General features: G+C 47.1%; 43 protein-coding genes and 1 pseudogene (2 of these 44 running past the window's edge). 25 read left to right on the top strand and 19 right to left on the bottom strand.

Going from position 1 to position 57671, the window contains the following annotated elements; translation table 11 throughout:
- The 3 genes from U1I11_RS11810 to U1I11_RS11820 form a co-directional block, all read left to right on the top strand.
- Window positions 1-458, top strand: the 3' portion of a protein-coding gene (locus U1I11_RS11810; RefSeq protein WP_322906334.1) for an ABC transporter ATP-binding protein. 181 nt of this gene lie to the left of the window's left edge; 458 of the gene's 639 nt are visible here — the last part of the coding sequence; its start codon lies off the left edge, out of view; the stop codon is at window positions 456-458.
- 310 nt (window positions 459-768) lie between these two features.
- Window positions 769-1905 (top strand): nitric oxide synthase oxygenase, encoded by a 1137-nt coding sequence (locus tag U1I11_RS11815; RefSeq protein ID WP_322906599.1) that lies wholly within the window; start codon window positions 769-771, stop codon window positions 1903-1905.
- A 55-nt stretch (window positions 1906-1960) separates the two neighbouring features.
- A complete protein-coding gene (locus U1I11_RS11820; RefSeq protein ID WP_322906335.1) occupies window positions 1961-3301 on the top strand; it encodes a TrkH family potassium uptake protein in 1341 nt (446 codons plus the stop codon).
- Between the two features lie 565 nt (window positions 3302-3866).
- Here the strand turns inward: U1I11_RS11820 and U1I11_RS11825 are convergent.
- Together U1I11_RS11825 and U1I11_RS11830 are read right to left on the bottom strand one after the other, a co-directional pair.
- Window positions 3867-4535 carry an amino acid ABC transporter permease gene (locus tag U1I11_RS11825; RefSeq protein ID WP_322906336.1) on the bottom strand — a complete coding sequence of 223 codons (669 nt, stop codon included), beginning with the start codon at window positions 4533-4535 and terminating at the stop codon, window positions 3867-3869.
- A gap of 13 nt (window positions 4536-4548) precedes the next feature.
- Window positions 4549-5406: a basic amino acid ABC transporter substrate-binding protein gene (locus tag U1I11_RS11830; protein ID WP_322906337.1), complete on the bottom strand. Its 858-nt coding sequence runs from the start codon at window positions 5404-5406 to the stop codon at window positions 4549-4551.
- A 268-nt stretch (window positions 5407-5674) separates the two neighbouring features.
- Between U1I11_RS11830 and U1I11_RS11835 the strand changes: the two genes are divergently transcribed.
- The 3 genes from U1I11_RS11835 (at window position 5675) to U1I11_RS11845 (ending at window position 10603) form a co-directional block, all read left to right on the top strand.
- Window positions 5675-6625, top strand: coding sequence for an aminopeptidase (locus U1I11_RS11835; RefSeq protein ID WP_322906600.1), 951 nt, complete (start codon window positions 5675-5677; stop codon window positions 6623-6625).
- Window positions 6626-6693: 68 nt separating this feature from the next.
- Window positions 6694-8232: a PucR family transcriptional regulator gene (locus U1I11_RS11840; RefSeq protein ID WP_322906338.1), complete on the top strand. Its 1539-nt coding sequence runs from the start codon at window positions 6694-6696 to the stop codon at window positions 8230-8232.
- Window positions 8233-8896: 664 nt separating this feature from the next.
- Window positions 8897-10603, top strand: a complete 1707-nt coding sequence (locus U1I11_RS11845; RefSeq protein ID WP_322906339.1) for a methyl-accepting chemotaxis protein — start codon at window positions 8897-8899, stop codon at window positions 10601-10603.
- A 565-nt stretch (window positions 10604-11168) separates the two neighbouring features.
- Here the strand turns inward: U1I11_RS11845 and U1I11_RS11850 are convergent.
- Both U1I11_RS11850 and U1I11_RS11855 read right to left on the bottom strand, forming a co-directional pair.
- The gene (locus tag U1I11_RS11850; RefSeq protein ID WP_322906340.1) at window positions 11169-11771 is read right to left on the bottom strand and encodes an LOG family protein; all 603 of its coding nucleotides are present in this window, start codon (window positions 11769-11771) and stop codon (window positions 11169-11171) included.
- 132 nt (window positions 11772-11903) lie between these two features.
- Window positions 11904-12623, bottom strand: coding sequence for a 3-ketoacyl-ACP reductase (locus U1I11_RS11855; protein WP_322906341.1), 720 nt, complete (start codon window positions 12621-12623; stop codon window positions 11904-11906).
- A gap of 227 nt (window positions 12624-12850) precedes the next feature.
- Here U1I11_RS11855 and U1I11_RS11860 point away from each other — a divergent pair, with 227 nt between their 5' ends.
- Window positions 12851-13339, top strand: coding sequence for a hypothetical protein (locus U1I11_RS11860; RefSeq protein WP_322906342.1), 489 nt, complete (start codon window positions 12851-12853; stop codon window positions 13337-13339).
- Window positions 13340-13390: 51 nt separating this feature from the next.
- Window positions 13391-13796 (top strand): annotated as a pseudogene (locus U1I11_RS11865) (NUDIX hydrolase).
- A gap of 217 nt (window positions 13797-14013) precedes the next feature.
- Here U1I11_RS11865 and U1I11_RS11870 read toward each other — a convergent pair.
- Window positions 14014-15309 (bottom strand): homocysteine synthase, encoded by a 1296-nt coding sequence (locus tag U1I11_RS11870; RefSeq protein ID WP_322906343.1) that lies wholly within the window; start codon window positions 15307-15309, stop codon window positions 14014-14016.
- Between the two features lie 225 nt (window positions 15310-15534).
- Window positions 15535-17835 carry a hypothetical protein gene (locus tag U1I11_RS11875; RefSeq protein ID WP_322906344.1) on the bottom strand — a complete coding sequence of 767 codons (2301 nt, stop codon included), beginning with the start codon at window positions 17833-17835 and terminating at the stop codon, window positions 15535-15537.
- A 127-nt stretch (window positions 17836-17962) separates the two neighbouring features.
- On the opposite strand from U1I11_RS11875, the gene U1I11_RS11880 reads away from it, so the two are divergent.
- Entirely contained in the window at window positions 17963-18295 is a 333-nt protein-coding gene (locus tag U1I11_RS11880; protein ID WP_322906345.1) for a YrhK family protein, read from the top strand.
- 219 nt (window positions 18296-18514) lie between these two features.
- Here U1I11_RS11880 and U1I11_RS11885 read toward each other — a convergent pair whose 3' ends face one another.
- The gene (locus tag U1I11_RS11885) at window positions 18515-20077 is read right to left on the bottom strand and encodes an FAD-dependent oxidoreductase (protein WP_322906346.1); all 1563 of its coding nucleotides are present in this window, start codon (window positions 20075-20077) and stop codon (window positions 18515-18517) included.
- A 980-nt stretch (window positions 20078-21057) separates the two neighbouring features.
- Between U1I11_RS11885 and U1I11_RS11890 the strand changes: the two genes are divergently transcribed.
- The gene (locus U1I11_RS11890) at window positions 21058-21270 is read left to right on the top strand and encodes a hypothetical protein (protein ID WP_322906347.1); all 213 of its coding nucleotides are present in this window, start codon (window positions 21058-21060) and stop codon (window positions 21268-21270) included.
- Between the two features lie 67 nt (window positions 21271-21337).
- Window positions 21338-21514 carry a hypothetical protein gene (locus U1I11_RS11895; protein ID WP_322906348.1) on the top strand — a complete coding sequence of 59 codons (177 nt, stop codon included), beginning with the start codon at window positions 21338-21340 and terminating at the stop codon, window positions 21512-21514.
- Between the two features lie 564 nt (window positions 21515-22078).
- On the opposite strand, the gene U1I11_RS11900 is transcribed toward U1I11_RS11895, so the two are convergent.
- The gene (locus U1I11_RS11900) at window positions 22079-22558 is read right to left on the bottom strand and encodes a pyridoxamine 5'-phosphate oxidase family protein (RefSeq protein ID WP_322906349.1); all 480 of its coding nucleotides are present in this window, start codon (window positions 22556-22558) and stop codon (window positions 22079-22081) included.
- Window positions 22559-22976: 418 nt separating this feature from the next.
- Here U1I11_RS11900 and U1I11_RS11905 point away from each other — a divergent pair, with 418 nt between their 5' ends.
- A complete protein-coding gene (locus U1I11_RS11905; protein WP_322906350.1) occupies window positions 22977-23555 on the top strand; it encodes a VanZ family protein in 579 nt (192 codons plus the stop codon).
- 580 nt (window positions 23556-24135) lie between these two features.
- Entirely contained in the window at window positions 24136-25767 is a 1632-nt protein-coding gene (gene abc-f, locus U1I11_RS11910; protein WP_322906351.1) for a ribosomal protection-like ABC-F family protein, read from the top strand.
- A gap of 204 nt (window positions 25768-25971) precedes the next feature.
- Here abc-f and U1I11_RS11915 read toward each other — a convergent pair whose 3' ends face one another.
- The 5 genes from U1I11_RS11915 to U1I11_RS11935 form a co-directional block, all read right to left on the bottom strand.
- Entirely contained in the window at window positions 25972-27402 is a 1431-nt protein-coding gene (locus tag U1I11_RS11915) for a DNA-binding protein (protein WP_322906352.1), read from the bottom strand.
- 324 nt (window positions 27403-27726) lie between these two features.
- Window positions 27727-29049 carry a hypothetical protein gene (locus tag U1I11_RS11920; RefSeq protein ID WP_322906353.1) on the bottom strand — a complete coding sequence of 441 codons (1323 nt, stop codon included), beginning with the start codon at window positions 29047-29049 and terminating at the stop codon, window positions 27727-27729.
- Between the two features lie 27 nt (window positions 29050-29076).
- The gene (locus U1I11_RS11925) at window positions 29077-30477 is read right to left on the bottom strand and encodes a hypothetical protein (protein WP_322906354.1); all 1401 of its coding nucleotides are present in this window, start codon (window positions 30475-30477) and stop codon (window positions 29077-29079) included.
- A 442-nt stretch (window positions 30478-30919) separates the two neighbouring features.
- The gene (locus U1I11_RS11930) at window positions 30920-32161 is read right to left on the bottom strand and encodes a hypothetical protein (protein WP_322906355.1); all 1242 of its coding nucleotides are present in this window, start codon (window positions 32159-32161) and stop codon (window positions 30920-30922) included.
- A 670-nt stretch (window positions 32162-32831) separates the two neighbouring features.
- The gene (locus U1I11_RS11935) at window positions 32832-34253 is read right to left on the bottom strand and encodes a hypothetical protein (protein ID WP_322906356.1); all 1422 of its coding nucleotides are present in this window, start codon (window positions 34251-34253) and stop codon (window positions 32832-32834) included.
- A 1504-nt stretch (window positions 34254-35757) separates the two neighbouring features.
- On the opposite strand from U1I11_RS11935, the gene U1I11_RS11940 reads away from it, so the two are divergent.
- From U1I11_RS11940 to U1I11_RS11990, 11 genes are all read left to right on the top strand, one after another.
- Window positions 35758-35985, top strand: coding sequence for a hypothetical protein (locus U1I11_RS11940; RefSeq protein WP_322906357.1), 228 nt, complete (start codon window positions 35758-35760; stop codon window positions 35983-35985).
- 557 nt (window positions 35986-36542) lie between these two features.
- Window positions 36543-37142 (top strand): TerD family protein, encoded by a 600-nt coding sequence (locus tag U1I11_RS11945; RefSeq protein WP_322906358.1) that lies wholly within the window; start codon window positions 36543-36545, stop codon window positions 37140-37142.
- Window positions 37143-37301: 159 nt separating this feature from the next.
- A complete protein-coding gene (locus U1I11_RS11950) occupies window positions 37302-37880 on the top strand; it encodes a TerD family protein (protein ID WP_322906359.1) in 579 nt (192 codons plus the stop codon).
- Between the two features lie 242 nt (window positions 37881-38122).
- Entirely contained in the window at window positions 38123-39478 is a 1356-nt protein-coding gene (locus U1I11_RS11955; protein ID WP_322906360.1) for a TerD family protein, read from the top strand.
- A 361-nt stretch (window positions 39479-39839) separates the two neighbouring features.
- Window positions 39840-41048, top strand: a complete 1209-nt coding sequence (locus tag U1I11_RS11960) for an HpcH/HpaI aldolase/citrate lyase family protein (RefSeq protein ID WP_322906361.1) — start codon at window positions 39840-39842, stop codon at window positions 41046-41048.
- Window positions 40990-42603 (top strand): phosphoribosyltransferase family protein, encoded by a 1614-nt coding sequence (locus U1I11_RS11965; RefSeq protein ID WP_322906362.1) that lies wholly within the window; start codon window positions 40990-40992, stop codon window positions 42601-42603. Before U1I11_RS11960 ends, U1I11_RS11965 begins: the two co-directional genes overlap by 59 nt.
- Complete coding sequence (locus U1I11_RS11970) at window positions 42596-43765, top strand: cysteine protease StiP family protein (protein ID WP_322906363.1); 1170 nt, start codon at window positions 42596-42598, stop codon at window positions 43763-43765. The genes U1I11_RS11965 and U1I11_RS11970 overlap by 8 nt, the downstream gene beginning before the upstream one ends.
- Window positions 43765-44604 carry an HAD family hydrolase gene (locus U1I11_RS11975; RefSeq protein WP_322906364.1) on the top strand — a complete coding sequence of 280 codons (840 nt, stop codon included), beginning with the start codon at window positions 43765-43767 and terminating at the stop codon, window positions 44602-44604. Before U1I11_RS11970 ends, U1I11_RS11975 begins: the two co-directional genes overlap by 1 nt.
- Window positions 44591-45661: an ATP-grasp domain-containing protein gene (locus U1I11_RS11980; protein ID WP_322906365.1), complete on the top strand. Its 1071-nt coding sequence runs from the start codon at window positions 44591-44593 to the stop codon at window positions 45659-45661. The genes U1I11_RS11975 and U1I11_RS11980 overlap by 14 nt, the downstream gene beginning before the upstream one ends.
- A gap of 127 nt (window positions 45662-45788) precedes the next feature.
- Window positions 45789-46607 carry a hypothetical protein gene (locus tag U1I11_RS11985; protein ID WP_322906366.1) on the top strand — a complete coding sequence of 273 codons (819 nt, stop codon included), beginning with the start codon at window positions 45789-45791 and terminating at the stop codon, window positions 46605-46607.
- A gap of 200 nt (window positions 46608-46807) precedes the next feature.
- Complete coding sequence (locus tag U1I11_RS11990) at window positions 46808-47920, top strand: toxic anion resistance protein (protein ID WP_322906367.1); 1113 nt, start codon at window positions 46808-46810, stop codon at window positions 47918-47920.
- Between the two features lie 494 nt (window positions 47921-48414).
- Here the strand turns inward: U1I11_RS11990 and U1I11_RS11995 are convergent, their stop codons facing one another.
- The 3 genes from U1I11_RS11995 to U1I11_RS12005 form a co-directional block, all read right to left on the bottom strand.
- A complete protein-coding gene (locus tag U1I11_RS11995; RefSeq protein ID WP_322906368.1) occupies window positions 48415-49701 on the bottom strand; it encodes an S-layer homology domain-containing protein in 1287 nt (428 codons plus the stop codon).
- Between the two features lie 155 nt (window positions 49702-49856).
- Window positions 49857-50585, bottom strand: coding sequence for a hypothetical protein (locus tag U1I11_RS12000; protein ID WP_322906369.1), 729 nt, complete (start codon window positions 50583-50585; stop codon window positions 49857-49859).
- The gene (locus U1I11_RS12005; protein ID WP_322906370.1) at window positions 50582-51148 is read right to left on the bottom strand and encodes an RNA polymerase sigma factor; all 567 of its coding nucleotides are present in this window, start codon (window positions 51146-51148) and stop codon (window positions 50582-50584) included. The genes U1I11_RS12000 and U1I11_RS12005 overlap by 4 nt, the downstream gene beginning before the upstream one ends.
- Before the next feature lie 486 nt (window positions 51149-51634).
- Here U1I11_RS12005 and U1I11_RS12010 point away from each other — a divergent pair, with 486 nt between their 5' ends.
- Window positions 51635-54928 (top strand): glycoside hydrolase family 3 C-terminal domain-containing protein, encoded by a 3294-nt coding sequence (locus U1I11_RS12010; protein ID WP_322906371.1) that lies wholly within the window; start codon window positions 51635-51637, stop codon window positions 54926-54928.
- 189 nt (window positions 54929-55117) lie between these two features.
- Here the strand turns inward: U1I11_RS12010 and pstB are convergent, their stop codons facing one another.
- From pstB to pstC, 3 genes are all read right to left on the bottom strand, one after another.
- Window positions 55118-55873, bottom strand: a complete 756-nt coding sequence (gene pstB, locus U1I11_RS12015; RefSeq protein WP_322906601.1) for a phosphate ABC transporter ATP-binding protein PstB — start codon at window positions 55871-55873, stop codon at window positions 55118-55120.
- Window positions 55874-55970: 97 nt separating this feature from the next.
- Window positions 55971-56900 (bottom strand): phosphate ABC transporter permease PstA, encoded by a 930-nt coding sequence (gene pstA, locus U1I11_RS12020; RefSeq protein ID WP_322906372.1) that lies wholly within the window; start codon window positions 56898-56900, stop codon window positions 55971-55973.
- On the bottom strand, window positions 56897-57671 hold the 3' portion of the coding sequence (gene pstC / locus U1I11_RS12025) for a phosphate ABC transporter permease subunit PstC (protein ID WP_322906373.1). It continues 152 nt past the right edge of the window; the window shows 775 of its 927 coding nt (coding positions 153-927); its start codon lies beyond the right edge, outside the window — the gene reads right to left on this strand; it ends in the stop codon at window positions 56897-56899. The genes pstA and pstC overlap by 4 nt, the downstream gene beginning before the upstream one ends.

Here is a 57671-nt window from a genome sequence, read left to right on the forward strand (position 1 = left end):
ACATCCATCCTGACTATTTGCCTAAAGGTAGAGATTTCCCGCAGCAATTTGGGATTTTAATTAATAGTCCTGGTTATATTGCGAGCCTGACGGGGGTTGAAAATTTGGAACGATGGGCAAGCATACAACACAAAATTACGAAACAAGATATTGAGCTTGCAATGGAACAGGTAGGATTAGAACCGAATTCTAAGCAGAAGTTAAGTAAATATTCTTTAGGAATGAAGCAAAAAATCGGTCTCGCCCAAGCGATAATGGAACAGCAGCAAGTATTGATTTTGGATGAGCCATTTAATGCGCTCGATCAGGATAGCGTAGATCGTATTAGTGGATTGCTAGAAACGTTCCGGCGTGAAGGACGAACGATCGTGCTGACAAGTCATCAACAGACCGACATTGATCGTTTATGTGATGAAGTGTACCGGATTGAGCGGCAGACATTAGTTCATGTTAAATAAGTCATATTAATGTCATACAATGCAGCTGTTTTTATTATATGGGATTTTTGGAAAGTAGAAGGATGTAAAATAGACTTGTTAAGCAGCTTGAAAGTGCATGCGACTCGGCATGCGCTTTTTTTTCACAATATCGCCAATGATGGGGATACAACGTGCAGTGGAAATGTTTTAAAGTTGAAATAAAGCTATCGTTATGGATATGCCTTCAGTTGTATAAATTAAACGAACGATTGAACATACTTGGATTTATGGATAGATGGTAATCGGTTTGCGGGTGGGCGATTTTGATTTTTTGGACGAGGTGGAACATATGGCAATCTCTTATCCGCTGCTGCAAGAAGCGGAATTATTCATCAAGCAATGTTATATGGAACTAGGGAAGGATGGCGCTGAAGCTGAGCAGCGTTTACGGGATATTGACGAAGCGATTCGTATTAGCGGCACGTATGTTCATACGACCGCAGAACTGGAACATGGCGCCAAAATGGCGTGGCGTAACAGCAATCGCTGTATCGGACGTTTATTTTGGGACAATCTAGTTGTGCGTGATGCACGCCATGTGCACGGAACGGATCAGATAGCGCAGGAGCTGATCACACATATTCGTTATGCGACCAATGGTGGCAAAATTCGTCCGACGATTACGATCTTTCGCCCGCGTGATCCGGACGGGCGTGAAGTGAGAATTTGGAATCATCAATTGATCCGCTATGCCGGCTATACAACCGCATATGGAACGGTGGGTGATCCGGCATCGCTTGCGTTTACGAAGCTGTGTCAGCAGCTCGGTTGGACGGGGGAGCAAAGTGCATTTGATGTGTTGCCGCTCGTCATTAGTGAGACGGACGGCAAGCCTAAATGGTATTCGATCTCAGCGCAAGATGTGCTGGAAGTGCCGATGCAGCATAGCGATTATCCTGCATTTACAGCGCTGGAATTAAAATGGTATGCTGTTCCCATTGTGTCGGAGATGCGGCTGAATATCGGTGGGATTCAGTATACGGCAGCACCGTTTAATGGTTGGTATATGGGCACCGAGATCGGTGCGCGTAATTTTGCCGATGAAGACCGTTACAATTTGTTGCCAGATATGGCGAACATTATGGGACTGGACACATCGAGCAAAGCGACATTATGGCAGGATCGGGCGCTAGTCGAGTTGAATGCTGCTGTGTTATACTCCTACAAAAAAGCAGGCGTTAGCATCGTCGATCACCATACGGCAGCAGCGCAGTTCCGCAGGTTTGAGGAGCGCGAGCAAGCGGCAGGGCGTGAGTTGACAGGCAACTGGACATGGCTGATTCCGCCATTGTCTCCGGCGACGACGCATATTTTCCATCGTTCGTATGACAATCGGGTCGTTACCCCTAATTTCTTTTATCAGGATAAAAAATATGAACGAACAGATACCGGCAGCACAGGTGGAGGTGGCTGTCCGTTTCATTGAGAGGATGAATCGTTGAACCATGCTAGGCATTGGGAGAAATCCGGCATTACACAAGATGAATAAGCAGATGCAAAGCTTTGTGAATCCGGCGCGGCTCATTCCGATTGGATTCGCTGTACTGATCGCTTTGGGGACGCTGCTGCTTAGCTTGCCGCTTGCCGGATCGCACGGGCATTCGGTCGGCTGGCTGAATGCGTTATTTATGGCTACATCCGCCGTCTGTGTAACCGGGCTTGCGGTTATTGATACAGGCACCTCGTTTTCGCTCTTTGGTCAGGTCGTGATTATGGTATTGATCCAGATCGGCGGGCTTGGCTTTATGACGTTCGGGGTGCTGTTTGCAGTGCTGTTGGGCAAGCAGATCGGATTGAAGCAACGGTTGATGATTCAGCAGGCGACCAATGCTTTTTCCACACAGGGACTCGTACGGTTATCGCTGAACATTTTTGCGATCGCATTTGTGCTGGAATTTGTGGCGATGGTGACGCTGGCGCTGCATTGGACGCCGGATTTGGGCTGGAAGCGCGCCTGGTATTATGGAGCATTTTATGCGATTTCGTCGTTTAACAATGCCGGATTTGCGCTTAAACCGGATAGTCTGTCCGAACATGTCGGTGATCCGGTCGTTAATACGGTCGTGATCACATTGTTTGTTATCGGTGGGCTGGGCTTTATCGTAGTCACCGATATTTTGCGCAAACGGAACTGGCATAAATTTTCGCTCAATACGAAGCTTGTGCTCGTGTCATCGCTCATTGCGACTCTGTTTGGCTTCTTATTCGTGTTGATCGCGGAATGGTCGAACCCGGCAACACTCGGCCCGCTTAGTCTAGGTGAGAAAATATGGGCGTCCCTGTTCCAGGGCATTATGCCGCGCTCGTCCGGGTACAATACGATTAATATCGGCGGTTTGACGGCAGCGACGCAGTTTGTGTTTATTATGTTGATGTTTATCGGGGCAGCCAGTGGCTCGACCGGGGGCGGGATCAAGATTAATACATTTGCGATTTTGATGTTATGTCTGTACAGCGTCGTGCGGGGACGCTCGGAAATTCATGCGTTTCAGCGGAAAATAAGTTTTGAAATGGCTTTCCGCGCACTCGCGGTCATTATGATCTCGCTCGGGATCGTCGTTGTGCTAACGATCGTATTGACGATTACCGAACAGGGTACAAGCAGCAATTTCCTTGCCATCTTCTATGAATCCGTATCCGCATTCGGCACCGTAGGCTCGTCGATGGGCTTAACGCCCAATCTGTCGCCAGCCGGTAAAGTCGTCGTTGTCATTACGATGTACATCGGTCGTTTAGGCCCACTGGCACTCGCTTTTGCGCTAGCACGTAACAATAAGCCGACCAAGTATAGCTATCCAGAGGAAAAGGTACTGATCGGTTGAGTAGGAGTATACGTAAAATTATGCCGGAAACGTAGATCGATGGTTTTAATTTCAAATATAAACAGCCCCATTACGATGTTCCATCAGAGTCTATACCTTGCAAAGGGATAAACTGATTGGTCAAGTAAATGGGGCTGTTTTTAGTTTTGCTAATTCATGATTTTGCTGTCAATTTATGAACTTGTTCCAGTACATTGCTATTTTAAAGTAGGTGATAAGAAAACTACCTGAAATCTCGCAAAACAGGTAGGTTGGCTTATTCAGTTATGCGAGTACTATTTATTTTAGATTTAGATTTAGATTTAGATTTAGATTTAGATTTAGATTTAGATGCTCTACTACCTGCTCCCCCCCCCATACAGAGCTGCTCGCAAACAAGCATGTATGATGCGAGGCGCACGGAACGGAGGGGAGGAAATAAGGGGTAAGGACGACTTTTGAGCACGGGAATCTACCTTCCCTCCTACTCCGTAGATTCCTGTGCGAGACGGGAGTCCGTCCCCTTATTCCTCGCCGCAGTGGTGCCCGCCCCACCATACAAAGTTTGCAAGCAAGCTCCCCCCAATTACATATGCTCCGCCTGATTCATTCGTCGCTCCCACCAGCTCAGCAGCTTGCTAAGCGAATACGTCAAAATTAAATAAATTAGCGCTGCCGTCAAATACGGTTCCCAAATGCGCAAATACTGTCCGCGCATCAGATTGGCATAATACATCAATTCTTTGGCAGCGATAATCGTGAGTAACGATGAATCTTTAATAAGCACGATAAATTCATTGCCAAACGCCGGAATCATCCGCTTAATCGCTTGTGGCAAAATAATATAACGCATCGTTTGGCGACGGTTCATACCGAGTGACAGTGCCGCTTCGGTCTGCCCTTTTTCGACCGACTGAATGCCGGCGCGGAATATTTCCGCACTGTAACCGGCAGAGTTAAGCGTTAGTGACAAAATAGCGGCGAACAGCACGTCCGTGCGACCGATCAGCAACGGCACAACGCCAAAGTGAACGAGCAAAATTTGCACCAACAACGGCGTGCCGCGAAAAAAATTAATATAACACGCCGCCGGCAGCCGCACGTACGCATGTCTCGACATCCGTCCGAAGCCAACGACCAATCCAAGCACCGAACCGAGCAAAATGCTGACGATGGACACGCCGATCGTCAACAATGTGCCTTTGAGCAGGAGTGGGATGTAGTACAAAATAATATCAATCCGAAAATCGCTCATCACGCCGCTCCTTTTAGCCTTTAGCCATCGCTGCTTTCAAATTAGTTAAATCAGGTGCGGTACCGAACCATTTTTTATAAATCTCGGTGTATGTGCCATTGTCGATAATCGTTTGAATCGCCGGATCGAGCTTCGCTTTGAGCGCACTGTCTTTTGGATAGATAATGCCGTAATATTCGGATTTAAAATGGGTCGGGTCGGAGATGCTGACCAACTTTTTGTCGGGATTGTTTTTAATATATTCGCGCACGATGGCGATATCGGCAACAACGGCATCGGCGCCACCACTGTCCAGTTCCATCAGCGCCAGTGCATTACTTTCAAACCGGCTTAAATTGCTGTTGTCTTTGCCCATAATGCCGGACATGAGAATGTCAGCGGTAGTACCGTTTTGTACAGCGACCTTTTTGTTTTTCAGATCGAGCGCGGATTTGATATCACTGCCCTGTTTGACCAAAATAACATTGGTTGATTCAAAATAAGGCAGTGAAAAGGAATAGCTCTGTTTGCGCTCGTCGGTAATCGATACCGATGAAATGCCTGCTTGATATTCCGTACCTTGCCGCACACTTTCCAGCATCGTATCCCAGCCGGTATTGGTCACATCATATGCCATGCCTGCCTGCTTCATAACCGCAGCGAGAAAATCAATATCAAAGCCTTTGACTTGATCCAAGTCCATAAATTCCATCGGTGCATACGAGGCATCGGTAGCGAATTTGACGGGTGTGCTATTCGTTGTTGCTGTTTCTGTACTGTCACTGTCTGCACTTGTAGTCGTTGCTGGCGTTTGTTGTGGCGGTGGTGTGCCGCAGCCTGCCAGTATAACGAATATCGTTGTTAACAACAATAACATGATTGACTTTTTCAAAGGCTTTTCCCCCATTAACTCGATTTTATAGTCGTAATTTTAACAGCAAATGACAGTTGCTACAATGTATATTTATACTATGTGTTAAATAAATTAACTTATATTGTACGAAAATCAGCGATAAAATAACTATAACGATTTAATTATACGCTAGTATGTGAATAAAACTAACAATAAAAATCCAATTCAAACGTATCGACAGCGCAGCTTGAACCGTTATGATACACTTAAGCAATGGATCGAACCTGAATGTAAAGGATGGAGAATGATGAACGAACAACAAATTGAGATCAGTACAAATGTACTGATTGACTGTCTTGGACTGCAAGCGGGTGAATCGCTTATCGTCGTTACCGATGATAGCCGCAAACAATTGGCAGAGGCGCTGTATGAAGGTGGCAAACGTTTAGGTGCGGAAGCGATGCTAATCGTAATGCAAGAACGCAGTCGTTCCGGCGAGGAACCGCCTGCCTCTGTCGCGGTAGCGATGATGAACGCTGCGGTCGTTGTCTGTGTGACGCGTTATTCGCTAACCCATACCGCTGCGCGCAAGCAAGCTGCCGCCGCTGGTGCACGGGTCGCCACCATGCCGGGCATTACCGAGGATATGTTTACTCATGGCGCGATTACGGCAAATTATGCCGAAGTGAAGGCGCTGACCGAGCAGGTGACCGGCTGGCTGACAGACGCTTCGACCGTACGGATCGAGAAGGATGGCTATCGTCTGACCTTTTCGATTGAAAATCGTGAAGGTGTGCCGAGCACTGGGCTATATTTGAATCCGGGTGAATCCGGTAATTTGCCTTCTGGTGAAGCGTATATTGCGCCGCTGGAAGGTACAGCTTCCGGTCAGTTGCTGGCAGACGGCTCGGTAGCGGGTTTAGGGGCGTTGGCACAGCCGCTGTTGTTGACGGTGGAACATGGGCGTCTTGTAGCAGCGGAAGGCAATCTGGGCACTGAGCTGCTCGATATGCTCGGTGATGAGCACGGACGGATGCTGGGGGAGTTTGGCATCGGAACTAACAATAAAGCGCGTATTACAGGTGTCGTACTGGAAGATGAGAAAGTGTACGGTACGATCCATGTGGCATTTGGCAGTAACAATACGTTTGGTGGTACGATTGCGGCGGGCGTACATATCGATATTGTCGTCAAGCAGCCGGATGTGTATTTGGACGATCGTCTTATTATGCGTGCTGGTGAGCTGGTCGACGCATGAACAGCAACATAAATGATAGCGATACAATCATAAATTAGAATGAATTGGCGTAATGGCGGTGAACAACAATGATAAAGGCTGAATTGACCGTACGCGAGTTGCTGCAATTGCCGCTGCTGCAAGGCACATCCGTGCTTAGCGGCAGCCAAGGGCTTAAACGGGCTGTACGTTTTATAGATATATTGGAACTACCGGAACCGGATCATGGACTGAAGACGGGCGTGTTGCTGATGACGAGCGGATACAGTTTGCGCGATCAGCCCGCACGTCTCGCACAGTTGATTCGCGCGCTTGCCGGGCACGGTGCGGCTGGACTAGCGATTAAGTCGGATGGCTATTTGCCTGTCTTGCCGTTGGAAGCGGTGCAGGCGAGTGAGCAGTACGGATTGCCAGTGCTGGAGCTGCCGGAAGGGGCGAATTATGCGGAGTTGATTCAGGCGGTAACGGCGCGCATTTTAAGCCATCCGATTGTAGTCGAACAGCGCTCGGATGAGGCGTACCGCAAGCTGACGGCGATGGTGCTTGAAAATATCGGTATTCAGGCGGTGAATGATCATGTGTCCGGTCTGCTCAAAGCGCCGGTTGCCGTCATTGACAATAGCGGAGCGACGATTGTCGCTTCTCCAGTAGGTTGGGATTATCGGCAAGCGATTTATCCGCTGCGTCGTACGATTCAGGTCGATCGGCGCAATGTGGCGACATTGATCGTCGATAAACAAACATTAGATACGCTGGAAGAAACAGGTATCGAACAAGCGCGACTTGTGCTCGCGCTGGAACTGATGCGCAACCGGATCATTATGGATACAGGGCATCGGCTGCGCGGCAACTTTATCGATGAGCTAATGACCCCACCTACACCACCGCGTCATGAGGTGGAAGAACGCGGACGACAGCTTGGAATGGACCCGTCCCAATTGTGGGAAGTTGCTGTGATCGAAGGACAGACTGCACCGGAGGAGGAGTGGATCAGTCAGCTGCTAGAGCCGGAGGCGGCTCGTTATGGTGTGCGTCCTCATGTGGAGTTTCGCAGCAATCGTGCGATATTGTTTTTGCCTACACCGGTGGCGACGGATGAACATGAGGTACGGCGCAAGCAGGAGTTGATTCCGTGGACAGCAATCGTAGGCGGTTGGCTGGACGATCGGCAGGGGATGTTGACCGGATACCGGGCAGGGATTGGGCGTCCGACATGGTTATGGGATATTCACGAAAGCTACAGCGAAGCGCGGCATTCGCTGTCCATTTCGCGACGCTTAAGCGGCGGTGGTGCACTGACCGCTTACAAAGATATCGAGATTTACCATCTGCTGCGGGCGACTGTGGATGAGCGTGGGTTTGAGGAATTGTTTGACCGCAAGCTCGGTAAACTCAAACAATACGATGAAGAACATAATAGCGATCTGCTGCGTACATTGTTCTTTTATTTGGAAAGTCGCGGCAGTCTGATGGATACGGCGGCACAACTGTTTATCCATCGCAATTCGGTCAAATATCGGCTGGAACGTATACGTGAGATTGCCGGATTTGATCTGACTGATCCGCATGAGCAGTTTGTTTGTCATCTGTGCTTGATTTATTACTATTTATTGGAGCGACCGAATTAACGTATCTGTGCCCGCTTATTCGTTCGTTTGTAGCTGGATGGAGAGTTCAAATAAGTGCTGCATAACTTGCATAGAAATGGATGCAATATACGGCAGCAAGTAGCAAGTAGCAAGCAGCTTAAGCTCATGCGCCGTTTGTGTATACGTATTGCCTATCACTCACTGTACACGGACTTGTAAACTTTATATACACAATTCCTGCGTATTAGCAGTAAGCTGTGATGGTATAGGAAGCGAACGAAGCGAACATATTATAGCTGGATAAAATAAACCCGATAAGCTCCGTACAATCGATTGGTTGTGCTGGCTCATCGGGTTTATTTGTTGTTTGAAACGTGTATGATCTCGCTTGTAGGGGTGGGAAAGGAGTTATCTTTATTTTGGAATAAAATGTATTTTATTTAAAATATTATATTTTATGGATAAGAAAAGGAGTTAAAATGTACGGAAATGTGAAAAAGTTTCGTAAATACTCAAAATTTTGGCTAAATATATTAACTTAGCAACCACTCTTGTCCGATAAATGAACAGTTGGTCACTTTTACATATAAATGTAGGCATATGTTGTGACCGGAAGGATGGTGTCATTGCCATGAATGTCTGATCGTTTGGAGATGGCACCAATAATACGATAGCATTATAGGACAGGAGAGTTAGCGTAGAGATGGGAAAGATAAGTTTTAAAGCAAAGATTATGCTGTCGGTCGGTCTGGTGATCCTACTCGGCAGCGGATTGCTCGGCTATTATGCGGTGCAGCAGGCAAGCACACAACTCGTACAAGCAGCTCAAAAAAAGCTGCAAGGCGATCTGAACACAGGCTTATTGTTGCTGAATACACTGTACCCGGGTGAGTGGTCGATTCAAGGGGACAAACTGTATAAAGGCACGACAGTCATGAATGACAATATGGGTTGGCTCGATACATTTGGTCAACAGACTGGCGATACGGCGACACTGTTTCAGCAGAATACACGGATTGCGACCAATGTCGTTAAACAGGACGGCAGCCGGGCGGTCGGAACACAAATTTCTGAAAAGGTAGGTAACATCGTATTGAAGCGCGGTCAAGCGTATAGGGGAGTAGCTGAAGTGGTTGGACAGTTAAACCAGGCAGCCTATATTCCTTTAAAAGATGCAGCAGGCAAGATCGTTGGCATCTGGTATGTTGGTGTACCCAATGAACCGTATGAGCAAGCAACGATTCAGTTTCGCGATGAAATTATTGTATTTATCGTGGTGGAAGTGTTGGTGGCGCTGCTCGTGATTTGGCTACTGGCACGTCGTCTGCTGCGTCCGCTTGTAATGATTACCCGTGCAGCAGAGCAGGTGGCAGGCGGCAGTTTGCAAGTGCAATTGCCAAAGGTGCAGAGCCGCGATGAGATCGGTCGTTTATCGGCATCGATTCAGAAAATGATGACGAATCTGGGTACACTTATGCAAGATATACGGCAAAATATGTACACAACTGCCAGCCATATTAGCGCGTCATCACAGCAATTTTCGCGTTCACTTGAAGAAATGAGCAGTTCGTACAGCCAAGTCGTGCGAAGCAATAAAGAAATGAACGACAATGCACGTACCGGACATACTGTCGTGCAGCAATCGGTCAGTACGGTCGATGCGTTATCGGCATTAATTACAGAGGCAGCGCAACGGGTCGATGGAGCAGTGCAAGATTCGCAGTATACGCAACAAACGGCACTGCGTGGTCAAGAAACGATGGAGCAGACGATTCAGGCGCTGGAAACATTCGCTCAAGTATCGCAGCAAAATGCGCAAATTGTCGGGCAATTACAGCAATACTCGCAGGAAATTCGCCAAATTGCGGCGACGATTGCAGGCATTGCCCGTTCGACCAATCTGCTGGCGCTAAATGCGTCGATTGAAGCAGCGCGAGCGGGTGAAGCAGGTCGCGGCTTTGCTGTCGTTGCGTCCGAAGTGCGTATGCTTGCCGAGCAAGCAAGTGAAGGAGCAGATGCTGTAGAACAGTTTACGAGCAAAATCGGTGACTCGCTCGCCCACGCCATCGCGATGATGAATGAAGGCCGCACCCGGTTGGAAGAAGGACGTATAGCCGCACAGTCGTCCGAGCAGGCGTTAGCAGCGATCTCGGCGGCGATTGGTACGACATCGGCAAGCATTCAGGAAGTGTCGGTGATCGCAAGGCAGAAGGTTGAACATGCGCATGAGATGAATCATATGCTAGGTCAGCTTCAAAGCACGATGGAACATACGTTAACCGCGTCGAGCCAAGTGCTTGCCGTGTCTGAGACGGCAGCTGGCGAATTGGAACAGCTTGCGGCTGGCTCGGAAGAACTGGATGCGATGTCTTCGCAATTACAACATGCTGTGTCCCGTGTATTGACGTAAGTTGACAAGCACGCTGATTCATTGTGCCCATGCTCTGGCTAGTGTATGGTCGTAAATGAAGACGCACGATCAGGATCGATATAAAAAGCTGGCTCCCCGCTCGATTAATGAGAGGGAGCCAGCTTTTTTGCCATAGGCGATCGAGTAGCTTGTGTTACGTACATTTACAGCCTGTCGATCTAAACATCGCTTAAGTATGAATAGGTTAAAGTACGTTTAAACACAATTTCCACTTGAGACAGCCTACTAGCTCCCTATTCGGCGCTGGCTGCGGGCAAGTGTAATGGACATAATGAGCAGCTCGATTACCGTATAAAAGCGATCTCTGGCAAATGTATCGACCATACGATTACAGCGGAGCGAATTGACGATAACTACATCTTATTTTGATTAACGAATGCGTAGCGACAATAATCGTATGTCTGTGCAACAGACCGGATTAACAGCAATGATTGCGCTATATTTGAGCATTGTTGCTGCATAATTACATGAACTGTGACCTTAGCTCTTAACTGCCAGGCAGTACCACTGCTGCACAGCAACAGCACATACAGCATGTTCGCGTTCACTCCAACGCATCGTCGATACGGTAACTAGCCGTTTGCCAGCGCAAATCGGCTGTTGGCGGCAGCTCATGGCTTACCGCTTGAATCAGCTCCTGCGGATCGGTCGACACGACGAGACGATGTGCACAGCTGGCGCCGGTAAAGCCTGCTTCGATACTATGACGAAGCATATGCAGCAAAGGGTCATAATACCCGCGAATATTGTACAAGCCAAGCGGTTTGTTGTGAATGCCAATCTGTGACCAGCATAGTACTTCAAACAGTTCTTCCAATGTACCGAGTCCGCCGGGGAGCGCGATAAATGCATCCGCTGTCTCCTGCATTAGCGCTTTACGTTCGTGCATACTATCTACACGGATCAGCTCGGTCAAGCCTTGATGTGCGCGCTCGCCATGCAGCAAACCGCCCGGCATAATGCCGACGACTTGCCCGCCGGACGAGAGCGCCGCATCCGCTACTGCCCCCATTAGACCGAGCCGTGATCCGCCATAAATAAGCTGATAACCAAGCCCAGCGATATGGCTACCTAGGCGGCTTGCCTGCTCCATATATTCGGGATGATGCCCTGTGCCGGAACCGGCGAATACGCAGATTGATCTCATGCTGTACACTCCTCATCAGGAAATAAATTACAGTATACTCTACTATACCCGATTTGTATTCGAGCAAGTAACATGTAAATGATGAATTGTGCAAATTGTACGGCAGCACGGCTCCTATTGGCTGCTGTATGTTTACTGTGGATTGTTCGTCCAGATGCCAGCCGTTTTCAAGACGACACGGGAAGGCAGTTTCAGCCCGGCAAGCACAAGCTGTGCTACATCTTCCGGCTGCATCATACGATCTTCGTCACCGATCGGCAGATTGGCATTAACAGCAAGCGGTGTGTTGACCGTGCTCGGTGTCAGTGCGGTAACACGGATGTTCGATTTACGCACTTCCTGCATTAGCGCTTCGGTCATACCAAGCAGTGCGAACTTGGAGGCACAATACGCTGAACCGGTCGCAAAGCCGCGTTCACCAGCAGTGGAAGCGATATTTACGATATCCCCGCTACTTTGTTCCAACATGCCTGGCAGCAGCTCATGGGTCACATAATAGGCGCCCATCAGGTTGACGCGAATAATTTGCTCCCATTGTTCCGGGTCCATATCGACCAGTTTGGCAAAGGCGCCTGTACCGGCATTGTTAATAACAATATCGACCCGTCCAAGCGAGCTTGCGAGTGACGATACCGCTGCACGCACTTCAGCGGAGTTCGCCACATCTGCGGTCACGGTATATACTTGCACACCATAACGGCTGCTTAGCTCTTGCTGGAGCTGCTCCAGATCGGAAGCCGTACGTGCGAGCAAACCAAGCTGTACACCTTCAGCAGCTAGCGCTTCGGCTGTCGCTTTGCCGATTCCTTTGCCGGCACCCGTAATAATTGCAGTCTTGTTTTTCAGTTCCATATGATCAATTCCTCCTGAATGAATGGGATGGCAAACCATTATTGCCTTTACTTGACTATTATACTACGTATCCCAATCGCAAAAAAATGGTTTCACTTTCGGCACAAAAGGGTAAACAATTAGGTTACATAATCCGACATATTCCTGTATAATGGTTTGAATGTTGTTCCGTTTCCAGGCGTAATGGAGACGAATGAACGAGAACCAAATTTTAGGAAAGTGTAGGGATGCCCGTGAACCAGCGTCATGTCAAAACAACCATTGAGACTTTGCTTCTTCGTGCCAGTAGTGATGTTCGGGTTCGTACCAGAAAGAAATTTCCGGGTCCGCGTTCAGTCGGCGGTAAATTTTCGATGGGCAGCCGGATGATTACCCTGTACTTGCAGGAAATTGAAGCACAGTGCTTTCAGCTATTCGGCTCACTTCGCTCTGCAGACGACTATTTTACGATTATTTTGGCGCACGAGATGGGCCATGCGCATGATCCGTTGTTGGAGCAGCTGTCGGACGAGCTAGATTGCTGTCCAGAACCGCTTGCTGCTGCACAACTTGCCTTGCGCATTGAACAAAATGCCTGGGACTATGCCGCTGAGCTAATCCCTGAAGTCGATCGTTTTTTGTTTGAAAAGATTGTGGAGTGCTCGCTGGAAGCGTACTATGAGCGGATTCAACAAGAAGTGTCGATTGCTAGTGGCGAGCTTGAAGTGATCGCCTGAACCGTATAAAATGACCGTATAAATACCCGTATAACGAACGGGAGGATACGGATGGACAACTATATCGGCTGGATACGTTCCAAAACAGGCACCGCCAAAATGTTTACGAATTTTGCCGGTGCCCTTGTTGTGAATGAGGCAGGACAGCTATTGCTGCAAAAGCGTCAAGATAACGGACAATAGGGCTTTCCGGGCGGCGCGATGGAACTGGGCGAATCTGCCGAGCAAACCGTGCTGCGCGAAGTGTTGGAGGAAACCGGTTATATCGTCCAAGTGGATGATTTGCAAGGTGTGTATACGCAGTATGATTACACGTATCCGAATGGGGATGAGGCACAGACGATGTTGACCTGTGATCGGCGGTGAGCCGTTGACGGCGAATGAAGAAACGAAGGAGCTGCGCTTTTTTGCGCCAGCCGATGCACCGCCGCTATTCAATCGGCAACATGTCGATTGAATAGCGGCGGATTTTGCGGCACGCTTGCGCGGGGTGTATCGGTGATGACAACCGTGGCACATTGTGAGCGGATGATTTCAGACAATGAACGTGCTTGGAAACATCGATATTTTATTTTCGCACTATATTGGTGAAGTGTGTAAGCCGAGTAACATGACCATACAGGCACGGATTCGATAGCCGTGCCTGTTTGCTGTGCCTGCTGATCGCGTTTCGTTTACCCTTGCTGGCTCGCCGCGATCGCCTGCTCCAAATCTTGAAGCAGATCACGAATATTTTCCGTGCCAACCGACAGACGAATCAGCTCCGGATTCACGCCTGCTGTCAGTTGCTGTTCTTCCGTAAGCTGCTGGTGGGTCGTGCTGGCAGGGTGGATAATGAGCGATTTGGAATCGCCCACATTTGCCAGATGGGAGAACAGCTTCACATTGCCGATCAGTTTGCGTCCCGCTTCGGCACCGCCGCGAATGCCGAATGTAAGAATCGCACCGGTTCCTTTGGCTAAATATTTTTGTGCCAGCTCATAAGAAGCATGGCTGCTTAACCCCGGATAGCTGACCCATTCCACATCTGCATGCTGTTCCAAATATTGCGCTACCTGCAACGCATTTTCGCTATGACGTTCCATCCGCAAATGGAGCGTTTCCAGCCCTTGCAATAGCAGCCAGGCGTTAAATGGCGAGATCGGTGCGCCCAGATCGCGCATAAGCTGTACACGCGCTTTAATAATATAGGCGAGCGGGCCGAGCGCATCGGTGTACACCAAACCGTGGTAGCTCGGATCAGGTGTTGTCAGTCCGGGGAATTTGTCGTTTTGCGTCCAGTCAAACTTACCGCCATCGACGATAATGCCGCCGATCGATGTGCCATGACCGCCGATAAATTTCGTTGCCGAATGTACAACGATATCAGCACCATGCTCAATCGGACGTAGCAAATACGGGCTTGGGAACGTATTATCGACGATGAGCGGAATGCCATGCTCATGCGCAATCGCCGCCACCGCTTCGATATCGAGCACATTGCCGCCCGGATTGCCGACCGTTTCAGCATATAGTGCTTTGGTGCGTTCATTGATGGCAGCGCGGAAGTTTTCCGGCTGATCCGAATTGACAAATGCGACTTCAATGCCAAGCTTTGGCAATGTATTGGCAAACAAATTGTATGTACCGCCATACAGACTGGATGCGGACACGATATGGTCGCCTGCGCCGGCAATGTTCAGGATCGAGAACGTAATCGCCGCCTGTCCGGATGCGGTGGCGAGTGCGCCAACACCGCCTTCCAGCGCGGCAAGCCGTTTTTCCAGCACATCGGTCGTCGGATTCATCAGACGTGTATAAATATTGCCGAATTCTTTGAGTGCAAATAGATTTGCCGCATGCTCACTATCGCGAAACCCGTACGATGATGTTTGATATAACGGGACAGCCCGCGAAAATGTAGTCGGATCAATTTCCTGCCCGGCATGAATAGCTAGCGTTTCCAGTAAATAAGGATTAGGTTCAGTCATCGTCATTCTCCTTTGTCTAGGTCAAATCATAGCGGATTGCGGTATGACATATTCCAACCGATTAGATGGAGATGCTATCATGCTGTGTAAGTGGTTGAATTGAAACTATTCTCGCATGAGCGAATCGACTATTCAATAACTAATTTGGAAATATAAAATATTCTATCGTCGATAGAAAACATAAATACGCAGCCAAATCATCATGATCGGCTGCGTATTTAGACATCAATCGTTTTTCTTGGCAGGCTCCGCATATGCAGCGAATGCCTTTTGCAAAATGTCATAGCTTTTCTTTTTCCGTTCATGGGTGACCGGTATATCCCATGCTTGCCACGTATAACTGCCAAATTCAGGTGCGTTAACGGCAGCGGTGCTGCCTTTCGTAACGAGCACAGGCGATGCTTTGACCGCGTCGACCGTCTGCGGTGCGACACCGTTTGCTTTGTACGGGCTTTGCCATGCCATATGGGTGCTCGGGTCCATAAAGCCGAGCAGCATCCACGGAATCGCCAGCTCGATCACATTGTCTTTCACATAAAAGTCGGACAAATTGTTAAATTGCGGGCTGTTCGGATCGTTAATGCCATAATGCAGTTTGCCGACTTCCAGTTCTTCAAACGGCATCGTTACTTTCGTTTGCGGCAAATACAATTGTCGATTGAGCGCCAGTTTCCACGGCAGGAAATAGCCTTTGCTGCCATCCGCATATTTGGCATCATACGGAATTTCCTTGCGGTTATAGCCATACAAATACGTATGCTGATCATAGGCGCTATTAATATAAATATGACCGCCTTCATCCGAAGCTGCCCCGATACTTAGCAAAAATTCAATCGGCGCAGGGAAGGATACACCAGGCGCTTTGTCAGCGGTCAGACTGCCGCCTTTGGTCGTCTGGAAGCCGATGTACAATTGGTCTTTGCTAAAGTCCCAGTTGCCGTTTTTCTTTTCCAGCTTCACGTACATATTCGCCGCGTCATGCGACATTTGCATCGTCATCTCCGGGTAGTCGGTCGTGGTGACATCCGGGCGCTTCGCCCAGTCTGCCGTGTTTCCGTCCAAATGGATCATATCGTCGACACTCGCGCCCGGTTCAACGGCAACGACACCGAAATGCTCCTCATTAGTCAGGCGGTTACGCCACATCGCCCGGCGATCAGCAGGCTCCATTTCAATCGTATTCCAGGTGAATTTGAACCATTCATCCTGCCACTCAAACAGCAGCGCACCGTCCAACCCTTCATCATAAATATCTTGGAGCAGTCCGGCATCAAGCTTGCCTTGCTCCTGTTCCGTATGCATCCCTTGATTGCGTCCGAGTGGCCCATAATGCGCCATCCCGCGTGAGCTTGGCATGCCGAACTCCGCTACGATTAGCGGAATGCCTTTATGATGCTTGCGCATCGCATTTAAATAACCTGCATACGGATTGACCGTACCGTCGGCTTTTTTGAACGTTTTATATTCCGGCTGTTGACGCAGCAAGTCCGGGTAATACGGATAAATGTGATACGAAGCAAAGTAGCCTGCCGTCCAGCTCGCCTTTACCGGTTGAATATTCATCGGATCGACCGATACAAGGTCTTCCTGTTCCAGCGGCTCGTTTGGATGGGAGAGCGGATCGGTCGTCACCCAGTTCGTAAATGACATCGGATGCTGCCAGCCATATTTCATATCCGCTTCCGCTGCCACATCGAGCATGCTGGCGACCCAACTTTCAAATGCGGTTGCATTTTCGGTTGCGCTAAAATATTTGCCTTGATAAGGTGGCTGATTCGGATGCGCTTTGTCTGTCACATCGACCGCATACGGATACCACTCCGTACCGATAACCCAACCGAGTACATAGGGCGATACATCAGCCGTAAATTTGCCATAAGCGTGCCCCGGCTGCTGGGCGATCGTAATCTGCCCGTGAATCGCACCGATTGCGTCTTGAATTTCTTGTTTGAACGCATTCGTAATCGCCGGTGTGTATGCGTCACGTCCTTTGCCATCCTCACCGATCAATTCTTCTTCAGGCGACCAGACACCTTGCATCAGATAGAGTGGCTCTTTTTGCGTCGTGTTGAATTGTTTTAACGCTTCATAAAAATAAGGCGGCAAAATCGTATAAATTCGCACCACACGAATATTCATCGCCTTCATTTCCTTGAACCAGCGCAAATAATCATCTTTGGTCGGACTTAGCTCACCCGGATAATGCCCAGGTGTCGTCGCCCCCAAATTCATACCTGCCCAGAAGGACGGTTGCCAGCTTTTGCCGTCATACGTTGCTAGCTGCTCGTCGACGACGGTGGAAGTGCGTTTAATGCCATCTTTGTCCACGATCGGTAATGTGTACGTCGCCGTGAATGTTTGACTGTCATTGCCGTTTCCGCCTGGTTGGGTAGCTGTAGAGGAGAATAAACCGCTACCTCCACGCAGCAGCAATACAGCCGCCGCAGCCAGTACAATCACGGCGATGATGATCGTAACGATAAGCGGGAGACGGGAGCGTCGATGGGACTGTTTTCGTGATCGCATAGTTTCATCCTTTTTTATTTTATGGAATAAAAAGTATATTCATACATTAAACATTTATAGCTAATTTGACAAATCGTGTTATAGCGCCGAATGGAGCGGGTAAGTGCCTCAAAGGGAGGGTTGCATCATGAACAAACATCAGCACGAATCCAAACCAACTCCAAGCAAAAAGCACAAAATTTGTATCCGGCGTCCTGATTCATATAAGCTGTCGATCGAATTTAAACGTCGTCGCATCGTGACTAGCAATCGGTATGAATTGATCAGCTTGCTTAATGATATGATTACGACGATCTGTTTTTTGATCGGCAGTTATTTCTTTTTCCATAAACAGACAGAGACAGGTACTATTATGTTTATTATCGGTAATGCCAATACGTTATTTAGAGCAATTATTGCATTGATACGAAAATTTCATATCGAATGGATTCAGAATGAGTCGTCCGATAAAAGAGTATGAGCTAACATACAACAGCCGAAACGAGTGATTTCGTTCCGGCTGTTTTTGGCTAGATTGTGTTTTCAAAACGTCGACTTTATTATTGTATGGGTTGAAAACGATACGTATCCAATGAAATGCGCTATATATACAACATCATCTGAAACCAACTCCATAGATCGAACCGTCTGAGAAGCAGTTTGCAAACACGCCCTAACAACATGCACACAGCAGCATAAGTTACCGCTTTTTGAGCGGCTCTGTCGGTGGGCCTTCCAACACTTCGCCTTTGTAGTTGAAGCGTCCGCCGTGGCAAGGGCAGTCCCAAGAGCGTTCCGCTTCGTTCCATTGTACTTCGCAACCCATATGGGTGCATGTCGTATCAACGAGATGCAGTTCGCCTTCAGGGTCTCGATAAGCGCCTGTGCGTTTGCCGCCTTGCCAGATCACGGCGCCCTGATCGGGTTTGAGGTCTTCCGCTTTATGGCGGTTAAAATCGATTTTGCCGGTGACCAGCTCTTTGGCAACGGTTAAATTGTGGCTGACCGCCGTTTGCATCCGTTTTAGAAATGGCGTTTTGCGTGCTGGATCGAACAAGTCGGCGTAACGGTTGTCGCGTCCCATAATACGGTCGGTTAATAGGATGGCAGCAAGCGTACCACTCGTCATGCCCCATTTGGCATAGGCGGTGCCGACGAGAATATTGGGCGTATCGGAGGTGAGTTGTCCGATACACGGAAGCCGATCAAGCGAATACAAATCTTGTGCCGACCAGCGATACGGAATATCGTGCAGACCGAACAGCTTGCCTGCAAACAGTTCCAGTTCGGCATAATGGCTAATCGTATCGCCTTCCTGACCGGTACGATGCCCTTTGCCGCCTACGATAATATACTGTTGATCATCAAATGTTGCCGAACGCAGTGAATGTTTCGGTTCATCCGCACTAATGTACATGCCACCTTCAAATGGCGTTTCCGCACGAATCGCCAACGTATACGAACGTTCCGGCTGCAAACGGGCAAAATAAAAGCCATTTTGGTCAATCACCGGATAATGCGAGCAGGAAACGACCGTATCACAGCGTACGCCAAAATCACGATCTTGCACGAGCAGGCGCGGACGTTCTTCATTTTCCACCTCACTGATCAGCGTATGCTCATAAATCGTGCCGCCGAGCCGCAGAAACTCCAGCAGCAGAAATTTTAAATAGTGCAGCGGATGAAAACGCGCCTGTCCTGGCAACGCAATCGCTCCTTCAATCGCTAGCGGGATCGGCAACGATTCGACCCATTCGCCAGGCAAACCAAGCTCGCGGTAAGCGTCCATTTCTTGTTTAAGCTTTTTCAGCCCGGCATCGTCATGTTCGGCATAAACATAGGCGGTTTCCTCCTGCCAGTCACACTCAATCCGATTGTCCTGCACAATCTGCTGCATAAAGGATTTAGCTTCTTCAGCGCCTTCATAGTACAGCCGCGCCTGTTCAGCGCTAAAATGACTGCGCAGATGATCATAGATTAATCCATGCTGAGCGGTGATTTTGGCGGTTGTAAAGCCTGTTGTGCCGTTTAATACATGTTCGCCTTCCAGCAGGACAACTTGCCGTCCTTCCCGTGCCAACAAATAAGCGACCGTTACGCCGGTAATGCCTGCCCCCACAACTGCAATTTCCGTATCAAGCTCCTGCTCTAATGCTGGAAAAGCAGGAAATTCCGTCGTTTCGCGCCAAAACGAACGCGGCTGTTTTGGCAATTCGGTTTCTGCTATTTTACGATTCAAATCTCCGTTGGAATCATATTTCATAAGCTGCCTCCTTGTGGTGAGCGATCATGGTCATAGTGATGACGATTATACAGACTGATGATCATACAGACGATCATACAGACGATCACGGTCATGATCTGAACTTATAAAAAACCTCCTCGATCGCCTAGAACGTGTCTTCAAACTTCTTTATAAGCAGTTTGATGCGTTTTTTCATTAGATTATTGTCGTATAAGCAGCTCAACTCACTTGAAGCGTGACCCATTCGACCGATAAACTGACAAAGATGATCGTTTGAAGACACCACCTAGTACATTGACCGATATTAATTTGCGTGTTGGATTTGTTTTAAGATCGTATGGATCAGGATTTCAGTACACAATCCAAATTAATATTTAACTTGGTCGAAGTACTAGCTTTCCGTCGCTTCATTACTAGTTTAAACGTACGATATCGTCTACAAGTTCGTCTAAACATTCACTTCACGATTCATCAATTTCTCTCCTATACTAACCTTCATTACCACTTGCAACGAGAAATATAACCGTAGACAAAAGATGCAGCATTAGAACGTTGTTAGCCGTTTTGTGCTTGAACCGTTCTGCCCATGTTCACCATGACGAGCGGATGAGCTACCAAATTTCACTAGTGGATGAAGACAGCCTACTAGTAGCTTGTCTCAAATACATTTACGGTTTGTCGATCTAACCGTTGCTTGATGATGAATAGGTTAAGGTACGTTCAAACGCAATTTCCATTTGAGACAGCCTACTAGTAAGCGCGATTCGATCAGAACGATAATATTGTGATTGTAGACGTGCCTCTTTTTACCTTTTAACACTAACGCCATCTACACGTTCCATTCTTTATCCAGCGCAGCGCAGATGGCACAAACACAATTACGGCATGTAGCCAAGAGCCGGAACATGTATAATAAAAAGCACCTATATCGCCAAACATTATGCGATATAGAATACCCGCCAAAGCTTGCAAGGCGACAGAACAGGAGTTATTGGACGATGAATATGAGAACGATGCTAATTATACGGGGCATTACATGTCTCGCCATTATCGTGATTGCGCTATCGATCATTTTGCGTCACCCATCCAGCCCAGATCGGATTTATGCTTATGGATTGATGGTCGTAGCTGTGCTCGCTTTTGTACTGCCATTTCTTATTCAAAAAGTGATCCAGCGCGCGATGCAAAAGCGACGTAATGAGCGCAAATGAGTCTCTAAGTCTCTATACGCACACAAAGTGCAGCAATCTACCGATCAAAATGAAAGGAGTGTTCGCAATGGCACAACCGTTGAAGCTGTATAAACTGGATCAATGGAGCGAGCTTACGAATGGCTCTTTTGTGATCCCGTTACACGAACGGGATGCACAGCAACGCCAAGCAGATCAGCTTGCGACAACGCTTTATATTCAAAACAAACGTAAGCTGACACACACAAACCAAAAATTAAAGTGAGTATATGTAGTCGTCTGCTTATACAAAAACTGTTGTGCGAGCTGTACATGTATACTAGTAAGCTGTCTCAAATGAAAATTGTGTTCGAACATGCCTTAACCTATTCATACTCAAGCGATGGTTGGATCGGCATGCTGTAAATGTACTTAAGGCAAGTTACTACTGCGAAAGCTGTACATGTATGCCAGTACCAAAACTGTGTTCGATCTGTGCCTTAAAGCATAGGTGTGGATAAGCCGCATCCAGAGGCTGGGCAACACGGTCGCGCGCAGATACAGCGTATACGAGCAGTCGCCAGTCACTATTATGACTGTCAGCAATACACGACCATCGCGCAGCAGGTTGGCGATCATCTGGATGTCTGTGCAGAGAGCGATACGCATTTTGCTAAATGCGAAAAAGACCTTATTGTACAATAAGGTCTTTTTTTCAATGTTTAGTAAATAGCGAATCGACCAGCCTAATCAGCGGTTTTTCCAATGTCTATGCTAAGGAATACACTTCCCCTTAACTACTAAATCAGGAAGTCTGTTCTTATTACGTGCTATGTCCAAATGGCTTAACCTATTTCCGCAATTCATCCAACGTAAGTTGCCAGCGCTGCACTACTTGCACCGGCTCATGCAGACGATACGTCACACCAGTCAGCAACTCAGCGTATTTGGCGATATCTTCACGAACATGTTCGATCTGTGCCGTAAAGCGTACGCGTGGATAAGCTGCATCTGGCAGCTCGGACAATACGCTCGCCCGCAGCCGTAACGCATAGGAGCTGCCGCCGATCACTACCGTCAGCAATGCACGACCATCGCGCAGCAGATTGGCGGTCGTCTGGGTGCCTGTCCAGAGCGCAATACGCAGTGTGTACGCATTCATCACTAGCACTTCGCCAACGCTTACGATCGCCTGATGCGGATAACCGTCCTCGCTAACCGTAATTAGCGGCATCGCCATGTGCTGCTTGTGTTCCAAATTTTGACCGTTCCATAGCTCACACAGCACGGGCGGCAATGGAATGGCAGATGGATGTGGCTGATCGTTCATGTATGTAACCTCCATTAGTTTTATTTTAGAATGGTTATATATCGATAGATGGTGCTAAATGGATAAATGGTGCTAAATGAATAGAGGTTGCCGCTAAATCGAGATGATCGATCGATTACGTTTAACGCATTTCGCTGCGAAGTAACGATTCAGACTAATAGTTTCGTTTGACTGTCCTGTTCGTTCCTGCTACAACAGTGTGTACAATGATAACGATTCGATTATTTACCAGCCGTAACCTTATCAGGCGAACATGTATACCATACCGTCCGTTTTTGTGAAAAGCAACGACATTTTGCACATGTCGAATGCAGCTTGTACAATAGCTCATAAACTGTAGCTCTTATCGGCTAATCTACATTCCCCCAGTCTCATCACCAATCACCAGGCTGCATCTACGCACAAGAGGAGAGTGGTTATGCTACTATTTAACGGTTTCATCTGGCTCCTAAGTTTGCTACTGCTGGCAACAGGTCTGCTCATCGCTCGCCTTGCGTATCGTCAGCCATTCATGTGGATATGCCTCGCCGGGCTGTTTGGCATCTATATGCTGAATGTGATCCGGTATACGTTTTTTCCGTTTCCGATTCATCCGCAATTGATCGCGCTGATGCGTACGGTAGGCGCAGAACCGGGCATGATTCGGCTTAATTGGATTCCTTTTTATTCCCAATATTACCCGTCCATCTTTCACGATCGATCCAACTATTTGAATATACTCATGACCGTGCCGTACGGCATATTGTTGCCGCTGCTCCTACCGATGAGCCGCAAGCGGATGTTGCTATGTGCGCTAGGCATTGGCGTTGTCATCGAAACACTACAAGGACTGCTTGATCTATGGCTTGGTTACACCTACCGTACGGTAGATATTAACGATGTGATCTTTAATTTTATAGGAGCGATGATCGGTTGGGGGCTATTGTGGTTTGTATACGAAACGTCTTTTGGTAAAAAAAGGCTTGCCAGATGGCTACCGATCATGGTAAAAAAGTAATAATGACGACGTGTAAACAAGTCCATCGCTCCCGGGAAGGAGCATGGGGCACTAGTGTGCACGTTATAACAAGGAGGTGAGGCAGGATGTTACATTTCCCATTTTCTATCACGCTCGACAACAGAGTACAGGGCGTATGGAGTATTTCAAACACATTTTACGAAGACGGGAGAAGTCTGTCCAAAAATGAATATTACGATAATGGCGAAATGCCGCTCCTGCCTTCAGCCTCGGTCGGGTTATTTAAGTAAAAGTTCAGCGTGATCACGATCCATCATATCGGGATCGGGTTGTGATCGTTTAACATACATTGGATTAGATGTACGTTAAACGATCGCATACACAAAATCGCTGTCCATCTGTGCAAACAGAAACCACCGAATTGCTAACGTTACAGCCGCAGGTACATTTGCCTGCGGCTTTTGTATGTTTATATACCTTCATCGACAGGCGGGGCAGTAGCGTGCATTTCTCCATCAGCTACCATTACGATTACACGGCACATCCAGCCCGGCATCCCGATTGCGTTTCTACTAGCAAGTCGGTACAAGGACGATGCTGCCCGATGAGGAGAATACACATGTCGATTATGATCGCCTGTCATCAGGTACAACAATATTATGGAGCACAACAGGTGCTTTCCAGCGTTACATTGGAAATTCACAGCGGCCGCAAGGTCGGTTTAATCGGAATGAATGGAGCGGGCAAAACGACGTTGTTTCGTTTGCTATCCGGTCAAGAGCGTCCGTATCAAGGCGATGTACACATTCAAAAAGGGGCAAAAGTCGGCTATCTTGCCCAGGTGCCGGACTATGCGCCAGGCATCACCGTTATGGAAGTGCTGCGCAGTAGTTTTAACGATTTGCTTGCCTTGCAGCAGCGGATGGAACAGCTTGCACTACGTATGAGCGATACGAGTCAAAATGAGCAGCAACTGGACAAAGCGATCCGTGACTATGGCGATGCATTGGAACGGTTTGAGCAAGCAGGCGGTTATGAAATATCCGCTCGGATCGACAGCATTGCGAACGGTCTGGGCATTCCTGCCGCTCGTTATGACGAACCGGTCGATAAACTGTCCGGTGGGGAAAAGACACGTGTAGCGCTGGCGGCGTTGCTGCTGACGAACCCGGATATTTTGCTGCTGGATGAACCGACTAACCATCTTGATATGGATGCGGTCGTCTGGCTGGAACATTTTATTGCTCATGCGAGCGCAACCGTAGTCGTTATCTCGCATGATCGGTACTTTTTGGATCGGATTGTGCAGGAGATTATCGAGCTGGAAGATGGGGAAGCGACCGCTTATCCGATGAACTATTCCGCCTACCGGGACGAGAAACAGCGCCGACTTGTGCGCCAGTTCGAAGACTACCAAGAACAGCAAAAAGAGATCAAACGGATCAAAGAATCGATCAAACGATTGATTGAATGGGGCAACCGCTCCAATCCGCCCAATCCGGGCTTTCACCGCCGCGCTGCATCGATGCAAAAAGCGCTCGATCGTATGGAAAAAGTCAAACGTCCGGTAATGGATCAGGCACGCATCGATTTGGAATGGCGCCAACAAGGGCGATCCGGCGAGCGTGTGCTTGTGCTGGATCAAGTGTGGAAAAGCTATGGTGAGCGCATGTTATTGCAGGAGGCAAGCGCACTGCTGCGCTATGGCGAGCACGCGATCATCATCGGCGGCAATGGTGCTGGCAAAACGACATTGCTGCGCATGATTCTCGGTCAAGACGAAGCTGACGCGGGCACGATCCGCATCGGCTCGCGCGCCGATGTAGGGTATCTGGCACAGGAAGCCGCGCCACCAGGTGCGGGCGAAACGGTACTGGAATGGTTTAAAGTCCATGCGCGTATGGAAGAAGGCGCAGCGAGAGGTCAACTTGCCAAATTTTTGTTCTATGGCGCCGACGTGTTCAAAAAAGTATCCGGCTTGTCCGGCGGCGAATGGAGCCGCCTGCGCCTGGCGATTCTAATGCACCAACGCCCGAATTTGCTAATTTTGGATGAGCCAACGAACCATTTGGACATTTCTGCACGTGAAGCGCTGGAAGAAGCATTGGAAGAATTTCCTGGTACGATTCTGGCAGTTTCACATGATCGGTATTTTATTAATCGGATTGCCGAGCAGGTGTGGAATTTGCAGGAGGGGGAGTTGAAGGTGACGTTGGGGAATTATGAGGATTATGTAGGGGCGGAGGTGTAAGGTAGTTAGTTAATATCGTAACAGGTATAAAAGCCATCTTCTTGAACATATTGTTCAAGAAGATGGCTTTTAGGGTTACGTGTTGAGAAAACGATGTCTTATGTCATCATACCGTTATTCATTGTTGTGTTCTTAGGAGCAGGACCAGTCATCATACCGTTATTTGCTGTTTGAATAGGATTTGCTACATAATAGGAAACAAGACTACTGATTGTGGTTATTGTAGCTACGACTACCACCATAGCTAGACTTGTGATATACTTGGACATCTTCATTCACTCCTTTTATTAAATTATGATAAGTATCCAATTGAGAATCGGTTGCGTACTCCTTTTGTTGCTCAAATAAGGATACATAGTCTAAAATTTTATTCTTATTCTCAATTTGTATACTCATCTCGATACCCTTAATAATAAAGCTGATACTTATAACATAGCGGTTTTTGAAGAAATAATATAGTGCAAGTTTATACTGTATCATAAAAACATGAACGATATGAGCTGACTTATGATAATAGCCATGATCAAAATTGATCAGTGAATCAGGATCAAATGAAAATTTACTGAGAATATGATCAATGTTCAAATCATACTTATTAGCCGAATCGATAATAGTTAACATGCTTGCTAGAATCTCGTTAGGATGATGATCCAGAAACTCTACATATTCATTTAGTTTGTTAGTATTGCCCATTAACAAGTCCATGTTATGCATATTGGCTTCCGCAGCAACTTTAAACTTTTCAACTGCATCTAAACCAACCTCATCCAAATCAGGGAACCAACTTAAATCAGCATAACCCAATATATATGTTTTGGCTTCCTCATATTTTCCCAAGTTTTCTAAGGCTACAGACTTTATAAGGTAGCTTTGACCATAATAAACCACTGGATGACGATCAGTAGAAGTTGGCCAGTGAATGTCTGATTTTTTGGCATGATCGGACATTTTATATACGGTCAGCAATAGAGAACGTAATTCATCTGCACAATATTCCATCATTTTCCATTCTTGAATGAGATAATATGCATTAGCCAATTGTAACAAAGCATCCAACATAAAATTTTCCGGCAATCTATTTTTATAAGGTTCAAACCGGATTACAGCGCGGAAGCTTTCCTCTGTATTTTCACTAATCGAAGCTCGAAACACCCGATAATGCGAAATCGCTAATCTCTCGGAATGCTGGTGCTTCTCATTTTCGATGACACATTCATAAAAAGGAATCGCTTCTTTCACTTTGCCTTCTTCATACAATTCCTCAGCTAATCCGAACACCGAAATCGTATTCGACAAATCCTCCATCAGACGATCCAATACCGACTGAATGCAGTCATAGCGTCCAATTTCTGTACATCGTAGCAAAAATGCTTTAATACGACGCCAGTCTGCCTTTTCATTAATAAAACATTCATCCACATAATATTCATACATCCAGCCTTCTTTATGACCGAGTGCTTCAGCCATCAAATCTAACTGGCGGATGGAAATAGACTTTGGCGGATTACCATTGAGAATACCGCTAATAATCCCGCGATTGATGCCGGCAAGCTTGCCGAAACTGCTTAAGGAATGCCCGCGTTGCCGGATTCCTTTTTCAATCTCCAAACGTATGGTTGTGGTGTTGGTAATCATAACCGAACACACCCCTTTAAGGTAAAAGTTTCCCTTGTCTTGCGCCCCAGTTAAACTATGAATTCAAATTTATTACATTATATATTAGTGCTTGAACTATGGTCAATTACTTTTAATTGAAAATAGAGAAAATAGGTATCGAAAATGGGAAACAGCGTGTAAAAGCTGTTGTAAAAAGGTGGCTAGCTAATTGCCAAATAATAAATGTGAAGGTGTGGAAAAATAAGAATCGCTATTATAAGGTTGTTTTATTTTATTGTTTATGGATATATCGGCTTATTGCTCAGGAAGATGAAGTTACGCAAACAATAAAATTTTTGGTTGTTAAAAATAAAACTTATACAGCTTTTCAAACAACTCGGTAGTGTCGAATAGATGAATTCGATTATATTTTTCTACATTACATTTTAGTGTAGATAATACATGTTCTAACTGATCATTACTTTGTTTTCTTTCAAAATAGTATAATGCCAAATAATAATAAATATTAATGTAGCGTTTGACTTCAATAACTATGGCGTAATGCGATATCGATTCTAAATATGATAAAATGTCAGGCGGATAAATTATATTATAGTATTTTCTCAAAATGTCATCGATATCCCATTTATAAACAATACTTGCTCTTATTATAATTTCGATACTGGCAGGTTGTTCCTCGGGGAAAAATTCAAGATAATCAATGTATGGTTTAAGCACAGCATAATTGCCTTGTAAAAGTTCAAGATTGTAGCGGTTACATTTAGCTACGATTGCATATTTTTCTACATACATTCTGCCATTAGCATCTAAACCTGCAAACCAGCTTAAATTTTCATAGTAAGGAATTAGTTTTCCGGATTCTTCATAGTTACCAAGATATTCCCAAGCACCGCATTGAACGATATAACCTTTGGCATAATAAACAATTAGAGGGCGTTCGAGGCTTTCGAAATCCCAATCTTGTTTATTGACTATTTTTTGATATACCCATTCTGCTACAGTTACAAGTTCCTCACCGTATTTTATAATGATTTCCCAATCTTGAAATGCAAACGATACATTAATCAACTGTGCCAGCGCATCCAGCTTTAAATGAACGGGTAAAGCCTGCCGATACGGCGCAAACTGAATCGCACTTCTAAAACATTGGTGTAAATCCAAGCTTAGATTGAAACGAAATAACCGGTATTGACTGATTGCAAAACGCTCAGCTTGTAAATTATGCTCATGATCCAGTACATACTCGTAAAACATAGATAAATCCGAAGTAGAACTTTGCGCCATCAGTTCCTCGGCAAAATTAAAAATGTAATTGACATAGATCGGTTTGTCTTCTAATGCGGTCAGTACAGTCTCGATCAGACTAACTTTTCCCAATTGTAGACAGTGAGTAAGCAAATCTTTAATTTTGCGCCAACTGACGTTTGCGATATCGGATATCATTTCCTGCGTATATAGCTCATATAACCATCCTGTCGGAAAACCGAGGGCAGTGGTCATACGATTCAACTGGTTCATCGACAGCGCTTTAGTCGCTGGTTCATTCAAAGTTGCGCTCAATACCCCCCGATTGATGCCAGACACTTTGCTAAAGCTGCTCAATGTATACCCCTGGCGAGCAATTTCTTTATTTAGCTCCTGCCGCACGCTCTGAGGATCGGTCATAAAGATACACTCCCCGCTGTTTAAGTTTTAGTTGGAATCGCGGTTGCGTTTTGTTGTAGTGATTGTATTTGTTGTGTGAATTGTATTTGTAGCACCGATGGTAGTGGATGCATAAAATTTATACAGCTTTTCAAACAGTTCGGTGCTGTCGAATAGATGAATTCGATTGTATTTTTCGATGTTATGTTTTAGCGCTGATAGCACATACTCTAATTGCTTATTACTTCCTTTGCGCTCCAAATAATACAATGCCAGATCATAGTATATGTTAATGTATCGATTAAGCTCACTAATCATGTCATAATTTGTAATAGCCTCCAGGTAGCACAAAACATCAGGAGGATAAATAATATCATGATATTTTTCCAAGATTTCGTCGATATTCCATTTATGAAAATTACTTGCTTTTAATATAATCTCTAAGCTAGCAGGTTGTTCTTCAGGGAAAAATTCAAGATAGCTAATATACGGTAAGAGCATATCATGATTACCTTGTAAAAGTTCAAGGTTATAACGATTGCATTTAGCAACAATCGCGTATTTCTCCACATATATTCTTTCAGTAGCAGTTAACCCTTCAAACCAGCTTAAATCTTCATAATAAGGGATTAGTTTTTTTGACTTTTGGTAATCACCGAGATATTCCCATGCAGCACATTGAGCGATATAACCTTTGCCATAATAAACAATTAGAGGACGTTCATAGGGTTTAATATCCTCCATCTTGTCAACGACGGTCATCCGATACACCCATTTAGCTGTAGCGACAAGTTCTACCCCATATTGGTTTAATACATGCCAATCTTTCAATGCGAACGACACATTAATCAACTGCGCCAGCGCATCCAATTTTAAATGTACAGGCAATGCCTGCCGATACGGCGCAAACTGAATCGCACTCCTAAAACATTGGTGTAAATCCAAGCTCAAACTGGCACGAAATAACCGATACTGACTGACGACAAAACGCTCGGTTTGCAAATTGAGTTCATGATCAAGCACGTATTGGTACAACATCGATAAATGTGCAGTTAAACTTTGCTCATGCAGTTCCTCGGCAAACTTAAAAATGTAATTGACATAGATCGGTTTATCTTCCAATGCATCCAGTATCGTCTCGATCAGAGCGACTTTCCCCAATTGCAGACAGTGCGTAAGCAAATCTTTAATTTTGCGCCAGCTTACGTTTTCGATATCAGATAGCAGTTCTTGTGCATAGCGCTCATAGAGCCAGCCGGCAGGAAGCTGCAAGGCGGCAATCATACGATTGAGCTGATTCATCGACAGCGATTTGGACGCCTGTTCATTTAAAGTTAAACTCAATACCCCTCGATTAATGCCGGACACTTTGCTAAAGCTGCTTAATGTATAACCTTGGCGAGCAATTTCTTTATTTAGCTCCCGTCGTACACTTTTAGGATAGGTCATAAAGATACACTCCCAACTGTTCAAATTTTAGTTAAAATTGCTAATAGTTATGATGGGAATTGTCGCGAGCAAACAAGCGCGATGTATACATTTTTTTAAATGAATATACATAATCGCTTTGTTTAAGTGTAACTCTCAAACCGAACAATATATCTTAGAAGCTAAGTTAATGTCAATTCTTTTCATATCTTTTCATATTTGAAATAAAAATAAATTTTGAAAATAAGAAACGTCGGCTTAACCGTTCTAACATAAGCGTTGTTACTAGAAATAAAAAGAAAATGAAAAATATACGCAAAATAAGAATCGTCGTTTGTACGTGACGATTCTTGATTTGCAATTGCTGTCTTGATGCGCTTTTATATGCAATCCAACTCATACTGATTTATACAGGCGGTGGAATGAGATCGCAAGTGTATTTGGCATTAAAAACCAGTTTGTATTAAAAATAAAATTTATGCAGTTTTTCAAATAGTTCTGTGCTATTAAATGTGTAAATATGATTGTACTTTTCGACATTATTCTTCAGCTCAGATAATATACGTTCCAATTGAGCACTACTTTTTTTGCGTTCAAAATAGTATACCGCTAATTCATAATAAATGTTGATGTATTGATTCGTTTCGACCATCATAGCGTAGTTGGTGTTCGACTCTAAGTAGCGCCAACTATCAGGTGGATAAATGGTTGTATGGTATTTTTGTAAAAGCTCATCGATATTCCATTGATGCAGGTTACTTGCTTTTAAAATCATGTCTATACTGGCAGGATGTTCTTCAGGGAAAAACTCTAAAAAATTAACATACTGGTGAAGCACACTGTAATTTCCTTGCAAAAGCTCAATATTGTAACGATGGCATCTAGCCCACACTGCATACTTTTCTACATATACCCTAGCAACATGATCCAATCCTTCAAACCAGCTCAAATCTTCAAAATAAGCGATCATTTTTTTAGCCGCTGTGTATTCACCAATATTTGCTAATGCTGTACATTGAGCGATATAACCTTTGCCGTAATAAACAATCAGAGGACGTTCATAGGATTGGATATGAGCATCTTGTTTGTTGATTACTGCTTGATAGACTATTAGTGCTGTATTCGAAAGTTCTTCTCCATATTGTTTTAATACATCCCAATCTTTAAGTGCAAAAGCTACATAACTCAACTGCGCCAGCGCATCCATTTTCAAGTGAACTGGCAACGCGTGCCGATACGGAGCAAACCGAATTGCACTTGTAAAACTTCTCGGCAAATCCAGCTCTACATGAATACGGAATAGCCGATATTGACTGACCGCAAACCGCTCGCTATGCAAATTTGCCTCATGAGTTAGCACATACTCATACAAAATTGACAAATCAGCAAGTGCACCTTGTACATCCCATTCCTCTGCTAACGCAAACACATAATTTACATAAATCGGCTTCTCGTCTAAAGCATCCAATACGAGCTTTACCAAATCCAACTTTTGCAACTGTAAACAATGAACAAGCACCTCTTTCATCCGCCGCCAGCTTACGCTTTCGATCTGTGCGATCATTTCTTGCGTATACCGTTCATACAACCATCCGGCAGGAAAACCGAGGGCAGTGGTCATACGATTTAACTGGTTCATCGACAGCGCTTTAGTCGCTGGTTCATTCAAAGTTGCGCTTAATACTCCGCGGTTAATGCCGGACACTTTGCTAAAGCTGCTTAATGTGTAGCCTTGGCGGGCAATTTCACGCCTCAGTTCATGGCGTACACGCGGTGGATTCGTCATGGAACTACGCTCCCAGTGTTCAAGTTAGTAGCGATTCTAGCAATCAGTATGTTAGAGCGTGTACGCAAACTCGTATGATACGAGTTGCACGTACCACAGTGGTTGCTGCCTATACTATACAAATTTAGCGTATCCAGCTTAAATTTTCATCAAAATCATTCATAAAACCTAACCTAACCGCCCACACATTAGTAGACTGACCCGCTTAAATGCAGTGTCTGATTCACTCCATCTTCGAAAGATACACTGGAATCGTAGCAGGAGAACAGCGCTGCTCTGCAATAGCAAACTACTTATTTAACGCGGTCAGCCTACTAGTAGTCTGCCTCAAATGGAAATTGTGTTTGAACGTCCCTTAACCGATTCATCATCAAGCAATGGTTAGATCGACAAACCGTAAATGTATTCGAGACAAGCTACTAGGGCGTGTCTTCAAACTGCTTTACAGATCGTTCGATACGGGTAATTTGCTTCAGACTACGCTGTACAAGGTCGTATTTCTGACCTCTGTAAACAATAAAAAGATACGTAGGATCGTTTGAAGACACCACCTAGCACCATCTGACTAAACATACATTTCAAACCAAGCTTAATCCGAAGCATGATCATCGCTTATCTCTTGTACATGGATCGCTGCTTGCCCGTCCATCGGTTCACGCAGCTCGCGCAATTTTTTAAACAAATTCAAACAATCGATAATGCGTCCGCGATTGTATTTGACGATTGTCGTTTCCAGTGCGAGCAAAATATTTTCCAGTCGTTTGTCGTAGATTTTGCGATTGCAGTAATAAATGGCGAGTTCATAATACATACTCACATAACGGCTAATTACGATCGATTCGTCTTTGAAGCCTTGAAAGGCTGCTGTATACGTGTAATCGGTAGCGGTATCATCCAAAATTTCGCGCGGATACAGTAAATTTTCATGAGCCCGTAAAATCTCATCGATCTCCCAATCGTGTTTGTTTGCCGCTTGCAAAACGATATGTAGCCCGGTTAACGCTTCCTGTGGATAAGCGCGCAAATGGGCGGCATACGGTGACAGGAAGTCGACGTTACCGGACAATACTTCCATACTCATACGATTTAGTGAGGTGAAAAAGCGAAAGCGTTCAACATGCTCTTGATGCTGAGCATGATCATCTTTAAACCAGTCCAGATGATCCAGTTGGTCGAGTAGCTGTCTGGCTGCTTCGTATTGCTCTTTATGTTGCAATGCGCCGAATTGCAAGTTTAATCCTTGCCCATAATAATACACAAGCGGTTCATCGAGCGAGCTCGTTCTAGGCTGAACGCCTTTGCGCTTGCCTGTTTGCCGATACTCATATACGCGTTTGGCAAGCATGTACAGCTCATTGCCATACTGATAGGTCATGTCCCAATCTTGTACGGTATAAAAAATATTGCCCAGCTTTAGCAGCGCTTCCAATTTGAGCGGGATAGGCAACTGCGCGCGAAAAGGCTCGAACGATAAGGCGGCTTTCAGATTGTTTTCGATATTGTGACTGAGCGCAGTCCGAAAAATACGGTATTGGCTAACCGCTAGCCGTTCGGACTGATAGTTACGCTCGTTTTCGATTACACAGCGATACAATACAATCGCACACTGATCGTATTGTGTATTAGAAAGTTGCTCTGCCAATTCGAACACATGGCTAATATGATTAGGGTCTTCCATAAGCAATCCGAGTATACGGTCAATCAAATCGTTTCGACCTAGCTCAATGCAGCGCAGCAGTAAAGGACGGATGCGACGCCAATTTGTTTTGCCTGATTCATCAAAACATTCTTTGGCAAACTTCTCATACAGCCAGCCTGCGGGTTTATTCAGTGTTTGCACCATTTTGTCTAATTGGTTAATGGACATCGGCTTGGGCGGAGAACCGTTCAAAGTTGAACTAAGCACGCCGCGATTAATGCCAGATGCCTTGCTGAAACTGCTGAGCGAATAGCCCTGATGTGCAATTTCGGCTTCAAGCTCATGGCGTAATGTGGTGAAATGTCTGTGCAAGTGAATCACCCCTTTGATGGACATGCTTAAACGTTATGCGGATGAAGCACTAGTGCTCTACATGATCAACGTTATCCTGTATTACGTGACATGATACGTTATACGTTTCAAAAAAATTAGAAATCGTATAATAAAAAGGACATAACCTATACGTCAACAATGTAAATCAAAACCGTATAGATTGCTATATATTTATACGCGCAGCGACAAATCGCCCTATGGATCAAATATCGGTACTCTCGTTAAATGACTGAGTTTTGTCTGTTACCGAATTTAGTACTTCATTTTGAATGCACTTATTAACGTTGTGATGGCGTGTCTTCAAACGGTTGTACAAATCGTATAATGCGGTTCATTTGCGTCAGATTATACTGTGCCTAGGTCTCATTTCATTTGGAACGTCAACTTTGCAAGCGATACAATAATACGTAGAACAGTTGGGAAATACCGCTTCGTTACTTTTCCCAAAAAAGATAATTTTTATTATTATATAGGTTACTCAAAATCTGTATAGTTTGTTTTTGGTAACCTATTATATGTAATGTCAGTAGTTCCATATTCAAATCAGCAGTTCAAAAAAAAGGATATGATTACAAAAAAAATAAGTTCATTTTTTGCAAACTGCTGTAATAATAGAAATTGAAAGTGATGCAAGATAACAAGCTTACTGGTTGCATCTACTGATGCCTGGTCGTAACGTTTCACCTTTAGCTTGCACAAGGACAACCCAAATGCAGCGGGAAAGCACCGGATACGGAATGCAGCGAGAGAGAAGATGCATGTAATCATGTGCTGGCAGTGGCAGGGCATTGTTCCGAGCGTAGTAGTCATCCATATCATAAGTACGTGGACTATATATCATAGAACACCGATAGCAACACATGTAGTTTTACGATCGCTAGTTTTATTTTATTAAACGTATTCTATAACGAATACGGGTAGCAAGCTTCATGCTCATAGCATGTTGGAAAGTGTACAGCGCCTACACGCTGTATTGACAAGCACTGAATCGCCTGAGCCAGGCACAGGCGAGCGAGAGTGGCCCAGTACCGTAGTGGTCGGGCTTTTTTTTACGGTAATATCTTGAGATGAAGCCATTGTTTATGAAAGTTTTATTGCTAGCTGTTTGTACACGTTTATCATCTTATTTTGTTCGTATAAACGATCTGTTGTAGCATTCGTCTCCTTTACAAGTTTGCTTGAATGAGACGCTATCTTATATAAGCTTATTCGCTCTGCCCATGTTAGCGCCCCAGCTTTTGGTGCAGTGTTGTGTCTGTTTGTGCGTCGTTGTGACGGTTAGGTTGGCAAGTGATATTTTTCGACAAAAACCTAATCGCTTAATTAGTCAATTGTACACTGGTAGCCTGTCTTCAAATGTATAATAATGGAATTCTGTACTTGCAGACGTTCGATTCGCAGATGCGTATGATGTCCGGCTTAAGCATTGTCTGGCATCGATATTGAACTGCGGAAGTCTATTATATTTTTTGGAGGGTCCATCATGAACAGGCTTTTGATAGCCTTGATTATGTTTGTTCGGCAACGGTTAATCGGTAACATCATTCCGGCTGCCATTATTTATCTGTTTTGGCTATATGGTTTGCACAATAGTGCAGGCGAAGCACTCGGTACGGCGATTGTAGCCTTTGTGCTATTGTCGCTTGGCGATATGATCGCACTGTATTTTTTCAAAAACAATGCCGTTAATCACAATAAACATGCAAGATAAAACGATACACGATTTCGTTTTGCATGATTCGGTTCCGATTAACTAATATTTTAATAACTAATATTTTAACTTCTATTTCATACTCATTATCGTGCCGATTACTTTATGTTCTAGTCGTAGCATATAGTGCTGAACTGTGTCATTACGAAGCGTCTGATTGCTTTAATCGGGCGCTTTTTACATACTGAAACAAGTGCGTTTACATGACGTTAATTGTTGTCGTTATCTAAAAGGCAGAGGCTGGTTTTTTACTAACGTGTGGGAAAATATAGATGGATAGCATGGCATTAATGATACATATTACCTTAATATTCCACTATGGATGAATTTGTAAATTGCGAAATTTTCCTTTGGTACTGTTGCTCTGCTAAGATAGAGCCAAGGGCATCGTAATGCGGCTGCAAGGCTGATGATGTTCCCAGCGAAGTGAAGTCGTTATTGGCGGCTTGCTTTGGATAAAACTGTCCTGCTTTCGTCCGATTGCAAAAAAATGAAACGCTTGCTTAACCTGTACAGTATTATGTAGCAATACGTGTAAAAGGAGGCCTGAATCATTTATGACAATCAATCTCGTCAAAGGACAAAAAATTGACCTGACCAAAGGCCGCAGCGACCTGACCAGACTGCTCGTTGGACTCGGTTGGGACCCTGCAGAAGCGAAGTCCAGAGGATTGTTCGGCTTCAAAAAGTCGACTCCGAATATCGACTGTGATGCATCCGCACTCATGCTGAGCGAAGATGACAAGTTGCTGCGCAAAGAAAATCTAGTCTGTTTTTACAATTTGACTAGCGCGTGTGGCTCTGTTAAGCATAGCGGTGACAATCTGACTGGTGAAGGTGCAGGTGACGATGAGCAAATTTCGATCGACCTGTCCAAAGTGCCGTCTGATGTACACAAAATTGTAGTCGTGGTCAATATTTATCAGGCGGAAGAACGACGTCAAGACTTTGGGATGATCGCTTCTGCTTATATCCGTGTCGCCAATGAGCAAACCGGCGAAGAATTGGCACGCTACAATTTGACGGACAATTATGCAGGCATGACCGCGCTCATTACGGGTGAAATTTACCGTAGCGGCTCGGAATGGAAATTCAATGCGATCGGTCAGGGCAAGCATGCGGCTCATGTCGACATACTCGCCCGTCAATACGTGTAAGTGCATCGGTGGATATGCTTGCTCGTCAACGCGTATGTACTATCTATCATCTTCACTAAACGATGCATGCAGGAAGCTGTCACATTCGATGTTGTCTGACAGCAACAACAGTAAGCTGAATCAACTATACTTATATATTGAGAAAAGAGGGAACTTATTATGCCAATCAACCTGAGCAAAGGCCAAAAAATCGATCTGACTAAAACGAACCCAGGACTGTCCAAAATTACGGTCGGTCTAGGCTGGGATACGAATAAATATGATGGCGGCGGCGAATTTGACCTGGACGTATCCGTATTTTGCACAAACGGCGCGGGCAAGGTAGCAGGCGACAAAGACTTCGTTTTCTTCAATAATCCGCAAAATGAAAACGGCTCTGTTGTGCATAGCGGTGACAACCGTACCGGTGCTGGCGACGGCGATGATGAGCAAATCAAAGTTGACCTGCCAAGCGTACCGGCAACGACGGAAAAGATCGCGTTTACGATCACAATCTATGAAGCGGATGCGCGTAACCAAAACTTTGGTCAAGTGTCCAACGCTTATGTGCGTATCGTAAATGATGCAACGAATGAAGAACTGATTCGCTTTGATCTTGGTGAAGACTTCTCGATCGAGACCGGTGTTGTTGTAGGTGAACTGTACCGTCATGGTGCAGAATGGAAATTTAGCGCGATCGGTAGCGGCTACCGCGATGGTCTGGCTGGGCTCGTACGCGACTACGGTTTGCAAGCGTAATTGCTGCCCTGCTTGATTGGGATGACGATTCGGTGCGGGATGTCAGTTAGGACTATACTGGTCATGAATCGTGTGATAATTTAAAATTACATTCAAAAGCATAAACGATATAACATTCGCCTTCACTTTGTCTAGCATGTTTGCTGGCGCTAATTAGTGGGGCGTAATCATCAATGACATACAGGGTACGTCCCTGTATGTCATTTTAACATCATGCTATAACATAATCGGGAGGTGGACGTGTGAGCACGATCATCGTTAGAGGACAGAAAACGGATGTGACCAAAAACAGACCTGGCATTTCCCAGCTTAGTTTGCTGCTTGGCTGGCAAGCCCCGGATGCGATTGAGCTGGATACGTCGGCTTTTTTGTTGCAGGCGAATGGACGCGTGGCGAGCGACGATGATTTGATCTTTTACGGTAATGCGAGTAATGGGTTTATTCGTTATATGGAACAAGGCGATGGTACGGATCGGCGGCGGTTCGATATTCAGCTTGCTGTGATTCCACAGCAGGTTGATAAAATTGCGATAACATTGACGATTTATAATGCGGAGGTACCTGGTCATACGTTTAGCCGCATGCAGCAGATGTACATACGAGGTGTAGTAGATGCGGGTGCAATCGAACTGTTCCGGTATAACTTGGAGTCTGGCTTTTCCGATGAAACGGCGATTGTGATCGGGGAGCTGTATCGGTATCAGGGAGAATGGAAATTTGCCGCTGTCGGGGCAGGCTATTTTGGCGGCTTGCAGGAGCTGTGCGGCAGTTATGGCGTAGAAGTGGAAGCGCCGGCTGAGCAGCAAGGCACACCGCCACCACCTACTCCGCCTTCACCACCAGGTGGGCAGTCGTCTGATCGGCAACTGCCACCGCCTGCTCCACCTCATCGGCAGCCGTCACCACCGCCGTTTGCTCCAAGTGGGCAGTCGTCTGATCAGCAACTACGACCGCCTGCTTCGTCGATGCCGCCGTCTCCGTTGAATCTGTCCAAGATTGAGTTGAAAAAGAAGGGCGATGTGATCAATCTTCAGAAAAAACCGGGGACATCGCTCGGTGAGCTGCTTATCAATCTGAACTGGAATCGTCAGCAACGCAAAAGTGGCGGCTTGTTCGGTTTTGGCGGCTCTGCTTCGAAAGGAACCGATCTTGATCTAGGATGTCTATATGAACTGCAAGACGGTAGCAAAGGTGTAGTGCAGGCGCTCGGTAATCGATTTGGCAGTCTGGATATGCATCCGTATATTTCGCTCGATGCGGATGATCGTACAGGTGAGCGCACGAATGGTGAGAATATGCGTATTAATGGCAATCGTTTATCCGAGATTAAGCGTGTACTCGTATTTTCGTTTATTTATGAAGGCATTAGCCGTTGGAGCGAGGCGGACGGTGTCGTCACGATTTATCAGCAAAATGGCCCAGACATTATCGTTCGTCTGGATGAGCCAGATAATCGCCGGACGATGTGTGCGATTGCGATGATTCGCAATGTCGGTGATACGTTCAGCATTGAGAAGGTTGTACAGTATTTTAGTGGTCACAGGGAGATGGACCTTGCCTTCAACTGGAATATGCGCTGGACAGCAGGACGAAAATAATGCGGTAGCCTCATAACAGGACTATCTCTTTATTGCCGCTGGCATCGTGAGCGAAGTCTCATCATGCCGGTAAGCAGACACTATCCGTTTTGCCGCATTAGCGGACGGATAGAATAATGTCTGTATGAAATGGCGTGATCTGCGTGAAAAGCTATACGGTATGGATTAAGCAAGTGGTATCCTTCCCGGCACCGGAATGTGCCGGCTGACAAGCGTCCCTCCTGTTTGCACAATAGGAGGGTTTTTGTGTTCAGTTGTCTGACAAAGCCGGATCGCGCTGGCGCGTTATCGGAACAAGGCAGCAGCTGGACATCGTTTTATTGAGTATTCATATGAGCTGGTGTATACCGGGAGGGGTAGTATGCGTTATTTTAATTATTTGTCACAAGCGGAAGAACAGGAATTGTTTTATTCGCTGCCTGTGGAGTACAGCAACGCGTCTGAGCAGGAGTTGCTTGCTTATGCGGTAGGCGCAGCGCTGTATTGTCCAGCGACACGTCCAACGATCGCGGATGATGTGTTATCCGGCAAGCATCTTGGCTTAACTTCATGGGTGTTTGATCTGGAAGATGCGATCGGTGATCAGCAGGTGGAAGCTGCCGAGATGTCATTAACAGTGCAAATGAACCGTTTGCGTCTGTCGCTGGAGCAGAACCCGATATTGTACGGTCAAGTGCCGCTAATGTTTATCCGCGTGCGCAGCGTGGAACAATTGCAGCGTGTACTGGAACGTATGGGATCGCTGATGGAGCTAATTACCGGGGTGATGCTCCCGAAGTTTGGGGCGGAACAGGGGGCGTTTTATTTTGATGTGATTGCCCGTTACAACGAGAGCAAGCATAGCTGTGCTCCGGTATTGTACGGATTGCCGATTTTGGAAACGGCAGAGGTGATCTACTTGGAGACGCGTCTTAATGCGCTGCTGGCGATCAAACAGGTGCTTGACCGTTATCGTCCGTATGTGCTTAATGTGCGGATTGGGGCGACCGACTTTTCCAGTCTGTTCGGTTTGCGTCGTAACCCGGATGTGACGATCTATGAAATCGCCCCGATTCGGGACTGCATTTCCGATATTATTAATCTGTTTGGACGGATGGAGTCGCCGTATGTCATCTCCGGGCCGGTATGGGAATATTTTGCCAGCGGAGAGCGTGTGCTTAAGCCGCAAATTCGGCAGTCACCGTTTGAAGAAGCATTGGGACCGGACGGACGTCGTCTGCGCAATGAGTATATTAACCGCCATGTGGACGGGTTGATTCGTGAAGTGATGATGGACAAGGAAAACGGTATCGTCGGCAAAACGATTATTCATCCGTCGCATATTCGGCTTGTGCAGTCGATGTACACGGTCACACGTGAGGAATATGATGATGCAATCGGCATTATCGAGCGCAACAATGGAGAGCTGGGCGTGTTCAAAAGCGGCTATTCCAACAAAATGAATGAAATTAAGCCGCATTTGAATTGGGCGAAAAAAGTCATTGCCAGATCAAAAATATATGGGGTGCTGCATGAACAACAACATTTTATCTCCCTCCTCTCCGAGCAGGAACGAAGTGTATACGTATAATATTTTGGAGCAGTTGCAGATTACGGTGGAAGTGGAGCGCAATCCGTTTGGCTTGCCGCTCGATCGTCTGTTTCAGATGGCGGCGCGCATTAATCCGAAACGTTCGTTTCTGTTTGTGAGCCGTGTGCTGGGCAAGCATTTGGCAGTTGATCCATATGTATCGCTGCTGAGCGGTGCGGCGCTGTCGTTGCTGCTTTATCGTGAGCTTGCTAAGGATAAGGCTACGGCGGGGCAGAATACGGATCACTCAAAGCAAGTGGATCAGTTGGAGCAAGCTGTAGTGCCGTCTAATGGGATAGTCACTCAAGGTGAGCATGAAGCATCAACGCTGTCGGCAGCTGCATGGTCTCATTCCGCTGGGACGGACGAGCGGCTGCCTGACAGCGCTAGTTATAGCGCTCAAGTGGAGGCTGAGGTTGAGCGGCTTCTGCCGGATGTGCTGAAGGCACTGATGACGGGAGAAGGTGCCAAACAAGCGTATAAGCATCTGATGGCGGCAGGGCTTCCGCTGACAGCGCCGCTTTCATTTATCGGCTTTGCCGAGACGGCAACTGCGCTTGGACATAGTATGTATGCGCCGTTTCGCGGTCAGGCGAGCTATGTGCATACGACCCGGCATGATGTAGCTGGTTTGACACCGGTCATTACGTTTGAAGAAGAACATTCCCATGCGGTTGCGCATCGCTGTTATGCGCTAGATGCTGAGATGATTGCCGGACAGCAGCCGATCGTACTGGTGGACGATGAGATTACGACCGGCAAAACGACGCTGAACATCATTCGTGCGTTGCATGAACAATATCCGCGTCCAACCTATTATATCGCTTCATTGCTCGACTGGCGCAGTGAGCAGCATGTGCTTCGTTATGCTGAATTAGAGCAGGAGCTGGGGATCACGATTGTGCCGTTATCGCTCGTTAAAGGTCGCATTAACGTAGAAGGTCAGGCACAGCTTGTTCATCCACCATTTGGAGAAAACGAACCGGATCGAAATATTCCGATTGTACGTACCGAGCTAAGCGGGCTGCTTAAGTTGTTACATGGCTATCCATCGATCGATGGTGCAGGTGTGCTGCATACGGCTCCGTTTGTACGCTGGACGGGACGATTTGGGCTGGCAGCAGCGCAAAATGCAGCGTTGGAACGAGGAATTACGCTGGCGGCAAATAAGTTAAAGACGCTGCGGCAGGGCGACCGTACGCTCTGTCTAGGTACGGAGGAATTTATGTATATTCCGATGCGCATTGCCGCTGAGCTGGGCGACGGGGTGAAGTATCATTCGACGACACGCAGCCCGGTATATCGTACGGTCGCGCCGGATTATGCGATTTATAGCGGGGATACGTTTGCCTCACCGGAAGATGCCGGTGTGACGAATTATGTGTACAATATTCCGTTTGGTGCATATGACGATGTGTTTGTATTTTTGGAACGCCATGTGCCGGACGGTCATCTGGACGGGCTAACGGCAGCGTTATGTGCGCGTGGGTTTAAGCAGGTGAATATCGTTATTTGCGGCTCGGGCAGCAGTGGAGAGGGGCATGGCGATGAATGAGCATGCAGCGGCAGCACAATCCGAGGCGCAGCCTGCCTGGGCAGAGCCGCGTCTGGCTGCACCGGCGCCGCTCGGCAGCTACCGTGCGGAAGATGTTGTATTTTTGCTGAAAGACCTAAGTGATGTACAGCTCGAACGGGCGACCGAAGAACGTGAGGAAGCGATTCAGACCGGCACGCATTATTCGGAAATGTTGCCTGCGGAATATGAGCCGACGGCGGCGTATGTACAATTGTTCCATACGGCGTTAGAGCAGACGGCAGAGCAAGTTGCACTCGCGGCGGGTGTGGTGAGCGAGTGCATTTTGCGCAAGCGTGGGCGGCAGCTTGTGCTCGTCTCGCTGGCGCGTGCGGGCACGCCGGTCGGTATTTTGCTAAAACGCTATTTGCAAATGATGCATGGGCTGGATGTGCCGCATTACAGCATCTCGATCATTCGTGGCAAGGGCATAGATGAGAATGCGCTGAAATATATTTTGCAGCAGCATGGCACCGAATCGCCTATTCAATTTGTCGACGGCTGGACAGGCAAAGGGGCAATTCGCCGCGTACTGGTGGATGCATGTCGGCAGTTTCAACAGCGGTATGGTGTGAAACTTAATGATGATCTGGCGGTACTTGCCGATCCAGGGCGCTGCTCAGACACGTATGGTACGCGTGCAGATTTTCTTATTCCGAGCGCTTGTTTGAATTCGACCGTATCCGGTTTGATGAGCCGTACAGTGCTGCGAGCGGATTTGATCGGGCAGCATGATTTTCACGGTTCCAAGTTTTATCGGCACTGGATGGAGCAGGATGTATCGAATTTGTTTATCGATCGGATTAGCGAGCGGTTTGCAGAGATTGGACAGAGGGCGATCCAGCGTGCTGATGAGCTGTTGAAGCAACCGGAACCGGGCGATTGGCAAGGTATGAACGATATTCGCTCCATTCAAGAACAATTCGGTTTGAGCGATATCAATCTGATCAAGCCGGGGGTAGGGGAGACGACACGTGTGTTGCTACGCCGTGTGCCGTGGAAAATATTGATCGATCGCGACGATAATCCGCATTTGCAGCATATTTTACATTTGGCGCGCGAGCGTGGTGCCGAGATTGAAATCAAGCCGGACATGACATATGCCTGCTGTGGAATAATTAAACCGAGGGATGGTGACGGCTAATGCTGCTATATGCAAGTGATCTTGATCAAACGCTGATCTATTCGGAGCGTGCGCGCGGAATGGAACTTGATCCAGCGACGATGTTGCCTGCCGAAACGGTGGACGGACGCATTACATCGCATATTTCCAAAGTGGCGTTGGAACGATTGCAGCGAGTTGCCGCCGAGATTCCGTTTGTACCAGTAACGACGCGTGTGCTGGAATTGTATGACCGGATTCATCTGTTCCGCCAGCAGGTCGTGCCTGCCTATGCGATTACGAGCAATGGTGCGCACATATTGATCGACGGTAAGATCGACGCGCAATGGCATGCGTTTATTATGGATGATGTGCGCAAGCTCGCTGCACCGGCAGCCGAGGCGATTGCGGTGTTCCACCGGATCGCGCAGCCGGAATGGGTCGTGCGGGAGAGTTATTGGGAAGATACGTTTTTCTCGGTGCTCGTGAAGCGTGAAGAAATGCCGTATGAGCAGGTGATGGCGCTAGCGCCTGAGCTGGCGCGCATCGGTTGGGGGTTATCGATTCAAGGGCGCAAAGTATACTTGGTGCCTTTTCCGGTGAGCAAAAAGCGGGCGATTGAACATGTAAAAGAGCTATGCGGAGCGACGCAGGTCATTGCATCCGGCGATTCGCTGCTTGATCTCGGTTTGCTGCAAGCGGCAGACGAAGCGATTGCACCTGCACATGGCGAGCTGTATCGCGCGTACGAGGCGGGTACGCTTGGGGAGACGAAGTTTGGCTTTACCGGACGCTCCGGCATTATGGCGGCGGACGATATTTTGCAATTTGTGGCGGATATTATGGACAGGGAAGGAAGCTATGCCAATGAGCACCGATAAAAAGAAGATCAGAATTTGGTTTAACCGCAGCTTCGCGGTTGGCTATCATTATATTGAGGCGGTGCGCAACAACGAGGACGGCTTGGCATTTGAAATTTACGGTACGCATCGTGATCCAGAGCATGTGTCATTGCTCGCCTGCGATCATGTGGAAGCGGAGCCTGATCCGATATTGACGGGTAGCGATTATGCGAATTTTTGCCTCGACTTTTGCCGTCGGCATGAGATCGATGTGTTTGTGCCACGTTGGGGGATGCGTTATGTAGTGGCGGCAGCCGCGCAATTTGCGCAAATCGGTGTGAAGCTTGTCTGCTGCACAGATGCCGACTTGCTCGATGAGATCGAAGACAAAGGCAATTTCTTCCGTTCTGTGCATGAGCAGCAATTGATGGTTGTGCCGGAATATGAAGTGGTTCATACCGCCGAGCAATTTAAAGCGGCATATGAGCGGATTGCTGCACAAGGGCTGCGTGTATGCTTTAAGCCGACACGGATGGAAGGCGGTGTCGGCTTTCGCGTAATCGACAATAATATCGATCCGCTGGACGATTTATTTGCCACTGTTAGTGCGCGTGTGTCGTTTGAGCATGTGTATCGGACGCTGTCCAATGTGGATACATTCCCTGAACTGATGGTGATGGAGCTGTTGCAAGGGCCGGAATATAGTATCGATTGCTTAGCTTCGCCGGAAGGGGAACTGCTTGTTGCGATTCCACGTCGTAAAAATGGCGGTCGATCGCGCTTGCTTGAGCATAATGAGCAATTGCTGGCGATTGCGGCGCGGGTAGCGAGTTATTACCGGATTCCTTATAATTATAATCTACAGTTAATTTATCAAGGGGACACGCCGAAAGCGCTGGAGATCAATCCGCGCATGTCCGGCGGGCTGCATATGTCGTGTTTGACCGGTATTAATTTCCCGTATTTGGCTGTGAAAATGGCGCTTGGTCATACGGTTGAGGTTCAGCAACCGGAATACGGTCTACTAACGACATATGTGGAACAACCGTTGGTGATGCGACAGGAGCAGACCGTACAGCCGATCATACAGTCGTAATCATAATGCGATCCGTACGGTAGCTTGGGCACTTATTGCTCTATCGTTTAGGCGGATGACGCAACCGGCGGACATGTATGTACGTAGCATAGTACATGAGAATTTTGCAGAGGCAGGTGTTTTTCAGATGAGTATAAGCAAAATCGTTGGCAAAACGGTGCTCGGTGGCGGAATTGGCTATATTGCCGGCTGTCTGGTCGGCATATGGACGCCCGATTTCGTAACGTTGCTATTCCCGCTCGCTGGCTCAATTTATGGGGTCGTCTGGGCAGGGCGTACGGAGCGTGATCGTGATACCGCTTTGCCGCCTGCACCGACACAGCCCCCTCTCTCACAGCCGCAGGCGCGTACTGATCCAGCGCCAGCAGCGCGTCCGTCCGGGCCTCATTCGTTGCAGGAACAATATGAACAGGCTGCTCGTAAACGTGCCGAAGAACAGCAGCGTCACAGCGCACAGGAAGCGGCGGCACGCTCGGTGAATGCAGTCCGTGCGCAGTCATCGGCACCTGGCTCACCACAAGCAACATCGGCAGCGCAAATAGGCGGTGTCGACGTATTGCCGATATTTCAGCCGGTGCTGGAATATCTCGGTGTGTTGGAAGAAATGATCATTTCGGAAGGGCAGAAGCATAATTTGGACAATGAGATTGTGGAGAAATCGTGCGCACTGTTTTTGCGATTACAGCGTGTCATTCCGATTTTGTCGGAGCTGAACAATGATGATATTAATCATACGATCAAACGGTTAGTAATGAATGATCTGAACAGTGTAATCAATCCGTTTTTGCGGTTGAGCGGTGAGGCGAAGACGAAAAATCGTCGTATTTTGCTGGACGGTCTGAAGGACGTGAACAGCCGTGTGACCCAAATCGTCAAAACGATCGAGCATAAAGACTTGATGGAGCTACAATCTAGAGCCGAATTGCTGCATCATCGTTATTCTTAAGTGTAGAGCTTGAACGGTTATGTATGAGCAGGCACTCATTCATTGGAACAGTGGCAGACGGTTTGGTAAGATATGGCAGATATTATGGTAACGAATCGTAAACGTAATTTTGCACCTATCCGTTGTATTTATGTGGCGGCGGTTGTCTGTTATATCATATTCAATCCGGGCTAAAAGCAAGCCTTTAAGGAGATGATCTTATGGCAACACCTGCAATAACATTGAAAAAAGAAGATGAGCAAAAAGTAACCCGCGAAGCGACGATGATTTTGCAAAAAGTAGCACAAGCCGATAATTTGAATTTGGACGGGTTAATGGACGAAGTCGGCAAGCTCGGTATGCAAACGCAGGAACGTGCGACCCAGACGCTACAAATGCTCGATCGTCCGGTCAATGATCTAATGTCCGGCAAATCGAAGCAAGTATCAAACCTGATTTTGTCGTTGCGCGATGAGTGCGAAGCGCTGCAACAAAGCAAAAATGTCGGTTTATTCGCCAAACTGCTGCGCAAATCTCCGATCAAAAACTATGTATACAAATACCAGTCGGTCAGCAAAAACGTCGATGCGATCGTGCAAGGACTGCGTGACGGTAAAGATACACTGGAAGAAAATATGGTCAGCATGCGTACGCTTAAACGCAATTCGCTCGAAGAAATTTACAATCTGCAATACAAAATTGCGATGGGCAATGAGCTGAAAAAGCTATTTGAAGCCGAAATTCAAAAGCCGGAAAACGAGCATCGTAAAGTGTATTTGGAACGCGGCTTGCGCAAAGTCGTAACACGCATCCAGTCGATGACCGAAAATATTATGCTGTTCCAGCAAGCGATTGCCGCGACCGATATCGTCAATGATACGAATGACAAGCTGATCGATTCGGTCAATGACTCGGTGTACAAAGCGGCGAACTTGATCAAAATTTCCGCAATGATCGCACTCGCAATCGAAGATCAGGATCGGGTGGCAAATGCGGTAGAAAGCGTCAATCAGACGATTGAAGATCAATTCCGCCAAAATGCCCAAATGCTGAAAACGAACAGCGAGCGCTCGGCAGAGCTGTTGAAAAAGCCAACGATGTCGCTCGAATCGGTCAATCAGGCGATCGCTGATCTGATGTCAGCGCTAGACACGTCAGAGCGCTCCAACCGCGAGATTATTGCAAGCTGTCAAGATTATACCGCCAAGCTGTCCACGATTAACGAACAGATGACCCGCCGGCTCGGTTTGGAAAAAGCCGAAGCGAATACGGCTGCGGCTGCGACACGGAATACAGAGCCAGCACGCGATCCACTGGCAGACTTGCTTCGCTAAGCTAAGCAAACATATCGGCTACATTCAGCGCAAAAGGTACAGTTTAGCCCGTACTGCGCTTTGCGCTACGTACAGCAATGGAATGAAAGTACGTGTATAGGTGCAAGTCGATATAGAAATAAAGGCAGGCGTACGAACGAAAATAGTCATCAACAAAAAAACCGCTGTCTGTCATAAAGTGTACCTCTCATTACGAACATTAGAAAACCATTTAGGTAAACTAATGCGCAGGTGGAGGTGCATTTTTATGGCAAAAGCGGTCTTTTTTGTTGCCGCTGCCTCATTGTTCTAATCTGGAATAAACTAGCTGAGCAAAAACGGTGATGGGCAGCATCTAGACTTTATGAAACACATTTGAGCATAGTGCTTTGACCGAGATTAATTTTAATATTTGAAATCGGTTTGAGTCTTTAACTATAGTACAATCATTGTGCAACCAAAAATGAAAGTTAACTTAGTCTAATCAATAGGCTTTAAGCGTATCTAAAAGCGAGTTATTGCCCACCTGTATACTGATTAACCGCTTCATCTTTCGCTTTGGCAGGCGAACCATCCCCGTTATAGGCAAAATGTATAATATACCCGTAGTTGCTATTTGGCTGGAAGCTGTGTAATTGATCAGCGGTAAAGTAGCCGGACAAATACGAATAGTCGACCTGTTCAAGTTGCCCTTTGTGCACCCAGCCTTTGTGGATAACGACATCATAACCGAGCGCCTGCATCCGTTTTAACTCGGCAGTCGCTTCCGGATGATCTGGCTCAATCGGTGAACCGCTGCGGGTTAGATCGATCGCGACAAAGTAGAGCGTATTAGGGCGGTCGGCATATTGTGCCAGCGCTTGCTCGATATCGTCCATTAGACGAACTTCACCGTTGGCGGTGACAGCATACGATTCACCAGCAGGCGCGTCTTCAATTAACGGCAGATCGGCATTAGGATGAGTATTGCTTAGTGCAGTGTCCGCTGCTGGTACGGTTCCTGGTGTGAATTTGTTTAAATAATTCATCGCATCATACAGCATAATCGCTGCATCGGCACGGCTCATCTTTTGCTGCGGATGAAAATTGCCTTCGGCATCAAGGCTGGCAATACGCAGTACGATCGCAAGTTGTACAGAACCGACATGCTGGATATCCATTGCAGCTTCATCTTTAATAATTGGTGGAATGATGCGGAAAACAGGCATTTTGCCAGTAAGCCGCATTGCGTTCATCACATAGTCGACATACTGCTCGTGCGTAATAATCGCATTAGGATCGATGTTGGCGGAAATTTCGATCCCTGCTCGTGCCGCCGTTTTGAAATCATTTGCATACCATGCCGATGGTTTGACTTTCGTAAATATAGCTCCCGCTTGCTGCTCTGCCTGACTTTGATCGCTGGCAGAAGCAGCCGAAGCGGACGGTTGTTCATCGTTGGCTGAACGGTTCGGAGTAGCTGGTGTGACCGTATCCAGTTTAAATGCTTTTACGATCATATGCAGCGTCTGCGCCTCGGTTAATAACTGCTTAGGGGCAAAAGAAGTAGCGCTCATGCCGCTAATGATATGCTGTGCAGCAAGCGCATTAATCTTGTCCGCGCCAGCTACACCGTTTAGATCGTCAAAGCCGGCGGCAAAAGAAGTGCTGCCGATTCCAGCCAACAACAAGCACAGCGCCAGCGTGGAGAAGGCAAGTTGTTGCCCGATTGTACGTCTGCGTCTAGTGTTTGTAGTCTTGCCTGTTGCGCTGCTCGCACTTGCTGTTCGTTGACGCGTACGGTTCATCTTGTGCATATTCATCGTCAAATCCTCCTCGAACATAGATTCATCTATCGCTAACGACAGACCGTTCTATCCTAAAAGACGACAATGGTGATGAATGGTTATGTCGCTTGGCAAATGATTTGTATTATGGGGATAAAGGTAGTTTGATCCAAGCTGTAATGGGGCTAAGTTTACTGTAACGTCGGATCATTTCGATTGGTGAAAATTCCTTGTTTCCCCGATACAGGCGAACCGTCACCATTAACGGCAAAATGCAGCAAATAGCCATAATCCGGGCTAGCGGCAAATTGCTTCAATTGAGCAGCCGTTACATAAGCGGCAACATAAATGTGCTTAACTTGCTGTGCATCGCCTTCGCCTGCATACGTCCAGTAACGAGCATAGCCGATCGAATAGCCCAATTGCTGCAATCGTTTCAACTCGGCATCGGTTTGTTGGCTATCGCTGGCAAGTGGTGCGCCATGTTGAAACAGATCGATGGCGACGAACAAAAGTACGTGCTTGCCCGCATAGGCTTGCAGCGCTTGCTGGACATCGCGGCTATAGATCACTTTGCCATTAGGCGGTATTTGCAATGCAGGTTTGACGTCAGCCGGCAGCTTTTGGTTGGACACATAGCTGTTCACGATCGGTGCGGACGCAGTATATATCGCAGGCACAGCAGGTACGCTTTGCCATATAGTGCTCAAAATCAGTGTGCAAGCGATCGCAATCGCCACCAGTCCGGCAGTGATACCGACCCAGCGCCGCCGTTGTGCCCGCTTTGTACGCAGATCGATAAGGGGAGCGATGGAAGACGGCGCTGTCGGTTGAAGCTGCTGCTCCAAACGTTCCAGCAGTACGTCATCAACATGACCGATCGCCTGAAACAGCCGTTCCTCCGGTGTGAGCATCGTCATAACTCGATTCCCTCCTCTAGCAAATGGCGTTTCAGCTTGCCACGACTGCGAAACAAGCTTGCTTTAATATTGTTTTCTTTCATTCCGAATCGTTGCGCCATCTCTGTCAGCGACATGCCGTACCAGTAGCGCGCCAGAAACAGATTGCATTCGCGCTCTGGCAATGTGTGCATAAATTGGTTAATCGTACGATTCAACTGCTGCTCGCTTAGCGTTTGTTCCACTTGCGTGCTGACAGGAGCTGGAATACATTCAGTCAATTGTTCCATTAATGTTCGCATATGACCACCACGCTTTTTCGCTGTTTGGGCTTTGTATTTGTCGAGTGACAAATTGCGTGTAATTCGCCCGACAAAAAAAGCTAGTTTGCTCGGTCGTTGCGGCGGGATCGTATTCCATGTGCGCAGCCATGTATCATTTACACATTCCTCCGCATCTTCTGAATTATGCAAAATATTGTGTGCAATCGCATAACAGTATCGTCCATACCGTCGGGATGATTCCTCAATCGCAGATTCGTGTCGGTTCCAGTACAACTGCACAATGTCTTCATCGTTTAGCATGGCATCCCTCGCTTAATCCATAGTCTCTCTTTTACATAGACGATCATCATCTCCAAGTACTGCTGTAGCAGATCGCGCACATCCGCGTCCCTCTTATCCATAGACGATCATTATCGGTAAAGGTTATGCAATGAGCTTATCGTTTTAAAATGATGATCGTTCGTCCGCCCGGCATTTTTGAGGGGCATCACTAATTATTACGCTAATTATGAACTGAGGAACTGTTTTGAAAGGGCTTTCTTTTATAGCATCATTATTTTACCATTATGGATAAAGCTTGCAATCTTTGCAGCAGATTTGAGGCGCAGCAGTGTACATAAGATGACAGTTATAAGTTGCTGACACTGGATGTGCATTGTAAATGTAAACGTCGGTTGATGGCAGCATATGCCAACTGCAATTACGGCGTGCTCGCTGTGCCGATCCATTTTATCTGTATCGTTATCGAAATCATCATAGCTATGTATATAAAGGAGAGCATAAACGATGGCAAAAACAACGCCTTATCCGTTTCAAGATCATACGCTTGAGCTTACGAGTCGGGTGGACGATCTCGTCTCCCGTTTAACCGAGCAGGAAAAGATCGAAGCGATGTTGCAGTATCAGCCAGCGGTGGAACGGCTTGGACTGCGTGCGTACAAACATGGGACAGAAGCGGCACATGGCATTGCCTGGCTCGGTGAAGCGACCTATTTTCCACAACCTGTTGGGCTTGCTTGTACTTGGGATGCTGAGCTGATGCAGCGTATCGGCAATGTGATCTCGGACGAAGCGCGTGTGATGTACAAACGCAAGCCGGACGTGAACGGATTGACGCTTTGGGCACCAACGGTAGATATGGAGCGTGATCCGCGCTGGGGGCGTAATGAGGAAGCATATGGCGAAGACCCTTATTTGACCGGCGAATTGGCGAGCAAATTGGTGCAGGGCATTCAAGGTGATCATCCGACCTATTTGAAAGCGGTGGCGACGCTTAAACATTTTCTCGGCAATAACAATGAAGTGGATCGCGGAGCAGGCTCGTCCAGTATCGATCCACGCAATCTGCGGGAATATTACTTAAAGGCGTTCGAGCGACCGTTTGTGCAAGGCAAAGCCAAATCGCTGATGACCGCTTACAATTCGATCAATGGCATCCCGGCGCTGCTGCATCCGCTTGTGCATGATGTCGTTAAAGGCGAATGGAATATGGACGGTTTTATCGTTAGTGATGCCGGAGACGTGATGGGCATTATGCGGGATCATCGTTATTATGATTCTCACACTCCTGGTGTAGCCGAGTCGATTAAAGCAGGCATCGATAGCATTACAGATGATGCGGAACTATCAAAAGCTGCGCTGCGTGAAGCTTTGGCACAGGGATTGCTTAGATGGGATGATATCGATAAGGCGCTGCGCAATACGTTTCGCGTGCGTTTTATGCTTGGTGAATTCGATCCGGATGAACTGAATCCGTATGCCTCGATTGGCGAACAATCGCTGATGACCGACACAGCTAAAGCGACGGCTGCCGAAGCTGCTCGCAAAGCGATCGTACTGCTAAAAAATGACCGCCATACATTACCATTGTCGAAAGCTTCAACTGGACGCGTTGCCATCATTGGCGAATTGGGCGGAGCGGTCTATCGCGATTGGTATGCCGGTACACTGCCGTATGCGGTGACAGCGGTGGAAGCAGTGCGAGCTAAAGTGGCAGGCAAAGTCGATGATGCGGATGGCAATGATCGTATCCGTTTGCGTACAGCGGATGGCGTGCCGCTAGCTGTACAGCGAGATGGTAGCATCGGAACGAGGAGAGTAGGAGAGGGTGCAGACCAGTTGGCGACGGATCAGCAGTCAAGCGGTCAATATGTGGATGTGCAGACAGGACATCTTTATACGAATGTTAATGAGGCATCGTCAGCATTCGGAAATACAGATCATGAAGACAATATAGCCAATGCAGATCGTAATTTGCTTGCTGCCGAACCGTTTGTTGCTGCGTCTACAGTTGAAGATTCGGCTTTACATGCCAACAGGCAAAGTAAAATTGATCCTGCTGTACAAGCAGAACGTTTTATTTTGTCAGACTGGGGCTATGGCAGTTATTGTTTGCGTTCGGAAGCGACCGGTCGTTACGTAACCGCAGATGATGAGCAGCAACGAATCGCTGCGGCTACGGATGAAGTGTATGGCTGGTTTGCGAAGGAAGTGTTTCGACTGCATGAACAGCCTGATGGTAGCGTAGGCATGCGGACATGGAACAGTCGTGAACTGTACTGGGATCATACGGACGGTATCGTTCGTATTGCTGAAGGTGAACATCGGTATCCGGCAGTGCAAGCGGATTGGCAAATTCCAGCGGCTGCACGCCAAGCGTCATTAGCAAATGAAGGAACCGCTGTCGCCATAGAAGCTACATCTGTGTCGTCCTTGCCTGCTTTTTCCGAACGAGCGGGCAATCCGTCCACAACGTATCATTTTATAAAAGAAGTCGTGGAAGATGGTATCCAGCAAGCGGTACAGATTGCCGCCGCTGCTGAAACAGCGATCGTATTTGTCGGCAATCATCCGCTCATTAACGGTAAAGAGGAAGTGGATCGTCCAGGGCTAGAGCTTGCTGATGCGCAGCTACGTCTTGTACAGGAAGTGTATGCCGTCAATCCGCAGACGATCGTTGTTGTCGTCGGCAGTTATCCATTTACGATGGATTGGATCGAGCAGCATATTCCAGCGATTGTATACACTTCCCATGCAGGACCAGAGCTAGGCACAGCGCTGGCGGATGTGTTGTACGGCGATTATGCACCGGCAGGTAGGCTGAATATGACCTGGTATCGTTCGGTAGAGCAGCTCGGCAGTTTGCTCGATTACGATGTGATTCGCTCAGAACGTACGTATCAATATTTTACCGGGGATGTGCTGTACCCGTTCGGTCATGGATTGACGTATGCACCGATGCATTATAGCGAATTGAATCTGTCTGCGGCTACATTGTCGGCAGATGATCAAATTACAGTGAGCATGACGGTACAAAACCAAGGGCAATGGGATAGTGATGAAGTGATCCAACTGTATAGCTGTAGTGAGCAATCACGGGTCAAACAGCCGCTGAAGACGTTGCGTGCTTTTCAGCGGGTGCATGTGCAAGCTGGCGCATCGGTGCGAGTGCAGCTGCAAGTACCTGTACAAGAGCTTGCTTTCTGGGATGTGACACGTAGTCGTTATGTAGTGGAAACAGGTAGCTATCGTCTGCTGATTGGCAGTTCTTCTAGCGATATTCGTCTGGAAACAAATGTGCGAGTTGAAGGCGAAATCATCCCGCCACGCTATCCGTATCAAATGACCCGGGCGGAAAATTATGATTATTATGCCGCGATTCATCTGGTCGAGGATGAGCAGAGAGGGGCTGCTGCTGAAGCGCTGGGAGCAGGCGCATCGTTGCTGTACGCCAATATGGACTTTGCATCCGGTGTATCGAGTATGACTGCTCGTATAAGCAGTGCTGCTGAATCGGCTGAGATTAAAGTGTACGTAGGTAGTATCGATTCGGAGCCGGTAGCGGTGTTGTCGGTTGCTGCGGCAGCGAGTGGTAGTAATAGTAATAGTAATAGTAATAGTAATAGTAATAGTAATAGTAATAGTAATAGTAATAGTGTGGCGAACGGCGCCAACGGTAGCGATTGGCAGCAGTTGACCGCAACATTCAATCAACAGGTAGAAGGTTTGCAATCTCTATATCTCGTGCTGAGTGCAGGTACACGGATTAGCGAATTTTCGTTTGCTCCGATGAAAATGTAGTAAACTGTCTCCATTAAAAATCAGATTTAAACGTATTTATATGTGTGCGTAATGAAGGGATCATAAAATAAGCATCCCACGAATTAAATGGAGACAAGGCATGAGTTAACTGGATGTTAGTGTGAACTGTATTAGGGAGTGTACGCAAACTCACATCCAGCTCATGATCCAAACAAAGAAAAAGACGCTTCAACCGAAGCGTCCCATAATATATTCCTGGGTGGAATTTTTCGCGGGATTGGTAAAAATTTGATCGGTTTCACCGTGTTCTACGAGTGTGCCAAGATAGAAATAGGCGGTATAATCGGATACCCGTGCAGCTTGTTGCATATTGTGGGTAACGATCACGATGCGCAGGTCTTTTTTTAGCTCGGTAATCAGTTCTTCAACTTTACCGGTTGATACCGGGTCAAGCGCCGAAGCAGGCTCATCCAGTAGCAAAATTTGTGGGTTAACCGACAGTGCACGGGCGATACAAAGGCGCTGTTGTTGACCGCCGGACAGCGATAGTGCCGATTCTTTCAAACGATCTTTGACTTCATCCCATAGTGCGGCACGGCGTAGACTCGTTTCGACAATCTCGTCCAGTTTTTTGCGGTTTTTGATGCCATAATAACGTGGGCCAAAAGCGATATTTTCATAGATTGATTTGTAAAATGGATTCGGGCGCTGCCATACCATACCGATCCGTTGACGCAGCTTGATTACGTCGGTATCGGGAGAGGTGAGGTCGATGCCGTCCATCCAAATATGTCCGGTCGAGCGAGCGCTGGAAATTTCATCATTCATCCGATTGAGCGAGCGCAGAAAGGTAGATTTACCGCAACCGGACGGTCCGATTAATGCTGTTACACTGGCGGCGGGAAAACCCATGCTAATATTTTTGATCGCTTGAAATTCTCCATAATAGATGCTTAAATCTTCGGTACTGAAGGGCATTGGCATTGCCATAATTGAATGTTCCTCCTTGAGTGGTTGCGCAAGTCTCGCAGGCAGGTAGCGATGATGCACCTGCCTTGACGAGCTACAGCGTTGTGCCGAATCAGTTCATTCGTTTGGATGCGGTCATATAGCGATACAATGTACGACCGCCCCAGCGTGCAAACAGGTTAAACAGCAGCACCATAATTACGAGTACGGCGGAAGCGCCAGCAGCGATCTGCGTCGCATCCGGTGCCAAACCTTCGCTGTTTACTTTCCAAATATGAGTAGCTAGCGTTTCGGCAGGACGCAGCGGGTTGAGCGGCGAACGTGCATGCAGCGGATTCCAGTCCGAGAAATTCAGCGGTGGCGTTGTCATACCGGAGGTGAACAGCAGTGCTGCCGCTTCCCCGAACACACGACCAGCAGCCAGAATCGTACCGGTAATCAGCGACGGAATCGCTACCGGCAGCATAATCGATGTGATGATTTTCCATTTGGACAGACCGAGCGCCAGACCTGCTTCTTTTTGTTCACGCGGCACGCCGGTAAATGCCTGTTCGGTAATCCGCACCATTAACGGCAAGTTGAAAATTGTCAACGCGAGCGCACCCGCCAGCAAGGAGAAGCCGAGTTCAAACGTGTTGACAAACACGAGCAAACCGAACAGACCGATAACGATCGACGGGAAGGACGATAACACTTCCACGACAAGGCGGATAAAGGCAGTGATTTTGCCTGGTTTGGCGTATTCAGACATATAAATGCCGCCGCCGAGTCCAAGTGGAACGGTAATGATCATCGTCAACACAAGAATGTAGAGCGAGTTAAACAGCGGTGGCCCGATACCGCCGCCTGCACGAATCGTTTGCGGATCGGACGTCAGGAAATGCCAGCTAATATGTCCAAGTCCACGGAACATAATAAATCCGATTAAACCAAGCAAAATAGCAACGATCGACAGCGCAAACACAATAATGACAACCGTGGCGACTTTGTCAGCGGTTTTGGCGCGTTTCAGTGCTTTGCTACGTAGTGCTGGGGTTGTCATATACGATTTCTCCTTTCAAGCAGGCGGATGATGACGATGAAGACGAATGTCATCAACATTAAGACGAGCGCCATACTCCACAATGCATTATTTTGAATCGAACCCATCGCGGTGTTACCCATACCAAGCGTAATAATACTTGTCAATGTAGAAGCGGATTCCAGCAGCGAGGTTGGAATAAATGGAGCATTACCAATGACCATCTGTACAGCGAGCGCTTCACCAAACGCGCGCGCCATCCCGAGTACGATACCGGTCAATAGCGCAGGCATTACGGTTGGCAGCACGACGCGATAGATCGTTTGCCAGCGTGTAGCGCCGAGTGCGTACGAAGCTTCGCGCTGACCGCGTTGCAAGTTGGCGAGTGCGTCAGCCGCTACGCTTGTAATCGTCGGCAAAATCATAATCGACAGTACGAGCGCACCTGCGCCGACCCCGATCCCTTGACCGCCTACATGGTCACGCAGAAAAGGAACGATTAGCGTCAAACCGATAAAACCGTATACAACAGACGGAATACCGGACAGCAGCTCAATCGCTGGTTGAAGGATACGTTTGCCAAATGTAGGCACGATCTCGGTCATAAACAATGCGGCAGCGATACTGAGTGGGCTCGCGATGACCGCTGCAAGCAGTGTAACGAGGAAGGAACCGGCAATCGCTGGCAATGCGCCAAACGATGGCGGCGATGCATCCGGTGTCCACGTTGTGCCAAAGAAGAAATCCGCCAGTCCGACCCCATTCACGACAAAGGTCGCTACACCTTTCGAT

The organism is Paenibacillus campi (assembly GCF_034659835.1).
Lineage (GTDB): Bacteria > Bacillota > Bacilli > Paenibacillales > Paenibacillaceae > Saccharibacillus > Saccharibacillus campi.

Bases quoted from the DNA above. Each gene is read 5' to 3' on its own strand.
- U1I11_RS11815 (WP_322906599.1), top strand. From the start codon at position 769: ATGGCAATCTCTTATCCGCTGCTGCAAGAAGCGGAATTATTCATCAAG.
- U1I11_RS11820 (WP_322906335.1), top strand. From the start codon at position 1,961: ATGAATAAGCAGATGCAAAGCTTTGTGAATCCGGCGCGGCTCATTCCG.
- U1I11_RS11825 (WP_322906336.1), bottom strand. From the start codon at position 4,535: ATGAGCGATTTTCGGATTGATATTATTTTGTACTACATCCCACTCCTG.
- U1I11_RS11835 (WP_322906600.1), top strand. From the start codon at position 5,675: ATGAACGAACAACAAATTGAGATCAGTACAAATGTACTGATTGACTGT.
- U1I11_RS11840 (WP_322906338.1), top strand. From the start codon at position 6,694: ATGATAAAGGCTGAATTGACCGTACGCGAGTTGCTGCAATTGCCGCTG.
- U1I11_RS11845 (WP_322906339.1), top strand. From the start codon at position 8,897: ATGGGAAAGATAAGTTTTAAAGCAAAGATTATGCTGTCGGTCGGTCTG.
- U1I11_RS11850 (WP_322906340.1), bottom strand. From the start codon at position 11,771: ATGAGATCAATCTGCGTATTCGCCGGTTCCGGCACAGGGCATCATCCC.
- U1I11_RS11855 (WP_322906341.1), bottom strand. From the start codon at position 12,623: ATGGAACTGAAAAACAAGACTGCAATTATTACGGGTGCCGGCAAAGGA.
- U1I11_RS11860 (WP_322906342.1), top strand. From the start codon at position 12,851: ATGCCCGTGAACCAGCGTCATGTCAAAACAACCATTGAGACTTTGCTT.
- U1I11_RS11870 (WP_322906343.1), bottom strand. From the start codon at position 15,309: ATGACTGAACCTAATCCTTATTTACTGGAAACGCTAGCTATTCATGCC.
- U1I11_RS11875 (WP_322906344.1), bottom strand. From the start codon at position 17,835: ATGCGATCACGAAAACAGTCCCATCGACGCTCCCGTCTCCCGCTTATC.
- U1I11_RS11880 (WP_322906345.1), top strand. From the start codon at position 17,963: ATGAACAAACATCAGCACGAATCCAAACCAACTCCAAGCAAAAAGCAC.
- U1I11_RS11885 (WP_322906346.1), bottom strand. From the start codon at position 20,077: ATGAAATATGATTCCAACGGAGATTTGAATCGTAAAATAGCAGAAACC.
- U1I11_RS11890 (WP_322906347.1), top strand. From the start codon at position 21,058: ATGAATATGAGAACGATGCTAATTATACGGGGCATTACATGTCTCGCC.
- U1I11_RS11895 (WP_322906348.1), top strand. From the start codon at position 21,338: ATGGCACAACCGTTGAAGCTGTATAAACTGGATCAATGGAGCGAGCTT.
- U1I11_RS11900 (WP_322906349.1), bottom strand. From the start codon at position 22,558: ATGAACGATCAGCCACATCCATCTGCCATTCCATTGCCGCCCGTGCTG.
- U1I11_RS11905 (WP_322906350.1), top strand. From the start codon at position 22,977: ATGCTACTATTTAACGGTTTCATCTGGCTCCTAAGTTTGCTACTGCTG.
- abc-f (WP_322906351.1), top strand. From the start codon at position 24,136: ATGTCGATTATGATCGCCTGTCATCAGGTACAACAATATTATGGAGCA.
- U1I11_RS11915 (WP_322906352.1), bottom strand. From the start codon at position 27,402: ATGATTACCAACACCACAACCATACGTTTGGAGATTGAAAAAGGAATC.
- U1I11_RS11920 (WP_322906353.1), bottom strand. From the start codon at position 29,049: ATGACCGATCCTCAGAGCGTGCGGCAGGAGCTAAATAAAGAAATTGCT.
- U1I11_RS11925 (WP_322906354.1), bottom strand. From the start codon at position 30,477: ATGACCTATCCTAAAAGTGTACGACGGGAGCTAAATAAAGAAATTGCT.
- U1I11_RS11940 (WP_322906357.1), top strand. From the start codon at position 35,758: ATGAACAGGCTTTTGATAGCCTTGATTATGTTTGTTCGGCAACGGTTA.
- U1I11_RS11945 (WP_322906358.1), top strand. From the start codon at position 36,543: ATGACAATCAATCTCGTCAAAGGACAAAAAATTGACCTGACCAAAGGC.
- U1I11_RS11950 (WP_322906359.1), top strand. From the start codon at position 37,302: ATGCCAATCAACCTGAGCAAAGGCCAAAAAATCGATCTGACTAAAACG.
- U1I11_RS11960 (WP_322906361.1), top strand. From the start codon at position 39,840: ATGCGTTATTTTAATTATTTGTCACAAGCGGAAGAACAGGAATTGTTT.
- U1I11_RS11965 (WP_322906362.1), top strand. From the start codon at position 40,990: ATGAACAACAACATTTTATCTCCCTCCTCTCCGAGCAGGAACGAAGTG.
- U1I11_RS11970 (WP_322906363.1), top strand. From the start codon at position 42,596: ATGAATGAGCATGCAGCGGCAGCACAATCCGAGGCGCAGCCTGCCTGG.
- U1I11_RS11975 (WP_322906364.1), top strand. From the start codon at position 43,765: ATGCTGCTATATGCAAGTGATCTTGATCAAACGCTGATCTATTCGGAG.
- U1I11_RS11980 (WP_322906365.1), top strand. From the start codon at position 44,591: ATGAGCACCGATAAAAAGAAGATCAGAATTTGGTTTAACCGCAGCTTC.
- U1I11_RS11985 (WP_322906366.1), top strand. From the start codon at position 45,789: ATGAGTATAAGCAAAATCGTTGGCAAAACGGTGCTCGGTGGCGGAATT.
- U1I11_RS11990 (WP_322906367.1), top strand. From the start codon at position 46,808: ATGGCAACACCTGCAATAACATTGAAAAAAGAAGATGAGCAAAAAGTA.
- U1I11_RS11995 (WP_322906368.1), bottom strand. From the start codon at position 49,701: ATGAATATGCACAAGATGAACCGTACGCGTCAACGAACAGCAAGTGCG.
- U1I11_RS12000 (WP_322906369.1), bottom strand. From the start codon at position 50,585: ATGACGATGCTCACACCGGAGGAACGGCTGTTTCAGGCGATCGGTCAT.
- U1I11_RS12005 (WP_322906370.1), bottom strand. From the start codon at position 51,148: ATGCTAAACGATGAAGACATTGTGCAGTTGTACTGGAACCGACACGAA.
- U1I11_RS12010 (WP_322906371.1), top strand. From the start codon at position 51,635: ATGGCAAAAACAACGCCTTATCCGTTTCAAGATCATACGCTTGAGCTT.
- pstB (WP_322906601.1), bottom strand. From the start codon at position 55,873: ATGCCAATGCCCTTCAGTACCGAAGATTTAAGCATCTATTATGGAGAA.
- pstA (WP_322906372.1), bottom strand. From the start codon at position 56,900: ATGACAACCCCAGCACTACGTAGCAAAGCACTGAAACGCGCCAAAACC.